We start from the raw sequence: 55,913 nt of genomic DNA, 5'->3' as shown, positions 1-55,913 counted from the left end.
AGCAAACTGGGCGATGTCAAGATTACTTTTGACAGGGGGGCGATTGCCGCGTTATCCAGAGCCATGGTCAAGCAGAAGCGATATCATCACGGCGATCTCAGGCAGGCGCTCGTCGCGGAGGCGTTGGGATTGCTGGAGGAGGGAGGGCTTGAAGGTCTCTCCTTGCGCAAGATCGCGGCGCGCGCTGGCGTCTCCCACGCCGCGCCGGAACATCATTTTCCAACCTTGCGCCATTTGCTGAATGGATTGGCGACGGAGGGCTTCAAGCGTTTCGCCGCCTCGATGCGCGAGGAAATGCAGGCTTCGCCGGCCGCGCCCGCGGATCAGCTGCGGGCCGCGACGCGGGGCTATCTGGCCTTTGCGGTCTCGCAACCGCATCTGTTCCGGCTGATGTTTAGCGCCAACAGGCTGGACTGGTCGGATGCGGAACTCGGTCAGGCGGCGACGGCCTCGCGCGGCCTACTGAGCGACATCTGCCGACCGGTCGCGGCGATGCGCGGGATGGATACGCCGGAGGGCCGCGCCTGCATCGAGCAACTGGTTTGGTCACAAATTCACGGATATTCGCATCTTGTGATCGACGGAAAGTTTTCGCAGGGCGATGGCTCTGCCTGCGAGCCTCATGTCGTCCCGCTCGACCTCGCCGGGCTCCTGCTTGCCTGACAGAGTGTCGCCGGCGCTGCTGTTTTTGACAGCGAGGCCGGCGCGCGCGGTTTCCCTGGTTCAGAACAGTTCGAACAGATCCGCGTCGAGGTCAGACTTGTCCATGTCCTTGAGGACCATTTGTTCGCCTGACGTAAGCGTCAGCACGAGGTCGTCACCCGACTCGGTTTTCGTCATGCTGGCGTAGAGATAGTAGTCGAGATAGATCACGTCATGTTCTGAGCCGAGATGATCGAAATCGGTGATGGTGTCCTTGCCGCCGCCGCTGGCGAATTCGAACGTGTCCTCGCCATCGCCGCCGGTCAGCCGGTCATTGCCAGCGCCGCCGGAAAGAATATCGTCGCCGTCGCCGCCGTCGAGTTTGTCGTTGCCATCGCCGCCGTCCAGGCCATCCTCGTCATCGCCGCCAGTGACCTTGTCGTTTCCAGACTCTCCGTAAAGCGTATCGTTTCCGTCGCCGCCGGTCAGCGTATCTGAACTGTCGCCGCCATAGACCTCGTCATCGTCGTCGCCGCCATCCAGCCTGTCAGCGCCGGAGTAGCCGTACAAAGCGTCGGCGCCATCGCCACCCTGCAACGCGTCCTTTCCGGCGTGACCATAAATGGCATCGTCGCCGTCCCTGCCGTAAAGTGTGTCATTGCCCATAAAGCCCCAGAGATTGTCGTCGTTTGCAGTGCCGTTGACGACATCGTTTCCCGACATCAGCCCGTGCATGATCCGCTTCATGTCGCCATCGAGATCGAACGCCTGGTACAGGGTCTTTGCCTTCACAGAGACATCGGTGAAGGTGAAGAGCGTATCGCCGTCGGAATCGACGAATTTGGCGCCGGTGACCGTGCCGGCGGTGATGTCGCCGCTCTTGTTCTCGTCGAAGTTCTTTCCGGTGAGGATCATCTGCGCGCCGTCGGAATCTTCGAAAACGATCTTCTTCGAACCCACGGAATCGATTTCGAGCGTGTCTTCATCGTAGAAACTGTCGAGCGAGGCGTTGTCGCCGAGATTGGTGGAATATTTGACCTTCGCCATCATGGCGCTCCCGATGTGATTGCCGTGGCCGTGACGCTAGACAGATTCGGGACGGAGCAACAACCGTGCGATGGGTATCCGTAATCGACCCGAAGCGGTTGCGCGTGAGCCGCCAGCCTTGACAAATCGGGCGCGTCATGCGCTTGTCCCGCCGGATTCAAAAGCCCGAGAATCCGCGTCTTTCGCGGATTGCCCCAAGACAAGAATGCAGGATCAGACCATGCACCGCTACCGCAGCCATACTTGCGCCGCCCTTCGTAAATCCGACGTCGGATCGACAGTCCGCCTCTCCGGCTGGGTGCATCGTGTCCGCGATCATGGCGGCGTGCTGTTCATCGATCTGCGCGACCATTACGGCATGACTCAGGTCGTGGTAGATCCCGATTCCCCGGCTTTTGCAGCTGCGGAAAAGGTGCGCGGCGAATGGGTCATCCGCATCGACGGGACCGTCAAGGCCCGCTCGGATGACACCGTCAACAAGAACATGGCCACCGGCGAAATCGAGCTTTACGCCCAGGAGATCGAAGTTCTCTCCGCCGCCAAGGAATTGCCGCTGCCGGTGTTTGGCGAACTCGAATATCCCGAAGACATCCGCCTGAAGTACCGCTTCCTCGATCTGCGCCGCGACACGCTGCACAAGAACATCGTCAAGCGCACCCAGATCATCGCCGACATGCGCGCCCGCATGGGCTCGGCGGGCTTTACCGAATACACCACGCCGATTCTCACGGCCTCGTCGCCGGAAGGCGCGCGCGACTTCCTCGTGCCGAGCCGCATCCATCCCGGCCAGTTTTTCGCGCTGCCGCAGGCGCCGCAGCAGTACAAGCAGCTGTTGATGGTGGCGGGCTTTGACCGCTATTTCCAGATCGCCCCGTGCTTCCGCGATGAAGACCCGCGCGCCGACCGCCTGCCGGGCGAATTCTACCAGCTCGACGTCGAAATGAGCTTCGTGACCCAGGAAGACATCTGGAACACGATGGCGCCGCTGATCAGCGACGTGTTTGAAAAGTTTGCCGACGGCAAGCCGGTCACCAAGAACTGGCCGCTGATCCCCTATGACGTCGCGATCCGCAAATACGGCTCCGACAAGCCGGATCTGCGCAACCCGATCGAAATGCAGAACGTCACCGAACATTTCGCCGGCTCCGGCTTCAAGGTGTTCGCCAACATGATTGCCTCCAACCCGAAGGTCGAAGTCTGGGCGATCCCGGCCAAAACAGGCGGCAGCCGCGCGTTCTGCGACCGCATGAACGCCTGGGCGCAGTCGCTGGGCCAGCCCGGTCTCGGCTATATCTTCTGGAAGGAAGAGGACGGCAAGACCGCAGGCTCCGGCCCGCTCGCCAAGAACATCGGCGAAGACCGCACCGACGCCGTGCGCGCCCAACTCGGCCTTGAAGCCGGCGACGCCTGCTTCTTCGTGGCCGGCGAGCCCGCCAAGTTCTACAAATTTGCTGGCGAAGCCCGCACCCGCGCCGGCGAGGAATTGAACCTCGTCGATCGCGACCGGTTCGAGCTGTGCTGGATCGTGGACTTCCCCTTCTTCGAATGGAGCGAGGAAGACAAGAAGATCGATTTCGCCCACAACCCGTTCTCGATGCCGCAGGGTGGATTGGACGCCCTGGAAAACCAGGATCCGCTCACCATCAAGGCCTATCAGTATGACGCCGTCTGCAACGGTTTCGAAATCGCCTCGGGCTCGATCCGTAACCAGTCGCCGGAACTGATGGTCAAGGCGTTTGAGATGGTCGGCCTCAGCCAGGCGGATGTCGAAGAGCGCTTCGGCGGCATGTACCGCGCCTTCCAGTATGGCGCGCCTCCGCATGGCGGCTGCGCATTCGGCATCGACCGCGTGGTCATGCTGCTGGTCGGCGCCAAGAACCTGCGCGAAATCACGCTGTTCCCGATGAACCAGCAGGCGCAGGATCTTCTGATGAACGCGCCGTCGGCTGCCACGCCGAAGCAGTTGATGGAACTGTCGCTGCGCGTCATCCCGCCGGTGAAGAAGGACTGATCAGTCGGGCGGCGGCAACGTCGCCCGCGCCAAAGCCGACTTCACTTGCGTGTGGCGGCGTCTCCGGGAAACACAGAATCAAAAAGGGCGCCGTTGTGGCGCCCTTTTCTTGTTGACCTTATTCGGCGTTGGCCTTGACCTGAACATTCAGCGTCTTGGCGAGATCGGCGGGATTGCCCATCGCCGCGCCCATGATCTGCGGCACGGGAAGCGGCTGGCCCGGCGTCGCCGAGATCTCAAGACTCTTGGGATTGTCGAGATAGGCGTTGATCGCCGAGGAAATCTGCGCCTGCAGGTCCGGCGCGTTCAACTGCGTCAACATCATCGGCGCCATGCCCTTGAGCGACTGGGCGAACTGCGCGCCATCGACGCCCTGCTGTTTGCCGGCGTATTCAAGCGCTTTGGCGGTGATGCCGGCGTCTTCGAAGCGGATGGACGCGCCATTATAGCTTAGCTGCTGCATCAGCCCGAGCATGGACATGCCCAGGGCCTGCTGACCGGCTTCCTTGTTGGGATTTTCTTCTGCGGCCTTGAGAGCCTCCTGCAGATTCTTCACAAAATCGAGCGTGTAGCCGGAGAGCGAGAAGGTGATGTTCAGGCGACCGATATTCTCGAAGTCGAAGGCGTATTCGGTCAGGTTCATCTTTCCGTCGGCCAGCGTCCAATCGGCCTTCATGGTGATGTCGCCGGAAATGGTTTCAAGGCCGAGCGCCTTGACGGTGTCCTGCGCCTTCGGATCCGGTGCGGAGGAGGCGTCGACCTTGATGCCGGTCACACTCGCGTCGAGGTCGATCTTGGTCTCGTCGTCGGACAGCGTGTAATTTGCCGTCACTTCGTCGATGCTCGCGACCTGCTTGCCTTTATCGGTCACGGCGATCGCGCCGATATGAAAGCTCTGGGCGATCAGCAGGGAATCGAGCGAACCCGGCTCGGGGTTGGCAGGCAGATAGAAGCCTTCGGCATAGATGTCCTTCGCCGTGACGCCGCCGTCCTTCTCTGTCAAATTGATATCGGCGAAGCTGGCCTTTTCGATTGAATAATCGCCTTCTTCTTCCGTCACGCCTTCAAGCGTAACATCGCCGAGCGGCAGGATCGTATCGTTCGGCTCCTGGGTTGCTGCTGCGGAAATGGTGATCGTTGCGCCCGTGAGCGTAACCGTGTCGCCGTCGACCGATGAACCGTCGACGGACAGCGTCAAGCCGCTTGCCGATGTCAGCTTGTTGAAATTCGTGACGATCTCCTGCCCGTCGAGCGCATAGGCGTTGTGAGCGAGGGCGGTGAAGGATGCGCCGGCGAGAAGCAGGCCAAGAAGGCGTTGGCGGTTCATGAAACTCCCTTTCATGTTTTGGTCTGAAACCGGTCGGAGGAACCGATGGTCCTGGCGTCGTAACGATCCGGCCGAAGAGATTATTCGACATCCAACGACAATATTGGCTTTTCCGCGGCGAGGCGGCTCGCAGCGCCTCGTGATCGCCCAGGCGGTTTATAAGAGAACGTTAATGCGCGGACGCCAAAATAGAAAGATCTAAAATCAAGTCGGCCGCCGACATTTAGACGGAGTCGGCGACCGTTTCAGGCCGGTTTTACTCGACGGTGATGTTGATGGACATCGAGCGGCTGTTATAGATCCGCGTCATCGGGATTTCGGTCTTGCCGATCCCCACGCGCGCATAGTCTTCGCCGCGATAGCCCTTGTTCGGGGTGTAGAAGATCGCGGTGCCGTAGACCGGGCGGCCCTTGCAGTTCTTGGGAGCGTCGGTCAGATTGAGCTTCATCCATTTGGAGAAGATCTTGCCGTGCTTGGGCTCGGTCAGCACCTTGAAGGTGGGCTTGCTGCCGAAGGCGCAATTGATCTCGGAATAGACATACATGAAGGTCAGGCCAGACGTCTTGTTGGCGGCAACCTTGTAGTCTTCGGCCTGGGCGGCAAGGCCCGAAACCAGGAAAGCGGCCGCGGCGAGGGCCATTGAAATGATGCGACGCATAACTGCTCCGTAAATGATCGCTGCGATGCCAATTGTCGTCATGCGTCTGGTCGGAAAGGATCCCGCGTCGGCTCCGGCGGCTATCGGTCATCATCGAAAACGACGCTTTCGACAGGCGGAAGAACTACTCGACCATCACGAGTTTTGCAACTATGACAAGGTGTCGCTCAAACTTTCACGTATATTAGGCGCTTCTTTCGCAATGCGATCTCGATGCGGCTGTCCACAGTCCAATCGCCTGCGCTTCTTGCTCCTGCGGCCTTATCCGGTCTAGACAGAACGCATGGGTAAAAGCGATTTGCCGCCATCGAGCGGCGGGGATGACATTCAGCCGATCGATTTGCGGACAGCGCTGGAAGAGCGCTATCTCGCATATGCGCTGTCGACCATCATGCACCGCGCTCTGCCGGACGTTCGCGACGGGTTGAAGCCGGTGCATCGCCGCATTATCCACGCCATGAGCGAGATGGGTGTCCGCCCCAACACGGCCTACAAGAAATGCGCCCGCATCGTCGGCGACGTGATGGGTAAGTTCCACCCGCATGGCGACCAGGCGATCTATGATGCGCTGGTGCGCCTGTCGCAGGACTTCGCCATTCGCTATCCCATCGTCGACGGCCAAGGCAATTTCGGCAATATCGATGGCGATAATCCCGCCGCGATGCGCTACACCGAAGCCCGCATGACCGATGTCGCATCGCTGCTGCTGGAAGGCATCGACGAGAATGCGGTGGACTTCCGTCCAACCTATAACGAGGAAGACGAAGAGCCGATCGTTCTTCCCGGCGCCTTCCCCAATCTGCTCGCCAATGGTTCGTCGGGCATCGCGGTCGGCATGGCCACCAATATCCCGCCGCACAATGTCCACGAGATCTGCGATGCGGCGCTGCACCTGATCAAGCATCCTGACGCCACGGTCGCGGACCTCGTCAAATTCATACCCGGACCCGATCTGCCGACAGGCGGCACCATCATCGAAAGCCGGTCGAGCATTCTCGACGCCTATGAGACGGGCAGGGGCGGCTTTCGCGTGCGCGCCAAATGGAGCCAGGAGGATCTCGGACGCGGCGGCTATCAGATCGTCATCACCGAAATCCCCTATCAGGTGCAGAAGTCGCGGCTGATCGAAAAGATCGCTGAATTGCTGATCGCGCGGAAGCTTCCGCTTCTGGAGGATGTGCGCGACGAATCCGCCGAGGATGTCCGCATCGTTCTCGTGCCCAAGAGCCGCACCGTCGACGCGTCGCTCTTGATGGAATCGATGTTCCGGCTGACCGAACTCGAAAGCCGCATTTCGCTGAACATGAACGTGCTGTCCATGGGCAAGGTGCCCAAGGTCATGTCATTGAAGGATGTCATCAGCGAGTGGCTGGCGCATCGACGCGAGGTGCTGGTGCGCCGCTCCCGCCACAGGTTGGCGGAGATCGAGCGCCGGCTCGAAGTCCTGGGCGGCTATCTCGTCGCCTATCTCAATCTCGACGAGGTGATCCGCATCATCCGCGAGGAGGACGAGCCGAAGCAGACCTTGATGGCCACGTTCAGCCTGACGGATCTGCAGGCGGAATCGATCCTCAACATGCGCCTCCGTTCGCTGCGCAAGCTGGAAGAGTTCGAGATCCGCAAGGAATTCGACGGGTTGACGGCGGAGAAGGCTGGCATCGAGGCGCTCCTGGCGTCCGAAGAAAAGCAGTGGCAGACGGTGGCCTGGGATATCGGCGAGGTGAAGAAGAAATTCGCCAAGGCCACGGTGATCGGCCGCCGCCGCACCGATTTCGCCGATGCTCCCTCAACGGATATCGCCGCCATCGAGCAGGCCCTGATTGAAAAGGAGCCGGTGACGATCGTGGTCTCCGAGAAAGGCTGGATCCGCGCGCTCAAGGGCCATCTCGCCGATTTCTCGACATTGCAGTTTAAGGAAGGCGACAGTCTCAAGATCGCTTTCCATGCCCAGACCACCGACAAGGTCATCGTCTTCACCACTGGAGGCAAAGCCTTCACGCTTGGCGCCGACAAATTGCCCGGCGGTCGCGGCCATGGCGAGCCCCTGCGCATCATGATCGACATGGAAAACGATCAGGACGTGCTGACGGCGTTCGTGCTCGACGCCTCGCGCAAACTGATCGTCTCCTCGGTTCAAGGCTATGGCTTCCTGGTCAATGAATCGGAATTCGTGGCCAATACCCGCAAGGGAAAGCAGATCCTCAACGTCGCCATGCCCGACGAGGCCAAGCTTGTGGTGCATGCCAAGGGCGACCACGTCGCCATCGTCGGGGAGAACCGCAAGATGCTGGTTTTCCCGATCAGCCAGTTGCCGGAAATGACGAGGGGCAAGGGTGTTCGCCTGCAGCGCTACAAGGATGGCGGCGTGTCCGACATCCGCGTCTTCGCCATCGACAACGGGTTGACCTGGGACGACAGCGCCGGGCGCAATTTCGTGCGCAAGAAGGAAGAACTGGCCGAATGGCTGGCCGATCGCGCCACGGCGGGCAGAACCGTTCCCAAGGGCTTTCCGAGATCCGGCAAATTTTCGGGCTAATTTTGACTTGGAAGCGTGTCAGCCGATGGTGAAAAGTCACACCAATATATGAAACGGAAATCTAATAAATAGGTGGCATTTTCACGAGATCGTCCTGCGCAACGCGGGACTTTTTGTCAGAGATACGCCACATGCTTGCTGGATTTTCGATTCGTACGCTGCTTTACGTATGTATTGCGGTGCCGTTGCTGGGGCTTGCCATGCTCGCGGGTGAAAATGTTTACTCCGCATACGGTCGCTACAGCACGATGCATGATGCGATTGTTCTGCAACGCCTTGCCAGCGCGGGCGGCGAACTCGCTCTTTCGCTACCCAATGAAGCGCTAAGTCCTCCTGAAAAGGTCATGGACGCACGAAAGCGCACCGACGCCGCCTATCAGAATCTGATGTCGCTTTACAGCGAAGCCGAGCAGCAAGGCGTGAGTGACGCGACCGTAGACAAGGACCTCTCCTTCGTTCGTGAAAACTGGGCACGCCTTCTCGACTATCGCGGCCTTGTTGACGAAGCCATCAAGGCGAACGATTTCGGCAAATCCGTGCAGGCAGGCATAAAAATCCAACCCATGGCGGCGGCGGCCATCGATCTGACGCGTAGGGCCGGCGTACTGGTGCGAGACAACGAACTCTCCGGCCTTATCCACGGCTTCTACGCCATGATGATGATCAACGACGCGACCCTGATCGAAATCAAGCCGGGTGAGGCATACCTTAAGGGAGCAAAAATCGATGGGATCCAGCTAGATTTTCTGCTGCATTCCCGCAGCCTGCATTGGACCTTGACCGAGCCTATGTTCGAGAGCCTGCCCGCTGACGTCGTTGCCCCCTACAAAGATTTTCTGGCGTCCGACAATTACGGCTTTCTCCGCTCGGTAATCGACAAGCTCTATATGCGTGAGCAGCCTGTTAAGGCTGATCCAGAAGGTGAACAGCGTTTTATGCAGATCATCGGCGCGCGGATCGGCATGATGCAGGGAATGCTTGAGACGGTCGCCAATCTCGTTCGCACCAAAGCCGATGCGAAGATCAACAGTCTCTGGAGCGAGATGGTGGTCTACAGCGCCTTTGCAGGCGGCATCACGCTGGTCAGCATCTTCGCCTCGCTCCTGTGCATATCCAATATCCGTCGCCCATTGCACCAGATCGTCGGGCGTATGAAAGCGCTTGCCGAAGGCGACACGCAGACTCCCGTACCCCATGAAGCCAGGGGCGACGAGATCGGCCATATCGCCCACGCGCTCGCCTATTTCCGCACGGCGGAAATCGAAAAGCTGCGCCTGCAGGCGGATGCCGAGAATGTCCGGGTCGCGGGTGAGCGTGACCGCATCGAGGCCCAGCGCAAGGCCGAGGAAGACGCCGACCGCCGCCTCAACGAAACCACACAGGCTCTTGCCGAAGGCCTGCGGAAGCTGTCGCTGGGCGATATGACCTGCGAGATCGAGGAGAGTTTCGCGCCCCAGTTCGAGCAATTGCGCGAAAACTTCAACATCTCTGTCCGCCAGTTGCGCGAAGCGCTGGCGTCGGTCGGCAATCTCGCCGTCGAGGTCGACAGTGGCTCGGCGGAGATCTCCAACGCCTCGACCAATCTCGCCAAACGCACCGAAAACCAGGCTGCCTCGCTGGAGGAAACAGCGGCTGCGCTGGAGGAAATCACCGCCAATGTCGTCGCCACCACCAAGCGCACGTCGGATGCCCGCGGCGTGGCCCAGACCGCGCGCGACAAGGCGGATCGATCCGGCAAGGTGGTCGGCGACGCCGTCGGCGCGATGCAGCGCATCGAACAGTCGTCGCAGCAGATCAACCAGATCATCAGCGTCATCGACGAGATCGCCTTCCAGACCAATCTTCTGGCGCTGAACGCTGGCGTCGAGGCCGCGCGCGCCGGCGAAGCGGGCAAAGGCTTCGCCGTCGTCGCCCAGGAAGTGCGCGAACTCGCCCAGCGTTCGGCCAACGCCGCCAAGGAAATCAAGCAGTTGATTTCCAATTCCGCCACGGCGGTTCAGGAGGGCGTCAAGCTCGTCCATGAAACCGGCGCCGGACTCGGCGAGATCGAGCAACTGGTTCGCGACATCAACCAGCATATGGATGCGATCGCCACCGCCGCCCAGGAGCAATCGACCGGGCTGTCCGAAGTCAACACCGCCGTCAACCATATGGACCAGGCGACGCAACAGAACGCCGCGATGGTGGAAGAGATGAACGCCGCCGGCGTCGGTCTCGCCACAGAAAGCTCCGAACTGCGCAAGTTGCTGTCACGGTTCAATCTCGGCGGTCAGTCCGGCGCGCCGTTGCGCCAGATGGCCGAGACCATGCGCCGGCCGTCTCAGCCTGCCGCGCCGGCTGTCCGGTCCGCGCCGCGCACAGCATCCACGCCGGTGCGTCGCGCCGCAACGGGCAACGCCGCAGTCTCGCAATCGGCTGGCGGCAATTGGGAAGAGTTCTGATCGGACCTGCGATCCCGATGGAGAGAGGCGCCGCATTCGGGCGCCTTTTTCATGTCGGGCATCCCGCGCGCTTTTCGGCTTTCTCTTGCGATGCGGCCCGACCGCGCCCATATCAGAAGCAAAGCCGAAAAGGATCACGCCATGACCAACGCCCTCGACCGAGATTTCGCCGCCGCCGCCCTGGATGGCGTGCTCAGCCGGCGCATGCTGGCTTTCGTGATCGATTATGCGCTGGTCTGCCTTTTGCTGCTGCCGGCGGCGGTGCTGGTGTTCATTCTCGGGGTGTTGACGCTGGGTCTCGCCTTTTATCTGTTTCCAGTTCTGTTCTTCGTCGTCGCGGGCCTGTATTTCGCGCTGTCGCTGTCCTCCCGCGCCCAGGCTACGCCCGGCATGCGCGTGATGGATCTGACGCTTCTGAGCGACAGCGGCTACCGTATCGATTTCATGACCGGTCTCCTACATGTCATTCTGTTCTGGGTGCTCAATTCGTTTCTGACGCCGCTCATCCTGCTGGTCGGCCTGTTTACCAACCGCAAGCGCCTGCTTCATGACATGGCGCTGGGAACTGTGCTGGTCCGGGCAAGCCGGCTGGCCGCTCCCCAATACTGAGGGCAGGAAGCATCCCGCGACGATTGCGCTTTTACAAGCCGGCGAAGTGATCTATCCTGTTGGCCGGAGCAAAGGGTGAGAATCTTCACACAGCATGAACACGCAGGCGCACCCATCCCCGCAGTTTTTCATGACGGCGCCAGCCACATGCCCCTATCTGCAGGGGCAGGTGGAGCGGAAGGTGTTTACCCATCTTGTCGGGCAGCGCGCGCCGGAGATGAACGACATCCTCACCCAGGGTGGCTTCAGACGCTCCCAGAACATCGCCTATCGGCCGGCATGCGAGACCTGCAGAGCGTGCATTTCCGTGCGCATCCTCGCAGACGAATTCCAGCCGACGCGCTCCATGCGCCGCGTGCTCGCCGCCAACGAGGATATGGTCGGTCGGGAATATCCCGCCGAACCGTCGACCGAACAATTTTCCCTGTTTCGCAAATATCTCGATAGCCGGCACACTCAGGGCGGCATGTCGGACATGTCGGTGCTCGATTATGCGATGATGGTCGAGGATACCCATGTCAACACCAGGATCATCGAATACCGGCTGCGGACCGAAGGCGACGGCTGGCGCTCGCCGCCAACGGGCCAATTGGTCGCCGTGGCGTTGACGGACATGATGGCCGACGGAATGTCGATGGTCTATTCCTTCTATGATCCCGATCTTGAACTGCGATCGCTCGGGACATTCATGATTCTCGATCATGTCCGACGCACGCAGGCCAAGGGCCTGCCGCATGTCTATCTCGGCTATTGGGTGCAGGGATCGCGCAAGATGGCCTATAAGACGCGCTTCCTGCCGCAGGAGCATCTTCTCAACCAGGGCTGGACGCTGTACGAGCCTTCTGCGTCCAACGAGGCCCGGTAGAATTTCATGCCTTTTCAATCGCTGACCCCGCACGCCAAGGGCGTGATCATCACCTTTCTCGGTGGGCTGGCTCTGTCCTTCGACATTCCGATCCTGCGGCTTGCCGAAGGCGGCGTCTGGGCGCTGTTGTTCGTGCGCAGCATTCTCACGGTTCTCGTCGCCCTCGTGGTCTGGTCGGTGATCAGGGCAAAACGGGGGAAGGGGCCGGCGTTGTTTCATGACTGGCGCGGAGTGCTCGTCGCCTTGCTCTATGGCGCCTCGACGATCTTCTTCTTGCTGTCGGTGTTCAATACGTCCACTGCCAATGTCGCCTTCATTCTGGCCTTCAACCCGATGTTCGGCGCGCTGTTGTCCTGGATCTTCATGCGTGAACGACCTGACGCGGCGACCTGGGCTGCGATGGCGGCGATGACGATCGGCGTGCTGATCATCGTCGGCGACGGTCTCGAAAGCGGCCATCTGTTCGGCGATCTCATGGCGGGGCTGTCGGCTCTGTCGATCGCCGGCGCCCTGACCGTCAGTCGCGCCAGCCGTATCGATTTCAGCTTCACGCCGCTGGTCGCGGCGATCATTCCGGCCATTGCCGGCGCCGCCGTCTCGATGAAGGTGGGCTTCACCATCGAGCATCCCGGCTGGATCATCTTCAACGGCCTCATTCTGACGCCCTTTGCATTCTGGGCGCTTGCCACCGGTCCGCGCTATCTGTCGGCGGCGGAGTCCGGCATGTTCTATCTCCTCGAGACGGTTCTCGCTCCGGTTTGGGTCTGGTTCATTTTTCTGGAAACGCCGACAACGCCGACCTTGCTGGGCGGCGCGATCATTCTGGCCGCGCTCGGGGCGCATTCCACACAATCGATCGTCAGGCAGAGGCGGCAGCGGACGGCCGAGCCCTGAGCGGCGCCTGTCTTAGAGCGTGTTTCAGCTTATCAGCCTCATTCTGCCGGATCAATTTCGGTCAGGATCAAGGCTTTTGGCGAGGGCGTACCCAGATGTACGGCGGAGCCAAAAGCCGAAGATAGTGGCCGAAATTCATCCGGCCCGAAGGGTTGGTCGAAACCGGGCGCCCGCATCGTCGGAGGGCTTGGCCGTAGCATTAGCTACGACCTGCGCCCTTCTCCTTGCGGATCATCCCGGTTTGGACCAACAGAATGAGGCTGATAAGCTGAAACACGCTCTAGGTCACACCATGCGGATATCGCCGGCGAAGACGAAGCCGGCATTCTGGACAGTTTGCAGCGGCAGTGTCGCCTGGCATTCCGCCTGCACCTTGGACCGCAGGCGGCTTATAGCCGCGTCGAGCGCGCGACTGTCCGGATCGATGGAGCCCTTGCTGATGAATTGCATGAGGTCGCCGCGCGACACGATCGCGCCGGCCTGGGCGGAAACAAGCTCCATAACCCGGACTTCGTTGCGGGTGAGATCCACGCAGCGGCCCGACGGCGCGGTCAACTGAAATTCCGACAGATGGAGCCTCCAGACGCCGCCGCCAGGTTCCGGCGCGCGGTCCGATTTCCGGCGCTTTTTCGACAGCGCCACGACAGCCGCGGCCAGCTCTTCGCAATCCACCGGTTTGACCATATAGAGATCCGCGCCGGCCTTGTAGCCGCGCACGCGATCCGCGATCGCTCCCTGCACGGTCATCACGATGATAGCCGCATCGCTGCTTTCGGAAAGATGCGCCGCCACCGACAGTCCGTCATAATGCGGCAGATTGACGTCGAGGATCACCACGTCGAATTCTTCCCTGGACAGCGTCTGGTAGAATTCTATGGCGCTGCCAGCGCCCTGCAAATCATGGCCGCACTGGGTGAGATAATCGATCAGACTCTCGCGCAGTTCGATGTCGTCTTCCACGATTATAACTTTTGCCATAACATTATCCGGAAAATGATGAGCTCAGCCCTATATTTTACAGATAATTTCTGAGAGCGTAATAAGCAATGCTAATTCTCAAGCGCTTGGCCGTATGGACGGTGTTCCTGTTGATGGTCGGTATTTCCGGCGCTGCCTCGGCTGAACCGGCCGTTATCGACAAGCAGTTCACCCAGATGTCGATCGACAAGAACATGGATTTTCTTGTCGATCCTGGTCATGCGCTGAAGCCTGCGGATCTTGACCGGCCCGAGATCGCAGCCCGTTTCAAGCCCGCCGGCGGCGCGTTGGCGCTCGGCTACCGCAACGACACGATCTGGGTGCGTGTTCTGCTGGACAACAGGGATCTCTATCCACGCAAACTGTTTCTCGAACTGAAACCCATGGTTCTCAACGATGTCGAGGTTTTCTCGCCGGGGCTCGGCTGGGAACAGGGCGAACACGATTTTTCCTCGGTTCTGCTGGGCGATCACCATCCCCGCCGGCTGCGGCCTGTCGTGGCCACGAGCAACATCATTCCGGTCACCGCGCCGCGGGGCGAAAGCGAAATCCTGATCCGAGTCCGCACCACGAGTTCGCTGGCGTTGACGGGCTGGCTGCGTTCGGCCGAAATGATGATCCAGCATGCCGCCTTCGATGCGGCGCGTTTCAGCGGATTTGTAGCCCTGCTGGTGTTTTCGGGGCTTGCCAATCTGTTGATCTGGCGCGGGTTGAAAGAGCGGCTGTTCCTGCAATACGCCGTTGCGCTTCTAGCGCTCGCCGTCAACGAATTTTGCTATGTCGGCCTGCTGTTTGAGGAATGGACGATCGGGGGAGGTCCTGTCGTTGACGCCGTCGGCGGCGCTTCGAGCAGCATCTGCCTCTGCATGGCCAGCCTGTTCATCCGCGGACAGATGCGGGCGTCAAAACATTTTCCCTGGCTGGCGAAAGCCCTGCTGTTGTCGTCGCTTCTGTCGCTCTTTACCCTGGCCATGACGCTGATCGACCGCTATCAGATGGTTGCTCCGCTGGTCATGTTCTCGGCCGTCACCGTGTTTGCGTCAGGCTTCCTGGGCAATGCTTGGCTTGCATTCAAGCGCGAACCAGGCGCTGGCATCGCCACATCCGCTTTCGGAGCCCTGCTGATCGGCATGGTCGTCGTCGCGCTCCGCCTGACAGCGCTTTCGCCCTATACCCATTGGTCAGATTTCGCGTTCGAAATCGCGGTGCTGTTCTTCATCCTGTATATGCAGCTTTCGCTCGCGCGGCGCACCCGACAGGCCGAGAGCGAACGTGCGATCGCCCAGATGAGGGCGTTGGACGTTGCGCGGGCGGCGGAAAGAAGCGCGATCGCGCTTGTGGAGCGACGAACCGCCGAACTGCGGCTCGCCAAAGAGGCCGCCGAGACCGCGCTCCAGGCTGAACGGGACGCCCAGGCGGAACAGGTGCGCTTTCTTGATGTTATCTCGCATCAATATCGGACGCCGCTTGCGGTGGTGTCCAACAGCGTTGCCTCGATCGCGCGCGCGCTGGCGTCAAACGACGACGCCAATCGCGAAAGGATCGACCGGATAAAACGCGCGATCGGTCGATTGGTGGAGTTGATCGATGTCAGTCTCCACCGAAGCCGAATCGACGGAGCTGCGGCGCGCCCGCGGCTGAAGATGCTCGACTACGAGGTCGCGGTCGGCATTCTGTTTTCCATGCTGCGCGACACGTTTCCTGAACGTCCGGTCCGTCTCAACAGTTTGGAGGCGGACCGGAATCTTTTCATAGCGGTGGACCTCGATCTTCTCGGCGTCGCCGTGATCAACCTGGTCGAAAACGCCCTGAAATTCTCAGCGCCTGATTCGCCTGTGGATGTCGATGTCGAGAGTTCGGGGCGGTCGCTCAGCCTGTGCGTGACCGATTGGGGAATCGGTGTGCCGGAGGCGGAACGCCACTTGTTGACGGAGAAGTACTTTCGCGCGTCCAACAGCGCCAATACCCAGGGGATGGGGCTCGGCTTGCATATCACAGCGACGATCGCCCGCCGTCATGGCGGCGCGCTCACGCTCATGGACAATCCGGAAGGCGGCACCCGCGCCATCCTGGATCTGCCGGTCGTTTGCCGGTCGGATCAGGATTTCGACAGGATCCGCGCCGCCTCGATCGCGAAATAAGTGAGGATGCCGTCGCAGCCGGCGCGCTTGAAGCAGAGAAGCTGCTCCATCATTACCCGGTCGCCGTCGATCCAACCATTGGCGGCGGCGGCCTTGACCATCGTATATTCGCCGGAGACCTGATAGGCGTAGACTGGCAGGCCGAAGGCTTCCTTGATCCGCCAGCAGATGTCGAGATAGGGCAGGCCGGGCTTGACCATCAGCATATCGGCGCCTTCCTCGACGTCGAGGGCGGCGTCGCGCAACGCTTCGGCGCCATTGGCCGGATCGATGTAATAGGTCTTCTTGTCACCCTTCAACAGGCCGGCTGTGGAGATCGCCTCGCGATAAGGCCCGTAATGGCCGGAGGCGAATTTCGTCGCATAGGACATGATGCCGACATTCTGATGGCCGGCGGCGTCGAGCCCCTTGCGGATCGCGCCGATGCGCCCGTCCATCATGTCCGACGGCGCGATGATGTCGGAGCCGGCGTCGGCCTGGGCCACGGCGGCCTTGACGATCTGGTCCACAGTCTCGTCATTGACGATCTCGCCGTCGCGCAAGATTCCGTCATGGCCATGGCTGGTGAAGGGATCGAGCGCGACATCGGTGATGACGCCGATATTGGCGACCTTGGCCTTGATGGCTTCGGTGGCGCGGTTGATCAGATTGTTGGCGTTGAGCGCCTCCGATCCATGATCGTCGCGGAGGTCGAGATCGATATTGGGAAAAGTTGCGAGCGCGGGAATGCCGAGATCGGCGGCCAATTGCGCCGCCTCCACCGCCTTGTCGACGCTCAGCCGGTTGACGCCGGGCATGGCCGCGATTGGCTCTACGATGCCCACGCCCTCGACCAGGAAGATCGGCCAGATCAGATCGTCCACCGTCAGGCGGTTCTCCTGAACCAGCCGGCGGGACCAATCGGCCTTGCGGTTGCGGCGCATGCGCCGGTGTCCGGTGATGTGGTCGACGAGGTGGGTCTTGTCGGTCATGGCGGCGCCTCTCAAATCTCCGATTACAGGCGGGTTAGCATAAAAGACCGGTCGTGTGCAAAGCGGCGCGGCGTCCCTGTCTGCGGCGGATCGTCCGCCGTGCGGTCTCGCATGGCTGGCCTTTCAGGGCGGCATCGTCTAATTGTGGGACATGACCGATCTGCCGATACCCGCGCCCCGGCCGCCTTTGCCGGACCTGCTGATGACCGTGTTCCTGAGGCTCGTTGCCTTGGGAACGCTGTGGTTCGCGCTGCTCATCTGGGCGGATCTGATCGGTTACCATCATGCCGGGGCAGGGCGTTTCGACCTGCTCGACGCCGATATGAAGGCGGCGCGGGGCACGCTGGCGGTGCTCTATCCCGTGGCCGCGGTCGGTCTTTGGCTGCGCGGCGCCTGGGGACCGGTGATCTGGGGTGTCGCCGCCATCATGGAAATCGGCCTGCACCAGGCCATGCCTGGAACCTTCGATATCGAGCCGCTGAAGGTGGCGCTGGTGTCGCTGATCGCGCTGACCTACCTGCTTCTGAGGCTTTGGGGCCTGCTTGCGAAGCCGGCTGCGAAAGAGCTTCGTTGAACCGGCGGCAGTAAGCCCTTGTTCACCTTGAAACTGCCATTCGTAAACATAACGGGCCGTTAAGCATGTGATTTAAGTAGAATTTTATCGGTGGTCGCTAGGTTGGTTTTCATAAGGCGGGATCAAAAAAACAAGAACCGCCAGCAAACAGCGAGGCAGAAAAATGAACACTAAGCTCAAGGCTCAAGCGCCGGTCGCCGACCCCCAGGACCAGGTCATCCACAATCTTTATCTCGAAAGCGTCCATCTCGTCGAACGGCTGCATCGCCGTCTGCTCGATGTCATCAAGGACGAATTCGACCGTTCCGGCCGTGACGACATCAACGCCGTTCAGGCCCTGCTGCTGTTCAACATCGGCACGTCCGAACTCACCGCCGGCGAACTGCGCTCGCGCGGCTATTATATGGGCTCGAACGTTTCCTACAACGTTAAGAAACTGGTCGAGATGGGCTTCATCAACCATTCCCGTTCGCGCGTCGACCGTCGCTCGGTCCGCATCTCGCTGACGCCCAAGGGCCAGGAAATCGCCGAGACCGTGGCCAAGCTTTATCACCGCCATGTTGGCTCGATCCACAAGGTGGGCGGCATCGGCCAGGACGAATTCAGCCAGATGAACAAGCTGCTGCAGCGTCTCGACCGCTTCTGGAACGACTCGATCATGTATCGCCTGTAAGGGCGTCGTCTCAGACTTCCAGGCTGGAACCGGGCGCCTTCCCTGCCGCCCGGTTTTCGGCGTTTTTTTACTTGGTCAGTCCTTCCGCTAACGTTTTCTTGATTTGTCCGAGGCACAAATCGGCCACAATATCGTGACATCCCAGCCACACAGACTGGCACGAATGGGGCATTTGCGTCGAAAGCTTCTGATTGAGGTTGTTGTAGACTTCTTGCCGAGGCAGAAGGTCCGCACATCCCATTTGTTGAGATTTTACGTCGCGCATCCCCAGGCGCAATGAAAACGAGACATCGGAAGGCGAAATAATGTCTGAAAAGTTCGATCTGGCATCCCTCTCTCGACGCAAGTTCCTCGGCGCGGCAGCCGCTGCCGGAGCCGCGGCCGTTGCGGGTCCCGCCATGGCGGATGTTGCCATCGACGAGATCATCAACGCCCCGCGCCGGGGCAATTGGGACGACCAGTTCGACGCCAAGGCGTCGCGCACCGCCGCCGCCGTCATGTCCAACAATCCGATTTTCGGCCCGGAAGCCGCCGCCAATATTCAGCAGGCGGTCTATGACTATGAAACCGTCGTTGCCAATGGCGGGTGGCCGCAGGTCAATCCGGCTCAGAAGCTCCGGCTTGGCGTCAACGACCCCACGGTTGCCGATCTGCGCAAACGCTTGATGATTTCCGGCGACCTGTCGCGCAGCGCCGGTATTTCGAGCTCCTATGATTCCTTGGTGGAAGAAGGCGTGAAGCGCTTCCAGGCCCGCCACGGTTTGCCGCTTGACGGCGTGCTCGGCCAGTACACGATCAAGGCGATGAACGTGCCGGCCGACATCCGCCTGATGCAGCTGCGCACCAACCTCGCGCGCGTTCAGGAAATCAACACCGATCTCGGCCAGCGTTATGTGATGGTCAACATTCCCGCCGCCTATATCGAGGCTGTCGAGAACAATCGCGTCGCCCAGCGTCACACCGCCATCGTCGGTCGCCTCTCGCGCCCGACCCACATCATCGATTCCAAGATCTATCAGATCACGCTCAACCCCTACTGGACTGCGCCGCGCTCGATCGTCGAAAAGGACATCGTGCCGCTGATGCGCAAGGACCCGACCTATCTGACCAAGAACCAGATCCGTCTGTTCGACGGCAAGGGTACGGAAGTCGATCCGACGACCATCGACTGGTTCGCCGACAAGGCCCCGAACCTGATGTTCCGTCAGGACCCGGGCAAGATCAACGCCATGGCGTCGACCAAGATCGAGTTCCACAATCCGAACGGCGAATATATGCACGACACGCCCCAGCAGGGCCTGTTCAACAAGCTGTCTCGCTTCGAATCCTCTGGCTGCGTGCGTGTTCAAAACGTCCGCGACCTGACGACCTGGCTGTTGCGCGATACGCCGGGCTGGTCGCGTCAGCAGATCGAAGCGACGATCAAGGCCGGCAAGAACAACCCGATCCCGCTGCAGACTGAAGTGCCGATCTACTTCAAATATGTGACCGCCTGGTCTGCCCGCGACCGCATCGTGCAGTTCCGCGACGACATCTACCAGATGGACGGCGCCCAGGAATTGGCGCTTCAGACCGGCCTGAACCAGGAGCCGGTGGTCGCGAACTAAAGCGTTCGACGATCAATGGAAAACAGAAACCCGCTCTTCATCACGAAGGCGGGTTTTTTCTTGTCCTGCGTCAGGCGATAGCAGCGACTGTCTTCACTGGTTCGGAGCATGCAGAGGTCGGCGCAAAGCAGGCGAGGGCGGCGACGAACATCAGGCGCGCGCCGTCCACCATCCGTTCTGAATCGAGATCGGTCCGGCTGTCGAGCAGCGCCGTGAAGCGCGGCCAGGGCGTCGAACGCTGGGCCTGCGCCGCGAGATGGCGGGCGCCGAGGCTTGCGGAGCAGCCGATCGCTTCGGCGCGCTGGAGCAAGATGATCGCGCCGAGCGAGGCGCCCTCCGCCACATAGAGCGCGCCCCAGGCCTGGGCCGGATCTTCGAAGGGGATAATGCGCTCGACATGGGGAGCGGGCGCCAGCCCGCAATCGTCGAGGTCGGCCAACAACGCGTCATGGACAAGCCCTGGTCGCCAGTCTCCGAACCATCCCCGCTCGGTCGCCGCCGCAAGCTCCGGCTCCGCCAGTCGGCGGAAGAGTTCGGCGGATCGGAGATAACAGCCGTAATCCGCTCTCGTCCTGAACGCGCCGATGCGCGTGTCCAGCCTGTGGTGAAGATCTGCCGTTTTCCGCCGGAGTTGAAAGCGCAGCGTCGCTTGAAGATCTGTCATGCTTGTCCCGAAATCCGATTTGACCCGACGAAACGCCGCAGGTCCTGCTCGGGTTCCGTCTTTCAGGAGCCGCTGCGGTCTAGCGCCGTCTCGTCGAGGATTCTGCCGATGATCTCGACGGTTTCGAACACCGCCCGATTCTCCGGCAGATTCCGCGCGATATTGTCCTGAAAGCGCGGCAGGTCTGCGAGCATTCGCTCGGTAGCCCCCGCGATCTCCTTGCGGAAGCTCTTGACCACCAGTCCCACGCCGTTGTTGCGGATCCAGTCGAGATTAGGCCGCTCCTGCGGCATGGTCGAGGCGTTGCCTTCGACGATCACCGGACGGCCAAGGTGAACGGCTTCACTGATGCTGCCGGGGCCGGGCTTGCCGATCAGGAAATCGGCGAGCCGCATATAATCTGGCACATTCTGCACGAAACCGACTGCGCAACAATTCGGCCGCCCCTGCAACGCCTTTTGCAGGGCGGTGTTCTTGCCGCACATCACGATCGACTGCACCTTTGTCGCCGATTTTTCGAGTTGGTCGAGAATGGTCAATGTCGCCCGCCGGGCGCCGTTGCCGCCAAACATGATCATCGCCGTCGACCGGTCTTCCGCAAGAGCGAGATCGCTTCGCGTCAGGGCATGCGGGGCGGGAGGCTGGTAGAACGCATCCTTGAGGATCATGCCGGAGACTTCGAAAACATCCGAGTCGCGATAGAAGCCGGTGGCGCGGGCCTGCTCAGCCGCTTTCGGCGTGCCGCAGACGATATATTGCGCCTGATCCTCCATCCAGAAATGTGGCGGCGCGTCGACCAAGTCGGTGATGACGGTGAGATAGGGGATCGACGCGTCGAATGTCTGCAACGCCCTGTGCATGACGCGGTTGAAATTGGGAATGACCGACACGACGAGATCCGGCCGCGGCTCCGCGCGCCAACGCGCCGCCAGCAGTCGCTCGATATCGGCGGAGTAACGACGGATGAAGCCCTGCAGGATCGGCAGGATCGTGCCAAGCCCGCGTGTCGCCCCGCGCTTGAGCGCGTTGTTGTAGATGTCCTGCGCCTGGATGGGAGCGATCGGCAGACGCGGAGCGACCGGCAGCAGGATCCTCTTGAGCGAGCCGGTTATTTTCTGCGTCAGCCGATGAACGGGGTCGACCGGTTCGAGCAGCTTCTGCAAGTCGACTGGCGTTACCGCCCAGTTCGGATGGGTTTTTTCGATCAGCCGGGTCAGCGCCGTCATCGCATTGCGATGCCCCCCGCCTGCGTCGAAATAGAAGATCTCGATGCGGTGGGTTTTCGAAGGCGCTTGCATCGTCACGGGAAATCCCCTGGCTGAAATTGCGCGCACCATTTGCGGAAAGTCTCGTCCTGTCAAGCAATCCGCATCCGTGGCTTGTCGCGCTGAAACGCCTTGGGAACGACAGGGGCGGCGCAAGCATGGCATTCGCCGCCGCAATCCGTCTTGCCCCGACGCGCCGCAATCGCTAAGACCCTTTCAGCCCGAAACCTGCGGCTCGCCGGCGATGAACCGGTCCGGCGGAACGACGGTATAAGGTCATCCCGAGCCCAAGAAAGACGAGACAGACATGAGCGCGAACGACGCCTTTTTCACCCGTAGTCTTGCTGATTCCGATCCGGATATCTTCGGTGCGATCGAGAAGGAACTTGGCCGTCAACGCCATGAGATCGAGCTGATCGCCTCTGAAAACATCGTCTCCCGCGCCGTTCTCGAAGCGCAGGGCTCGATCATGACCAACAAATATGCCGAGGGTTATCCGGGCAAGCGCTATTACGGCGGCTGCCAGTTCGTCGACATCGCCGAAGAACTCGCCATCGAGCGCGCCAAGAAGCTGTTCGGCGTCAACTTCGCCAACGTTCAGCCGAACTCCGGTTCGCAGATGAACCAGGCCGTGTTCCTCGCGCTGCTGCAGCCCGGCGACACCTTCATGGGCCTCGACCTCAATTCGGGCGGCCATCTGACCCATGGTTCGCCGGTCAACATGTCCGGCAAGTGGTTCAACGTCGTCTCCTACGGCGTGCGTGAAGAAGACCACCAGCTCGACATGGACGACGTCGCCAGGAAGGCCGAGCAGCACAAGCCCAAGTTGATCATTGCTGGCGGCACCGCCTATTCCCGTATCTGGGACTGGAAGCGCTTCCGCGAGATCGCCGATTCGGTCGGCGCATACCTGATGGTCGACATGGCCCACATCGCCGGCCTCGTGGCGGGCGGCCAGCATCCGTCGCCGTTCCCGCATTGCCATGTCGCGACCTCGACGACCCACAAGTCGCTGCGCGGCCCGCGCGGCGGCATGATCCTCACCAATGACGAGGATCTGGCCAAGAAGTTCAATTCGGCCGTATTCCCCGGTCTGCAGGGCGGCCCGCTGATGCATGTCATCGCCGCCAAGGCCGTGGCTTTCGGCGAAGCGCTGAAGCCGGAATTCAAGGACTACGCCGCCCAGGTGGTGAAGAACGCCAAGGTTCTGGCCGACACGCTGATCGGCCACAATCTCGACATCGTCTCCGGCGGCACCGACAACCACCTGATGCTGGTCGACCTGCGCAAGAAGAACGCCACCGGCAAGCGCGCAGAAGCCGCTCTCGGTCGCGCCTATGTCACCTGCAACAAGAACGGCATTCCCTTCGATCCGGAAAAGCCCTTCGTGACCTCGGGTATCCGTCTGGGCACCCCGGCCGGCACCACCCGCGGCTTCAAGGAAGCCGAATTCACTGAAATCGGCAACCTCATCGTCGAAGTGCTCGACGGCCTGAAGGTCGCCAATTCCGACGAAGGCAATGCGGCCGTTGAAGCCTCGGTGCGCGGCAAGGTGGTTGAACTCACCAACCGCTTCCCGATGTATTCCTATATGTAAGACTGTCCGGCCTTCGCGCCGCACTCTGAAACCCTCTCCGGCAACGGGGAGGGTTTTTTCATATGGGCCTTATCTCCCAACCCTCGGATGACGCATCGCGGCGGCGATGCTAAAGTCTCAGGAAACGGGGGGCGAATGTGGATCTGCGTTCAATCGACCAACATGTATCGCGCGAACCTGCGGGCCTCCTGTCGCGCCTATCAGCTCTCTGGGGCCGACGCCCCTGGAGCACGCGGATCGCCGAGGAGCAAATGGCCCTGCGCAATCCGCATCTCGCAGAAGCGCTGCATGTCGAGAAGATGGAGGGGCAGCGCATCGCGACATGGGCGCGCACCTGGACCCTGGCCGTCGTCGGTCTGTTGCTGATCTTCGTCAATCCGCGCCTGGAAGTGCTTTATTACGAGGCGCTGCTGGTTCTCTTCGTGGTGATCGGCATTGCGCAGTTGCGGGTAGCCCGGGTCGGCCAGTCCCGCCGGGAATTGCTGTTGATAAGCGCCGATCTCCTGCTGCTCACCCTGACGCTGACGGTTCCCAACCCGTTTGCGGCCGACCATTGGCCGACTGCTTTCCAGTTCCGTTTCGATGGCTTCGTCTATTTCTTCATTTTCCTCGCCGCCGGGTCGCTGGCCTATAGCTGGCGCACTGTTCACAGCATCGGCGCGACTGCTGCGCTGATGTGGCTCACGGCGGCCATTGTCGTCATGCTGTTCGGAACCACCTATCCGGACCTCACGGAAAAAGTGGGCGAGGCGCTTTCAGGCTATGACCGCGTCTTCGCCGTGCTCGACCCCAACAGCGTTGAGATTCACAGCCGCGTGCAAGAGGCCGTGGTCATCATCCTCGTCGCCTTCATTCTGGCGCTGAAATCGCAGCGTATGAGCAAACTGCTCATACGCCAGGCCAGTCTTGCCGCCGAGCGCGCCAATCTCTCCCGCTATTTCGCCCCCAACATGGTGGAGGAACTGGCGCGGCGGGACGAGCCGATGGGGGGCGTGCGCGCCCAAGAGGTCGGGGTGCTGTTCGCCGACATCGTTGGCTTCACCCGCTATGCCGAAGGGCGCAGCCCCGACGAGGTCATCGCCATGCTCAGGGAATTTCACGCAGCGCTCGAAGAGGTGGTGTTTTCCCATGGCGGCACGCTGGACAAATTTATGGGCGACGGCCTGATGGCGAGCTTCGGCACGCCGCAAACTTCCCCTTCCGATGCAGCCAATGCGATCGCAGCCGCCTTCGCCATGCAGGACAGGATCGCCGTGCTCAATGATGTCCGTCAGGCAAGGGGGCTTGAGCCGATCCGGCTGTCCGTCGGCGTCCATTTCGGCGAAGTGATTCTGGGCGATGTCGGCAACAGCAGGCGCATGGAATTCGCCATGCTGGGTGACACCGTCAATGTCGCGTCCCGGCTGGAAACCGCCACCCGCGCGCTTTCCAGCCGCATCGTCGTCAGCGCCGCCGCCATGGACGCTGTGACGGAAGAGATCGCGCGTGACCGCTATCGATCCCTCATGCAGCTTCATAAGGGCCTGGTGCTGAAAGGCCGAAGCGAGCCGACCGACGCCTGGACGGCGTGATCCCGCCTGGAGGCGTCGTTCAACGCAGTGTTGATCAAAGCTTCTGGGAGTTCGTAGCCCTTGCCTCTTGTCGCACGCCGTTCCGACCGCTATTTCGGGACTGCGTCGCCTCCGGCGCACAAGATGATGAGTGAAATGACATGCGCTGCCCGTTCTGCAATTCCGAAGACACGCAGGTGAAGGACTCGCGTCCCGCTGAGGACGGCTCTTCCATCCGCCGGCGTCGCATCTGTCCCGATTGCGGCGGTCGCTTCACCACTTTCGAGCGCGTGCAGCTGCGCGAACTGATGGTGATCAAGAAATCTGGCCGCAAGGCGCCGTTCGAGCGCGAGAAACTGGTGCGCTCCTTCGATATCGCGCTGCGCAAGCGGCCTGTCGATCGTGACCGCATCGAGCGCGCCGTCTCGGGCATTATCCGCCGCCTTGAAAGCTCGGGTGAAAACGAAATCAGTTCCGAAGATCTCGGCCTGCAAGTGCTCGAAGCGCTGAAGAGCCTCGATGACGTGGCCTTCGTGCGTTACGCCTCTGTTTATCGCGATTTCACTCATATCGAGGATTTTTCCGCCGCGATCGCCCAGATCACCGCCAAGATCGCCCGCGATCCTGCCGAGGAACGCTGATCCATGACAACAGCGGCGGATGATCAGCGCTTTATGTCCGAGGCGGCAGCGCTGTCGCGCCGCCATCTCGGGCTGACGGGCTCGAACCCGTCCGTCGGCTGCGTGATCGTCCGCGACGGCGACGTCGTCGGGCGAGGTGTGACCGCCGCATCCGGCCGTCCCCACGCCGAAACCGAGGCCTTGAAGGAGGCGGGCGCGCAAGCTCGCGGCGCCACTGCCTATGTGACGCTCGAACCCTGCTCGCATCACGGCAAGACCCCGCCTTGCGCCGAAGCCTTGATCGCGGCCGGGATCGCCCGCGTGGTGGTGGCGATCACCGATCCGGACGAACGGGTTTCGGGACGCGGCCTCGCCATGCTCGAAGCGGCCGGCGTCGAGGTGGTCTCGGGCGTCGGCGAGGAGGAAGCGCACGCGGTGCTTGAAGCCTATCTCCACCGCCAGCGCAACAAACGCCCGCAAGTGATTCTGAAGCTTGCGGTTTCCGCAGACGGCATGATCGGCCGGCGCGGCGAGGGGCAGGTGGCGATCACCGGCAAGGAGGCCCGCGCCCGCTCCCAATTGCTGCGCGCCGAAAGCGACGCCATCCTGGTGGGGATCGGCACGGCCATGGCCGACGATCCGGAGCTGACATGCCGGCTTGAGGGTTATGAACACCGTTCACCAATGCGCCTGGTGCTCGACCGGCGGCTGGAGCTGCCTCTGACCTCGAAACTCGCGACTACGGCGCGTGACGTGCCGGTCATCGCGGTCACTGTCGATGCCGATGCGCCCGAGCTCGCCGCCCGTCGCGCGGCGCTGGAGTTCGCCGGCGTGGACGTGCTGCCCGTCGCCGATCTTGGCGCGCTTCTGGATGAACTCGGCCGTCGCGGACTATCGTCGCTGATCGTCGAGGGCGGCGCCCGGGTGGCCTCGGATTTTCTCAGCGCCGGCCTTGCCGACCGCATCCTGCTGTTCACGTCGCCTGTCATCGTCGGCGAGGGCGGCGTGCCGTCGCCGCTGACCGAACAGACCGTTCCCGCCAACTTCCGTCTGAGGATGCGCGAGCCGCTTGGCGCGGACTGGATGGCTGACTATATCAAGGCCGAAGTTTCAGATCTGCGCTGAGCGCGCGAGAGGGGCATCATGTTCACAGGCATCGTTACCGATATCGGCGAAATAACCGAAGTCACCCCGCTCAATGAAGGCGTGCGGCTGCGCGTCGCCACCCATTACGATCCCGCGACGATCGCGATCGGCGCATCCATCGCCCATGCCGGCGTCTGCCTCACGGTGACGCGCCTGCCCGAGACCGGCGCCAATGAAGCCTGGCACGAGGTCGAAGCCTGGGAAGAGGCGCTCCGGCTCACCACCGCCGGCGTCTGGGGCGTGGGCACCCGGCTCAATCTCGAACGGGCGCTCAAAATCGGCGACGAACTCGGCGGCCATATCGTCTCGGGCCATGTCGACGCCATGGCCGAGATCATCGCGGTCACCCAGGAAGGCGACGCCACCCGCTACACCATCCGCGCGCCGCGCGATTACGCAAAGTTCATCGCGCCCAAGGGTTCTGTGGCGCTCGACGGAACCTCGCTCACCGTCAACAAGGTGGATGGGACTGATTTCGACGTGCTGATCATCCGCCACACCCAGGAGGTCACCACCTGGGGCGAACGTAAGGCCGGCGACAAGCTCAATCTCGAAGTCGACACTATGGCGCGCTACGCGGCGCGGCTGGCGGAGTTCACGGACTGACGCAAACCTCCCGCGCCTGACGACGCGGGAGCCGTTCTTTCCCTCGTAAGTGTTCAGTCGACATAAATTGTCACGCCGCCATCCGCTGCGCGATCTGCGCCGACGATGGTGGAGACATCGACGCCGTCGGATTTCAGCGTCTTCAGCAGGGCGGTATTGTGTTCGACGGTCTTCTGCAGCATGGCCACATGCTTGGGATTGTCGGCGCGGTTGCGTTCGATAACCGTGCCTTCGGCGCTGGAATCGAGCGAGGCGACGGGCGTCACCGTGAGCGCTCCGCCTTTCCAATGCTTGAGAATCTGGCCGATCTGGTGGGTTTCGGAAGACGCGAAGGTGAGGCGAGGTCCGGCGGGCTGCTGGTCATCCAGCCCGTCATGGGTGCTGGCGCTCCGGTCTATTTCGCCGCCGCGATGTTCGGCGGCGAAGACGGGCAGGGCGAAGGCGGCTGTAAGCGTGGCGACAAGCGCTGACGTTGCAAGGCGGTTCATGGCGCATCTCCTTTCGATGGTTGCCATTCCCTTGCGGCGGGGGATCTGTCATCCGGTCCACCGTCGCGTCGACCATGCCAATACAGCATCGAAATCCGGCGGATTTTCGCCGGAAGGCCTTGAGTAACATTACGTCTTCGGCGTCTCGCCTAAATTATTCGTCATGTTGGCGGACGTAAAAAAGCCCCCGCGACGGGTCGCGGAGGCTCTAATCCATATCTGACATCAGTCGTGTCGAGCGCCGTTAGCGCACATAGACGATCAACTGACCATCGGCGCCGCGTTCGGCGGCCACCACGTCGTCTGCCTTGATGTTCTGGGCGTCGAGCTTGCTCTTGATAGCGCTATTGGAGGTCATGGCCGACTGGAAATCGGCTCCGCCCATTGCGCCTTCGAGCTGCGTGCGACGGCTTTCATCGGTGATCGTGTCGAGCTTGACCACGGAGACATTGTCGCCGCTCCAGGAGTTCAGGTCGCTTGCGCCAAGCATGGTCCCGCCGCCCGTGGAGTTGGTCACCGAGCCGCTTGTGGTCGGATCAATCACGCCGTCTTCGTTGTAGCCCTGAGATTGGCCCGTTTTGACGGAGGAGTTGGAATTGGTTTTACCGGCTGCGCCAGAATTCTTGCCGCCGTCATCGGCCATTGCGGCTCCCGCCGGAACGACGATTGCCAGGGCGGACGCGAGGACGAGATTGGTGAGTTTCGCCATGTCTGTATTCCTTTCGTGTTTCCTTGCAAATCTTCCGTTTGCATAGGTCCAACGATCTGAGTCCGCGATGGTTGCATGAAAAATCGAGATCTATGGCCGCTGATTGCAGCTTTATCATCCGTTCCAGTGGAGATAGGTTGGATTTTTAAGCTGCAAGGAGATCGCGCATGTCCGAGTTTAATCCGGTGATCCGTCTGGCGGAGGCCGCGGCCGAACCTTTTTCGCAGGGCGATCTCTACCAGTCCGAGGACGCGGTGATCGGCAAGCGGCTTGGACTGACGGCGCTCGGTTGCGGTTATTCCGTTGTGCCGCCGGGAAAATCGGCCTGTCCGTTTCACAATCATCACGCCGAGGACGAGATGTTCGTGATCCTGGAGGGCGAGGGTGTCTATCGGTTTGGCGCCAATCGATTCCCTTTCAAGGCGGGCGATGTGCTGGGCGCGCCGGCGGGCGGGCCGGATACCGCCCATCAGATCATCAACACCGGCAATGGTCCGCTGCGCTATCTCGCCATCTCCAGCATGGCCGAGCTGGAAATCGCCGAATATCCCGATTCCGGGAAATTTCTCGCCCGCGCCAAGGGCGCCGATGGCAAGGCGCGGTTTCGCGAGATCCGCATGAAGGAGGGCGAAGTCGATTACTGGGCGGGAGAGCCGGGAGCCTGATAAATGCCTGTTTTGCACGCGGTTTGCAGGGCGTTGATTTGAATTTGCTTGCCTTCGCGGCTCATAAGTGATTTGACCCGACAAAATTTCGCGCCGCCAAGGCCGCATCCCCATCCCGAGGAAACACGATGTCAAATCCGCATCTGCTGATCGTTGAAGCCCGTTTTTACGATGATATGTCCGACGCCCTGCTGGAAGGCGCCACCGAAGCGCTGAAGGAAGCCGGCGCGACTTATGACGTGGTGACGGTGCCCGGCGCTCTGGAGATCCCGGCCTGCATTTCCATGGCGCTTGACGGCGCGGAAGACGGCGGCACGGAATATGACGGTTTCGTCGCGCTCGGCATGGTCATCCGTGGCGAGACCTATCATTTCGACATCGTCTCCAACGAATCCTGCCGCGCCATCATGGATCTCGCCGTCAGCGAAAGCCTGCCGATCGGCAATGGCATCCTGACCGTCGAGAATGAGGAACAGGCCTGGGCGCGCGCCAAGCGTTCGGAACTCGACAAGGGCGGCTTCGCCGCCCGCGCCGCCCTCACCATGATCGGCCTCAAGAAGAAGTTCGGCGCATAAATCATGGCCAGCGACACGCAGAACACCAGTGACGTCAAGCCCGCCAATCAGCGCGGCGCCGCTCGCCTCGCCGCCGTCCAGGCGCTCTATCAGATGGAGCTGTCAGGCACGGGCGTGCTGGAAATCGTCGCCGAATACGAGAATTTCCGGCTTGGCCAGGAACTTGATGGCGATCAGTATCTCAAGGCGGATCCGTCCTGGTTCCGTTCGATAGTGGCGGGCGTGGTGCGCGATCAGCGCGCGCTTGATCCGGTGATTGCGGATTCGCTCGTCGAAGGCTGGCCGCTCTCGCGTCTCGACGCCACACTGCGCGCCATCCTGCGCGCCGGCGTCTTCGAGATCATCGAGCGCAAGGATGTGCCGACGCCTGTCATCGTCAATGAATATGTCGAGATCGCTCACGCTTTCTTCGCCGAGGAAGAGCCGAAGCTGGTCAACGCCGTGCTCGACGCCGTCGCCCGCAAGCTGCGGATCGACAAGAAGTAAAGAATAGGGAATTTTTGCCATGGCGCCGGTGGAAGGTCTGGAAAAAGAACTGGGCCTTGCCCGGCGCAATGTGTTTCTGCTGGCCGCCGCCCAGGCGATTCTGGGGTCTGCGCCGCCGATCACCTTCGCCATGGGCGGGCTTGCCGCCTATCAGATGCTGGGCGACGACAAGTCGCTCGCCACCGCCCCGCTGACCGGCTTCAATATCGGCGTATCGATCGGCACGATCGTGGTGGCGATCCTGTCGCGCTATCTCGCCCGCAAGCTCAGTTTCATCATCGGCGCGCTGCTGACGGCGTTCGGCGGCCTGATCGCCGCCGTTGCGATTTTTCAGAGCAATTTCTGGTTGATGGTGGCGGGGCTGGCGCTGACCGGCGTGTCGGGCGGCTTCACGCAGAAATTCCGCTTCGCCGCCGCCGACGCCTCGCCGTCCTTCTACAAGGGGTCGGCGATTTCCTGGATCCTCGCCGGCGGTATCGTCTCGGCGGTTGCCGGTCCGCAGATCGCCATCGCCACCAAGGAACTGTTCGAACCGGTGCTGTTCGCCGGCGCCTTCGTCGCGTTTGCGCCGATGGGGCTGCTGGCGGCCGGCATTCTCGTCTTCCTGAAATTGCCGCCCGTGCATGACAAGAATGCGCCCAATGCTGAAACCGCGCGGCCTCTTTCGGGCATTGTCCTCAAGCCGCGATTCCTCACCGGCATGTTCTGCGGCGTCTCCTCTTATGCGTTGATGACCTTCATGATGACCGGCGCGCCGCTGGCCATGGTGGTCGGCTGCGGCTATTCGACCGACGATTCCACGCTCGGCATCCAGTTCCACGTGCTGGCCATGTTCGGGCCGAGTTTCGTCACCGGCGCGCTGATCAAGCGCTTCGGCGCCGAAAAGATCGTCGCCTGCGGGCTTGTCATCCTCATGCTCTGCGCGGCGATCGCCCATACGGGCATCGAACTCTGGAATTTCTGGGGCGCGCTGGTGTTGCTCGGCTTCGGCTGGAATTTCGGCTTTATCGGCTCCACCGCCATCGTCGCGTCAAGCTACCGGCCGAGCGAGGCCGACAAGGTGCAGGCCTATCACGACATCATCCTGTTCACCATGGTGGCGTTGTCGTCCTTCGCTTCGGGGCAGATCTTCACCCGTTATGGCTGGGACGCGATGATCCTGCCGGTCTGGCCCTTGGCGCTGACCGGGCTTGCCCTTCTGGCGATCCAGGGGCGGGCCGGACGCGTCGCCCTTTCCGCCAAAGATTAATTTTCTCTTTCGAAGCTCCGCCTCGCGCCTGACCCTTGACGTCCAAGGAGTCAAACCGCACTCTCCCCCGGTCGAAAGGAGCGGGGACGACGAGGGGAGTAGTCGATCCCGTTTCCTGGCCGGCGGATATCCCTTCCGCCGTCACTGTGGAGGAAACTGGGAATGAGCATCATGTTTGGCGTCATAGTTTGCGGACTTCTGTCCGTAGCCTATGCGATCTGGGCGACGCAGACGGTCCTCGCGGCCGATCAAGGCAACGCTCGCATGCAAGAAATCGCAGGTTATATTCGTGAAGGCGCGCAGGCCTATCTGACGCGCCAATACACCACAATCGCCATTGTCGGCGTCGCCGTTTTCATTCTGGCCTTTTTCCTGCTGTCGGCCGCTGCGGCCTTCGGCTTTCTCATCGGCGCGGTTCTCTCGGGCGCTGCGGGTTTCATCGGCATGCATGTGTCGGTGCGCGCCAATGTGCGCACGGCGCAGGCGGCCTCGCGCAGTCTTGCGGCCGCCCTTGATATCGCCTTCAAGTCGGGCGCGATCACCGGCCTCTTGGTTGCCGGTCTCGCGCTGCTCGGCGTGGCGGTCTATTTCTTCATTCTGACTGATGTGCTCGGCCATGAAGGCGGCAGCCGCGAAGTGATCGACGCGCTGGTGTCACTCGGCTTCGGCGCCTCGCTGATCTCGATCTTCGCCCGTCTCGGCGGCGGCATCTTCACCAAGGGCGCCGATGTCGGCGGCGACCTGGTCGGCAAGGTGGAAGCAGGCATTCCCGAGGATGATCCGCGCAATCCCGCCACCATTGCCGACAATGTCGGCGACAATGTCGGCGATTGCGCCGGCATGGCGGCAGATCTGTTCGAAACCTATGCCGTCACCGTGGTGGCGACCATGGTGCTTGCGGCGATCTTCTTCGCCGGAACGCCGTCGCTCGACAGCGCGATGATGTACCCGTTGGCGATCTGCGCCGGTTCGATCCTCACCTCGATCGCCGGCACCTTCTTCGTCAAGCTCGGCCCGAGCAACAATATCATGGGCGCGCTGTATAAAGGCCTGATCGCCACCGGCCTCCTGTCGGTCGCAGCGATCGCGGCCGCCACGTCCCTGACTGTCGGTTGGGGCGATTTCGGCAAGGAAGGCGCGATGATCAGCGGATCAAGCCTGTTCCTCTGCGCCCTGGTGGGCCTTGTGGTCACTGCGCTCATCGTGGTGATCACCGAATATTATACCGGCACCAACAAGCGTCCGGTCAACTCTATCGCCCAGGCCTCGGTCACCGGCCACGGCACCAATGTTATCCAGGGTCTCGCCGTGTCGCTGGAATCCACCGCGCTTCCGGCAATCGTCATCGTCGGCGGAATCATCGCCACCTATCAGCTCGGCGGCTTGTTCGGCACCGGCATCGCGGTGACCGCCATGCTGGGACTTGCCGGCATGATCGTGGCGCTCGACGCTTTCGGACCCGTCACCGACAATGCCGGCGGCATCGCCGAAATGGCGCATCTGCCGCCTGACGTTCGCAAGGTCACCGATGCGCTGGATGCGGTCGGCAACACCACCAAGGCGGTCACCAAAGGCTACGCGATCGGTTCGGCCGGTCTCGGCGCGCTGGTGCTGTTTGCGGCCTATTCCAACGACTTGCAATATTTCGTGGCCAATTCGGCGCAGTATCCCTATTTCGCCGATGTTGGGCAGATCTCGTTTGATCTTTCCAATCCTTACGTCGTGGCGGGCCTCATTTTCGGCGGCCTGATCCCCTATCTGTTCGGCGGCATCGCCATGACGGCGGTGGGCCGCGCAGCCGGCTCCATCGTCGAGGAAGTGCGTCGTCAGTTCCGCGAAAAGCCGGGGATCATGGAAGGGCGGGAAAAGCCTGATTACGGTCGCGCCGTGGACATCCTCACCCGCGCCGCCATTCGCGAAATGATCGTGCCGTCGCTTCTGCCGGTGCTTGCGCCGCTGGTTGTGTATTTCGGCGTGCTCTTGATCTCGGGCTCCAAGGCTTCGGCTTTCGCAGCGCTCGGCGCCTCGCTCTTGGGCGTCATCGTCAATGGCCTGTTCGTGGCGATTTCCATGACTTCGGGCGGCGGCGCCTGGGATAACGCCAAGAAGAGTTTTGAGGACGGTTTCGTCGACAAGGACGGCGTGCGCCACCTCAAAGGCTCCGACGCCCATAAGGCGTCTGTGACAGGCGACACCGTCGGCGATCCCTACAAGGACACCGCCGGCCCCGCCGTCAATCCGGCCATCAAGATCACCAACATCGTCGCGCTCCTGCTGCTGGCCGTTATGGCCTGACAGCATCCGCCTGAAAAAGAAGAAGCCGCGCAAACCCAGCGCGGCTTCTGTCATTTCGAAGTCTGGACGACGCCTTAGTAAGGGTTGCCCTGAGTGTTCGTGCCGCCCAGCATCTGCTGGACCTGCTGACCCGGATTGATGCCGCCGCGAAGCAGGCGCATCAGGAAGGTCATTTCGGTGCCGCCGGTCGGCGTGGTGCGCGAGATCATGTCGAAGACGCGGCCGTCCTGCAGCTTGTAATGGGCGATGCGGGAAACGACGCCGTCCTTGTCGAAATAAACGGCCATGATCGACTGGTTGATCAGCTTCGGCTTCATGAAGGCGGCTGCGCGGGTGCGTTCCTGCGAGATATAGTAGAACACTTCCGTGTCGAAGGTCGCGGTCGCCGAGGGCGTGCCGAGCGACAACAATACCTGCTCGCGACTCGATCCGACCGGGGTGAGTGCCAGCGTCTGTTCGTCGACGACATAGCCGTTCTTGATGATTTCGCTGGTCTGGCAGCCCGAAAGCGCCACGGTCGTCATCAACACCGCAAGGACCACGCTCGCTGCTTTCCCCGCCCGGCCTTGCTGAATTTGCATTTTCAACGACATCTCCCAAGCTCATGACCCGAGGGCGGGCATTCGCGACGTTCGGCTCCGACATCTGGCAAAACGCAGATCCAGTCGCCACATAAGCCAACGCCATTGCTTTTCATGCCTGCTTCGGTAAACCAGCTTTCGGCAGGATGCAACAAGGCGCTTGTCCCTCGCATCCGATTTCACAAGGCCAAATCAGGGCAAATTGATGATCTTCAGCCTGTTTCGGAAAAATAACCCAGAGCGCGACGCGGCGTTGCGGCAATACGCCTTGCTGACCGACGCCGGCCGCCGCCCGGTCTTCTATCTGGATGGCAATGCGCCAGATACGGTGATCGGCCGGTTTGAAGTGATTTCCCTGCTGTTGATTCTGTATTTTCGCCGCACCGCCGAGATTGGCGGCAAGGCCAAGGACATCGCCCAATATGTGGCGGACGCTTTTTTCGAAGATCTCGATCACTCGATTCGGGAATTGGGCGTCGGCGATCACGGTGTGCCGAAGCGGCTCAAGAAGCTCGCTCAGATGTTCTACGGCCGGCTCGATTCCTATGGCGCTGCGCTGGGCGGCGATGACGCGGAGGCGCTGGAGGCGGCCCTCAAACGGAATTTACACCCTGAATCCACCGATCCGGCGCTTTCCATGCGCTGGCTCGCCGATTATATGATCGCCGCCGAGCACGCCTGGAAAGCCGCCCCCGCCGAGACATGGATGCGCGGCGAGGCGAAAGTCCCGTCGGTCGCCGCAGGAGACGCATGATGAGCAAACCAACAACGGACGCGCCCTTTTCCTATCGAGTGAAGGTCGGGCATGTGTCGCACAATCCGATCGAAGTGCATGTCGAAGCCGATGCGCGCGAACTCAAGGCGCTCGCGAGCTTTTGGCAGACTTTGTCGGTCGATGCGCTGAGCGCCGACGTCAAGCTTCGCCGCTGGAAGAAGGACGGCGTCAAGGTGTTCGGCGAATTGCGCGGCCGGGTCACGCAGGCCTGCGTGGTGACGCTGGAGCCGGTCGAGAGCGAGATCTTCGAAGAGATCGATCAGATTTTCGTGCCGGAAGGCTCTGCGCTTGCCCGGATTCCCGCCAATGACGAAGGCGAGTTGATTGTCGACCCGGACGGCCCTGACCTGCCGGAAACATTTGTCGGCGATACGATCGATGTCGGCATGCTGGTGGCGGAACTCGCCGCGATGGGATTGGATCCCTATCCACGCAAGTCGGGCGTCGAATTTTCCGGTCATGTCGAATCCACCGCCGCCGACGACAAGAGACCGTCGCCTTTCGCGGCGCTCAAATCCATGAAGCTCGACAAATAGGCGCCAGCGCACGCCCGGCGGAATTGCCAAAGGGGTTGTATGTGAGGCCGAAAGCATTATTTTGGCCGCAATGGCCGAGGCCCAGGGTCTTGGGCTAACAGGGATCAGAAACGACGTGATCAGAATTTCCATCGACGCCATGGGGGGCGATTTTGGCCCTGAAGTCAGTCTTGAAGGCGTAGCGATCGCTCTCCTTCGTCAGCCTGACATCCAATTCATCATCTATGGCCAAGAGGATGTCTGCCAGCCGATCCTGGCGAAATATCCGAAGCTCAAGGACCGCATCGTCTTCCACCACTGCGATGTGGCGATCCGCATGGATGAAAAACCCAGCCAGGCCCTGCGCCGCGGACGCTATGCGTCGTCGATGTGGCGCGCCATCGAGGCGGTGAAGCTCGATGAAGCCGATGTCGCGGTATCGGCCGGCAATACCGGCGCGCTGATGGCGATGTCGAAATTTTGCCTGCGCACCATGGCCAATGTCGAGCGTCCGGCGATCGCGGGCATCTGGCCGACAACGCGCGGCGAGAGCATCGTGCTCGACATCGGCGCGACGATCGGGGCCGATAGCCAGCAATTGCTGGATTTTTCGCTGATGGGCGGCGCGATGGCGCGGGCGCTGTTCGAGGTCCGCAGGCCCACGGTCGGCCTTCTCAATGTCGGGGTCGAGGAGATCAAGGGCCAGGAAGAGGTGAAGGAAGCCGGACGGCTGCTGCGCGAGGCCAATCTCGACACGATCGACTATCACGGCTTCGTCGAAGGCGACGATATCGGTCGCGGCACCGTGGATGTGGTGGTCACCGAAGGCTTCACCGGCAATATCGCCTTGAAGGCCGCCGAGGGCACGGCCCGGCAGATTTCTGATTTCCTGAAGGCGGCGATCAAGCGCAGCCTAATGGCCAAGATCGGTTATCTGCTCGCCAAAAGCGCGTTTGACATTCTCCGCGAAAAAATGGATCCGCGCAAAGTCAATGGCGGCGTGTTTCTCGGATTGAATGGGATTGTTATAAAAAGTCATGGCGGAACCGATGGCGAGGGCTATGCGGCGGCCATCAAGGTCGGATATGACATGGTCCGCAACGGTCTGCTGCAAAAAATCGACGCGGACTTGAGGAAATATCATACCTTACGGGTCCCGCCCTCGGACCCGCAGGACGAAAACGTCAACGGGATGCTGTAAAAATGATCCGATCGATTGTGCGCGGGTTCGGCTCCGCCTTGCCGAAACGCGTCGTGACCAATCGCGAAATGGAATCCATGGTGGACACCACCGACGAATGGATCGTTCAGCGAACCGGTATCCGGCAGCGTTACATCGCCGGCGAAGACGAAACCTCCGCATCTCTCGGGGAATCCGCAGCGCGCGCCGCGCTCGACAATGCCGGGCTGACGCCCGACGATATCGACCTGATCATCGTCGCGACCTCGACGCCTGACAATACATTCCCGGCCACCGCAGTAAACATCCAGAATCGCCTTGGCATGAAGCATGGCGCCGCCTTCGACATGCAGGCTGTTTGCACAGGCTTCGTTTATGCCGTCACCACGGCCGACGCCTATATCCGTTGCGGGTTGGCCAGGCGGGCATTGGTGATCGGCGCCGAAACTTTTTCCCGGATCCTCGATTGGAACGACCGCACCACCTGCGTTCTGTTCGGCGATGGCGCCGGCGCGCTGGTGCTCGAAGCTGGCGAAGGCGAGGGGACGAGCGATGATCGCGGCGTCCTGACCGCGCATCTGCGCTCGGACGGTTCACATAAGGACAAGCTCTATGTCGACGGAGGCCCGTCCTCGACGGGGACGGTCGGCCATTTGCGCATGGAGGGCCGTGAGGTTTTCAAGCACGCGGTCGGCATGATTACCGATGTGATCGTCGACGCCTTCGAGGCCGTGAAGCTTCCGCTTGAAGCGATCGATTGGCTGGTGCCGCATCAGGCCAATGTCCGCATCATCGAGGGTTCCGCTAAAAAGCTCGGCATTCCCATGGAAAAAGTGGTCGTGACGGTGGACCAGCATGGCAATACATCGGCGGCGTCGATTCCGCTTGCGCTTGCCGTAGCGGCAAGCGATGGCCGCATCAAGAAGGGCGATCTGGTCCTTCTGGAAGCCATGGGTGGCGGATTTACCTGGGGCTCGGTGCTACTGCGCTGGTAAAGCAAGGAAAATCCATCTTTCTGGCTTCCTCGGACGCTTGACCCCGCCCGACAACAACAATAGTCTTCGCTAGAATTTTCACATAGTTCGACAGATCAGGCGGGGGATCATGAGCGGCAAGACTGTGACGAGAGCGGATCTGGCGGAATCAGTCTTTCGCAAGGTTGGGTTGTCGAGGACTGAATCCGCGCAACTGGTCGAGACCGTCATCGACGAGATCTGCAACGCCATCGTGCGCGGGGAAAGCGTCAAGCTGTCCTCCTTCGCAACCTTCCAGGTGCGCAGCAAGAACGAACGGATCGGTCGAAACCCCAAAACAGGCGAAGAAGTTCCGATTTCTCCCCGCCGCGTGATGACCTTCAAGGCCTCCAACGTGCTGAAGAACCGCATCCTCAAGAGCCATCTGGCGCGCAAGGCCAAGGCCAAGCCCTCAGAGGTCAAGGCGGCCGAGCCGAAAGTCTGACCCCGGCCCGGAGCCGATCTTGGGGACATGGCGAAAGCCTGCGGCGACAGCGGAGTTTTTTGAAACATGGAAAAAAGTCCGGACGCGTTTCGCACCATCAGCGAAGTCGCCGAAGACCTCGATCTGCCGCAGCATGTGCTCCGTTTCTGGGAAACGCGATTTCCGCAGATCAAGCCGCTCAAGCGTGGCGGCGGGCGGCGTTATTATCGGCCTGATGATGTCGAACTTCTGAAAGGCATCCGCCACCTGCTTTATGATCACGGCTATACGATCAAAGGCGTTCAGAAGCTGCTCAAGACCAATGGCAACCGATTCGTCGCGGCCGCCGCGTCTGGCGATCTCGCGACAATGGAAGCGCTTGCCGCGCAGAGCCGTGACGAGCCGGAGGACGCGCCGCCGCCCGTGCCCATGCCGACCGCCCCATCCATGTCTCATGCGCTGCCGAAGGGCATCCTGTCTGATGACGATCAACTTGTCGGGCGACCCAAGCCGCCTGTGAACCGTCGCTTCTTCGGACTGATCAGCGGCGGAGACGACGAGCCCTCGTTCAGCGGCGGCGGCGGCGCGATGAGCAAGGAAGACAGGGCGCTCCTACAGGAAGCGCTGTTCGATCTCCTGGAATGCAAACGCCTGCTCGATCAGGTGCGATAATTCGTCAACAATCTAAAGCATGTCGCCCAGAACTCGGAGCCGGGTTTGGGACGATAACATGCGATCAAATGCGATAAAGCGTAAGGGGCGGATCTGAGAGATCGCGACACGCTCTGGGAACCTCACGGCTGGCGCTGCGTTTATGAGCCATAGCCAAGGAGGTTTCCATGCATGTCAGCGCGTCCATCCGCTCGCCGCTTCTCGAACGGGATTGCTGGCCGGCATCGGGTCCTGTCTACGCCATGCCCGAGCCTTCCGCGCCATCTGGCGGCGGCCGCACTTTTTGGGTGAAAGTACTCGATCGTCTGTCGGTTCCTGAAAAAGACGACAATGTGCCGGTGTCGCCGATCTACTACTGAGGCGATCCCTCGTCGTCCGAAAAGTGGATGATGAAATGGGCTCCCCGCCGCTCTTCGCGCAGGATCTCAAGATTGCCGCCGATCTGTTGCGCAAAGGCGCGCACCATCGTCAGGCCAGAACTCCGTTCCGTCGTCTCAGGCAAGCCCACGCCGTTGTCCTGAACCGACAGCCTTATATCGCCTGCCGCCTTTTCCAGGCGGATGTCGATTTTGCCATCGTTTCCGTCCGTGAAGGCATGCTTGACCGAATTGGTGAGAAGCTCTGTGACGATGAGCGCCAATGGCGTCGCGCGATCCGCCTTGAGAGGGATCGGTCCATCATGGGAAAATCTAACCACGACATTGCGTTCTTCAGGGATGATCGCGGGGCTATGACAGATATGGTCGATGAGGTTGGCGAGATCCACCTGCGAATCGCCGCCGGCGCGGTAGAGAAGCTCGTGCACCTCCGAAATCGCATGGACGCGCGCGCGTAATTCGGCGCCATCGATGGCGGTTTGCCGGCGCATCTGCATGCCGATCATCGCCTCTACCAGCGCCAGATTGTTTTTGACGCGGTGATTGAGCTCCTGCATCAGTCTCTCTCGTTCCACGGCGAGCTTTTCGGCCTCTTCACGCCGTCGCTGTGATTCCTCCGCCTCACGCCGAGAACTGTGCGCTGCGAGGTCGCTGCGCACTTTGCCGACCAGCACGAAGCCGATAGCGCCCAAAGCCAGAATTGCTCCGAGGATGGGTGCGACATGCGCCACCCAACCAGATGTGATCGACGCTGCGGTGACCCCGAAATTGACCACCAGCGACAGATCAGGCAACAGCGCCATCGCATAGATTCTTTCGACGCCATCGGTCTTGGCGACGGTGCGGATGATTTCCTCGCCAGACTTCAGCGCAACCATCGCGCCCGCGTCCGGCGGCAAAAAAGAAGGGGGCGCGACGAAGTTCCTCACCAGCAATTTGCCGTCGAACCGCATCACCGATGCGGCGTTGCCGCCATCTTCCGCTATGGTCTGCAGATAGTTCCGCAAAGCGTCGACGGCGACGGCCGACACGATTACGCCGGCAAAATCCCTGGCGGAAAATGGCTGCGCGAAAATGATCGCGTCGGATTTGCCCTGATTGAGCATAACCCGGTCGACGAAGATCTGTTGGCCGTTCCGGATCGCCTCTATGTAGTCCCTTCGTCCGAACTTCACCTTGATGGGATAGGAGCGGCTTGAGGCGATCAATTCGCCGTCGAAGCCGACGATCAACAGGCCGAGGCTATTCTTCTGCGACTGCTCCATTCCGTCAAGGAAGAGATGAAAAGGCTGGGAGCGTAAAAATGCCAAGTCTTCGCCGCGAGCGCGCTCGCGGACCGCCTGATGAACAAGTGTATGCGTCTGCGCCAGACGATCCACGAACTGGTGAATCAGATGAGCATTTGAGCGGGCCGTGGAAATCGCCTGCCGCTCGCTGGCGCCAAAACTGAAAATCGCCCAGATCACGCCGACGACAATCGGCAACAGCAGACTGCCCCACCGCAGCGCCGCGAGCGACGCTGGCAGCGTCCGCCACTTTGAACCGTCCATCATCGCGCGTCTATCCCCGCCAAGCCTGCCATTGCCGCCTGACCATTCTTGCGGCACCTTAAAGATGTTTTGCCAGTTTGCAATGCAAGCGCCCAACGCGGTGCGCCGAACGGCGGAGGGGGTGGAAAACCGGTCGGGCATGATGTTTGTGCACGGAAAAGCGAGGGCTCGGAACATTTTACGCTTGCTTCTTCCACGGGGAAAGTCTAACGAACCCAAGCCTTAGGGCGAGGTCTGAACGCAACGCGGCGCGTCGAGCGCAAGTCCAACGGTCTCCGTTGGAACGGGTTGCGCAAAGTCCTGAAACTGTTCTGAGAACAGTTTGAAAACGTCGTACGGAGTGTAGCGCAGCCTGGTAGCGCACTTGACTGGGGGTCAAGGGGTCGTGGGTTCGAATCCCGCCACTCCGACGTTTTCTTCTAAAATTCCAGCTCTATATTGGTGTAGTCGCCTCTGTGTGCGGACACGTTCGTGGTGACATGTTGATATTCGCGCGTCGCACAGCGTCATCAGCGCGCTTCGTTGTGTCGCATGGCTATGAAATAAGACCGCAACCCGATGCGAAGCTGAGCAACCATCCGGCGATCATTCCCGCCACAAGACACCATTCCACAAATCCAGACCCCATACTCGCCTCCCTCAGCAAGGCTGAAGAACCGGAAACGCGAGCCGAGGTTCCCCGGCCTTGCGGGGAGTGCAGGGAATTGATTAATTCATAATTATTTTCGCCGGCTTCGGCGTCTCGACATGGGGCGCGCGGATCGGCGGCGCGCGACTATCCGATGCACCTCAGCGCCGCACGAGGCTGCGATAGACGGCTTCCGTCTCATCGGCCATGCGCGTGAGCGAATGCCGCTCTCGGCGGTTGGCGGCGGCGATCCGCAGGCGTGTCAAACTGTCAGGCGCGATGGCCTCGGCAAGGGCGTTCGCCAATGCGGCGGGATCGTCTTCATTGGCGATCAGCAGGCCGTTCTCGCCGTCGTCGACCACAGTCGTTGCGCCGCCCACGCGGGTGAGCACCATCGGCAGGCCGAAGGCTTCGGCCTCGAGCATCACATAGGACATCGCCTCATAGCGGCTTGGCATGACCATGAGATCGAAGGCCTGCATCGCCTCGGGCCCGGAGATGTCGGAAACCAGTCGAATACGGTCGGCGGCGCCGCTCTGGGCGATCTCCGCCCGGACCATACCCTCCAGCGGCCCCGAGCCGATCATCAGGAGATGCGCGTCCGGAATTTGTGTGGAGATGCGCCCGAAGGCGCGGACCAAACGTTCCGGAGCCTTCTGTTCGCACAACCGGCCGACAAAGCCGAGCACCAATGCATCCGGGTGCAAGCCATACCGGGCGCGGATTTCGATGCGCCGTCCGCTCGGCGGGGCGCTCGCGCCGTTCACGACCAGATGCAAAATCTCTTCTGGAATGTGGAGATCGCGATGGGCATGGACCAACTCGTCCTCCGACACGCAGATCAGCGCATCGGTAAAGAACCGCCCGAACAGGCTTTCGATGCCGCCGAAGATCTGTCGCCCCTTGGCGCCGAGCGTGGGGTCCATGGTGCGGAAGGCGTGCGGGGTGTAGACGCGCGGGACATGCGCGCCCGGCGCCCTGAGGCGGGTGAGCGCGCCGGCCTTGGACGAATGACCGTGAATGATGTCGAAGGGACCGTGCGCCGAGATGATGTTCCGGATCTTTCTCCAGGATTTGATGTCGGACGGCGCGGGGCTTCGCGTCATCGACACCGCATGCACGCCGGCGAGGCCGAGGCTATTCAATTCGTCGACGAAGCGTTCTTCGGCGCGCATCGGTGAATAGATTGCCGTGACAGCATGGCCGCGCGCGGAAAGCGCGCCGCAGAGATCGTTGAAATGCCGGCCGGAGCCGCCGCCGCTCGGCTCTATCACCTGCAGAATGTGGAGTAGCCTTGCGTTGGTCATTGCGACTGTCCGACGGCGCGGCGCGCCAACTGTTTCTGATGCCGGTGTTCCAGCGCCGCGCAGCCCCAGACGATGCCGAACAGCATGAAATGATGCCGCCAATGGTCGGTGTCGATGACATTGCCGATCAGTTCATGGGCGCAGAGCACGATCCAGGCGGCGACCAGGAACGGCTGCCAGGGCCTGTTGCGGAACATGTATTTGAAGCCGAACCAGATCGAAGACCAGACGAGACCGAGATAAGTGAGGAGACCGAGCCAGCCATAGGTGGTGAGCGATTTCAGCCAGATATTGTGTTCATCTTCCGGGTAAATGGTGGAGAACACCATCGGGCCGATGCCGAGCGGCTGGCTCATGGCCGAGAGAAAGCCGAGCTGGTGGCGGGCGAAGCGGCCGAGCCGTTCGCCGTCGTAATCCTGCACCAGCTTGGTGCGCTGCGTCAGCAGGTCGGAAATCTGCGGGATCTGCAGCGCTACGATGATGGCGACCACGCCGAGCGCGGCGCCGGCGAGCACGATGATCAGCACCTTCAGGCGGAACGCGCCGGAGCGTTCCTTGATGAACATGATCGCCACCATCATCATGGCGGAGAACAGGAACATCGCCCAGGCGGCGCGAGAGAAAGACAGGAACACGCCGAAAGTGAGGATCGCGAGGGACCCCGCCCGAATGGGCAGATGCTTGATCTTGCCGGTCAGAATGCCGTGGATCAGATAAAGCGCCGGGCAGACCAGATAGGGGCCGAACACGTTCGGATCCTGAAACGCGCCTTTGGCGCGATCATAGAGCGTGAACACATGCGAGCCCGGGAAGGCGTTGAAATAGCCGAGTATGCCGAGCAGCGCGGTGATCACCGCCGCCGCCGTCCAGGCGTCAAAGATCAATGTCAGCCGTCGATGGTCGTCCTCGATGATGGCGCAGAAGAACACCGAGCTCAGCGCGAGAAAGAAGGTGACGGCGAGATAGACGGCGCCGTCGACCACGCCCTTCGACATCTGCGTCAGCGACAGCATGCCGCCGACCATATAGAGCAGCATGAAGATCAGCAGCACGCCGGTGGTGCGCGAGATCTTCAGCCCGAGGATGAACCAGAGGCCGATAAGGCCGGCCATGAACACTTCATAGGGCGCCGGTTCGTTGATGACGAACCCTGAGAGGAAGACGCCCACCGCAACCATGCCCGAACCGATCAGCCGCGCTGTGGCGCGGCCGGGGCGGAATGTGTCGGGATGGGCGGCGAGGGCGGTCAATAGGCGTTTTCCGTGTTGAGCAGCCTGAAGGGCGTCAGGAACAGGATCTTGAGATCGAGCAGCAGCGACCAGTTCTCGATATAATAGAGATCATAGGCGGTGCGGAACTTGATCTTTTCGTCGCTGTCGATTTCGCCGCGCCAGCCATTGATCTGCGCCCAGCCGGTCACGCCGGGCTTGACGCGGTGACGGCCGAAATAGCCCTCGACGATCTGGTTGTAGATGCGGTCATGGGTGCGGGCCGCCACAGCGTGCGGACGGGGACCTACGAGAGACAGGTCGCCCCTGATGACGTTGAACAATTGCGGCAACTCGTCGATCGAGGATTTGCGCAGGAAGCGACCAACAGGGGTCACGCGCGGATCGCCCTTGGTGACCGCCCTGGTGGCGCTCTGGTCGCCCATGTCAGTATACATGGAACGGAACTTGAAGACGTCGATGATCTCATTGTTGAAGCCGTGACGCTTCTGCTTGAAGAACACCGGACCCTTCGATGTCGCCTTGACCGCGATCGCCGCGCCGAGCATCACCGGCCAGAGACATACGATAGCCAAGGTGGCGAAGGCCAGGTCGAAGGCCCGCTTGGCGACCGAGTCCCAGTCGCGGATCGGCTTGTCGAACACGTCGAGCATCGCCATGCGGCCGATATGGGAATAGGCGCGAGGACGGAAGCGCAGCTTGCTGGAATGGGCGGCGATGCGAATATCAACCGGCAGGATCCAGAGCTTGCGCAGCAATTGCAGGATACGCTGCTCCGCCGTCAGCGGCAGCGAAATGATCAGCATGTCGACGCGGGCAAGACGGGTGAATTCCACCAGTTCCGCCACCGTGCCGAGTTTGGGATAACCGGCGATCAATTCCGGCGAACGGTGATCGAGACGGTCGTCGAAAATGCCGAGAATGCGGATGTCGTTGTCCGGTTGGCTTTCCAGTGAACGGATGAGGTCCTGGGCAGGCTTTCCGCCACAGACGATGACGGCGCGGCGTTCGAGAATGCCGTTGCGCAGCCAGTGGCGCAGCAGGATGGCCAGCGAAAAGCGTTGCGCCGCGAGATAGACCAGGCCGAGCCCGAACCAGAGCGCGATCGTAGCCAGACCGATGCCGCCGATCACGAGTTCGTCGATACCCAGCGTGGCTGTAAAGCCGATCAGCCAGCCCGTGGCGTTGCGCCAGGCCATACGGCGCGGCGTGCGCAGATTCTGGATCAGGTAGCAGTCGAAGGCCTGCATCGAGAGAACGGCGAAGCCGGCGGCGAGGAAAGTCATCCCCGATTGCGCCAGCGCCGCCTCGCCATCGCGCAGACCGAAATTGGCGATGCCGCCCGCCAGCGCGAGCATCAGGAAATCCAAAAGCCGGAACATGCCGCGCATAATGGCGGGGGAGTATCTGTCGTCGCGATATTGGGCGGCGACACGCTTGGCGAAGTCATTGAGTTCGGGCTTGGCCTCGCCAGGGCGCGCGGCGTCGATAGAGCCTTCCGAAACTTGTCGTCTCAGGGCGTCGATATCGATTTCCGATTGCTTTTCAGGCTGGTTCATGGCGAGTCTCGGTCATGCTTCGGGTTCGCCAGAGCATAGGGACAAGCCCCTAAGAAACGCTTACGCAGCGTTGGGCGACCGTATCGTATCGAGACATGGTTAACGACTCGCCAGTTAAACGTTAGCCGCCAACTCCTTGTAGAGACTGGTGATTTTCGAAGCCATGGTTTGAGATGAAAACACTTCATGGAAATGTTCGGGCTTTGGCATGTTGTGATTTGCCCAATCCGGATCCGATAGGCTTTCGGCCATGATCTCGGCCAGCGCCTGCGGATTGCCAGGCTCCGCCAGCGCCTTGCTATCGCGCCCCAGTACTTCGGCGATCCCGCCGACATCGCTGGCGATCAGCGGCTTTCGCGCGGCGAGCGTTTCGAGAACGATGTAAGGCATGGCTTCGGCGCGGGAGGGAACGACGACGGTTTTTCCGAGCGCGAAGGCTTCGCGGATATTCATTGCCGGCGCCATGCGAATGCGCTGGCCGAGCCCGCGCACGGTCATCATCTCGAGATAGTCGTCGCGTTGCGGGCCGTCGCCGATCATCATCGCCGACAAGGGGCGGCGCAGCAACCGTTCGGCGCGGGCGAAGGCGTCGATGAACACGTCTGGTCCCTTGAGGTCGCGCAACATGCCGACATAGAGAAAATCCGCAGCGTCGTCATTGGGCTGGCTCGGCGCGAAATCGCTCTCGCCGACGCCATTGTAGACGACCTCGCTTCTGACCGTCGGCGCGCCGACCTTCGACGTATAGGCGTCACGTTCGAATTCGCAGACGAAGACGATGGCGTCGGTGGCCCATTCCTGGATGCGCTCCAGGCGAAACACCAGCCAACCCGACAGACGGGCCGGATCGAAGTGCATGCTGCCGCCATGCGGCGAATAGAGGCGGGATACGCGATACCTGTTCACCCGCAAGGCTGTGCCGGCAAGCCTGGCCATCGCGCCGCCCTTGGCGCCATGTCCATGCAATATATCCGGCCGCAAGCTCCTGATTTGTTTAAAGCTCCTCCAGAACGCCGGAATGTCGCGCGGCGAGATCGAACGGTCGATCGGCATGCGGGTCAAACCCAGCGCGAGATGCGGCATGATGGATTGAAACAGCTTCTCCTCGTGTTCCCCGCCTGTGGAACTGTCGCAGATGACGCCGACCTCGCAGCCTGCTGCCGCCTGCTCCTTGGCCAGATCGCGCACATGCCGGAAGATCCCGCCGATCGGCGAGCGAAAGCAGTGCAAGATCCTGAGCGGTCGGTCCTCCATCGGGCGCGAACCTAGAACAGACGTTCGCGGACGTAAATCGTATCTCCAGCCATCACCGGGTCCGAAATGGACACACGGCCCGTATGGACCTCGCCATTGATCTTGCGGGTGATGTCAGCATTGGCCTGGTTGGCGCGCGGCGAGAAACCGCCCGCAACGGCGATGGCGTTCTGCACCGTCATGCCCGGCACATAGGAAAACTGGCCTGGTTGGCCCACTTCGCCCATCACGAAGATCGAACGGTAGCGGTCGACCTCGATGGAGACATCGGGATTGCGCAGGAAACCCTGACGGAGCTTGGCGGCCAACTGGCCCTCGAGTTCCTGCAGCGTCCGTCCGCGCGCCGGCACCGAGCCGACCAGCGGGAAGGAGATGTAGCCGGCCTGGTCCACCGAATAGGTGTTGGTCAGGTCGCGCTGATCGAACACGGTGACGCGCAGCCGATCGCCGCTATCGATCCGGTAGGGCTGAATCGTGGCTTCATTGAAGGATTTCGGCGCCGGTCTGTAAGACGTGCACGACGTCGTAAACGCGGCGGCGGCCAGCAGCATGGCGATCGGCAGTCTGCGCCAGGTCAGGACGGCAGGCATGGTCGACGGGCTCCGATGTGACGCCGGTTTGGCCGGCGGGTTGAATGCGCAGGCAAGAGACAATGGTCTTCCTTACCGTGAGCTTCGTTATCCCTCTGGTAGGGTTAATGAATGGTAAAGCTGCTGGTTGTTCTCACGTTTTTTTGAACCGGACCCATCAGGCCGGTTCCGTTAAGGGTTTGCTTACCGTGTTTGTTTAGGTTTCAGCCTATATTTTGTTTGTGGGGTGAAGCATGTCCGGCGCTTGGAAAAATGGAGAAGACGCGGATATTGATCTCGCGGGTCTGTTCGGCGCGATATGGCGCCGGCGCATGCTCGTGCTCGCGTCCACCGTCTGCCTTGGCGCGCTCGGTTTTGCCGGCGCCAGCCTGGTGTCGCCCAAATATCAGAGCGAGGCGCAGGTGCTGATCGAGGAGCGGTCTCCGGAACTGGCGCGCCGTCCGAGCGACGCGGCTGCGGTCGGCAGCGTTCTCGACGAGGCGGGCGTCGCCTCCCAGGTGGCGCTCCTGCAATCCACCGATCTCATCAAAACGATCGCCCGCGACTTCAAGCTCTATGAACGGCCGGAATTCGACCCCAGCGCCGATCCCTCGATCGCCACCCGCTTCTTCGTGATGCTGGGCCTGATGAAAAATCCGCTCGACGCCCCGCCCGACGAACGGGTGCTGGGCGAGTTCGCCAAGAAGCTGCAGGTCTATCAGGTCGACAAATCGCGCGTTATCGCCATCCAGTTTTCGTCCAAGGACCCGGCGCTGGCCAACGCCATTCCCAACGCCATCGCCGATGTTTATCTCTCGCTGCAGTCTGGCGCCAAGCTCGATTCGACCAACGAGACGGCGAAATGGCTGGAGCCTGAAATCGCCAATCTGCGCGAGAAGGTGCGCGAGGCGGAAGCCAAGGCCGCCCAATACCGGTCGCAGTCCGATCTGTTCCAGACCGGTCAGCAATCGACCTTCTCCGAACAGCAGCTCAACGACATTTCCCAGGAACTCGCCCGGGTGCGCGGCGAACGCGCCAATGCAGAGGCCCGCGCCGAGACGGTGCGCACCGCGTTGACATCGGGTCGCGGCGCCGACTCGCTCGGCGAAGTCGTCGGCTCGCAGATGATCCAGCGCCTCAAGGAGACCCAGTCGGGCATCGAAGGCCAGATTGCCGACCTGTCGACGCAGTTGCTGGATGGCCATCCGCGTCTCAAGGGGCTGCGCTCGCAGCTCACGGGGATTCGCCAACAGATCCAGTCTGAAACCCGCAAGATCCTCGCAAGCCTCGAAAGCGAGGCCAGGGTCGCGAAACTGCGCGAGCAGCAACTTTTAAAGCAACTCGGCGAGGTCAAGGCCGATACCGCCACCTCGCAGGAGAAGCGGGTCGGGCTGAACGCGCTTGAGCGCGAGGCCAGCGCCCAGCGTCAATTGCTGGAAACCTATCTCGCCCGCTATCGCGAAGCGATGAGCGAAAAGGACATGAACGCAACGCCGGCCGACGCCCGCATCATCTCGCGCGCGCCGATGCCGACCGAGCCCTATTTCCCGAAAACCTTGCCGATCGTCATCGTCACCGCGCTTGCGGGCTTCATGCTCAGTTCGGTGTTCGTGCTGCTGACGGAGCTGTTCTCCGGGCGGGCCATCCGGCCTGTGCGTTACGAGACCGACATCGAAGACGACGAGGATCTGACGCCTGCTCCCCAGGCCGAGACGGTGAAAACCGTCGCTCTTTCCGAACCGCAGCGCATCGTCTCAAAGCCCGCGCCCGCGAAAAGCCTTCTCTCCTTCGAAGACGAGGACGAGGTGGAGCAAGAAGACGAAGACGTGGCGGCCAATGAGGTTGCGGCGCCGCCCGTTGACGACGAATTCTCGCGCGAGGCGGTGGCCGAACATCTGATCAGCGCCGGTATTGCCTTGGTTGCCTCGGTGTCTCTATCCGGTGACGAAGGCTCTGCTTCCGTTGTCGGCCTGGCGCGTCTGATGGCGGAAAAGGGCGCGCGCGTGGTGCTGGTCGACATGACAGGTTCGGCGATCCCAACCCAATTGATGGCCGAGCAGCGTTCGCTGCCGGGCGTCACCAATCTCCTGTTGGGAGAGGCCGCCTATAGCGAAATCATCCATGCAGATGTCGACAGCGAGGCGCATATTGTGCCGCAGGGCGATGCCGATCCCCGACGGGCTATGCGCGGCGTCGAGCGGATCGCGCTGGTGCTGGGCGGGCTTGCCCGGGCCTATGACTGCGTCATCGTCGAATGCGGCGCAGCCGATCCCCGCGCCGTGAGCCGGATCGCGCGGGCGGGCGACATCGACATCATTCTCTCCGGCGTCGATGTCGAGCCGGTCGAGATCGAGGCGACGGCGACCGCTTTCCTGGACGCCGGTTTCGAAGATGTCATGCTGATGCTGTCGTCGTCCCGTCCTGCTTCGGTGGAAAAACGCCGCCGCGCCGCCTGATCCGGGCCGGCGCGGGCGTCAGTCTTCAGCGACGGGCGTCGTATGCGAACGCGAGCGGATGCGTTGCAGCAACTGATAGAGCGCGGGATTCTGCTTGATCAGCGTTTTCAGCCGTGTGGCGGTTTCTTCCTTCAGCGCCGCCAGCCTGCCCACCGGCGTCACCGGGATCGAGACATTGATCTGCACAGTTTCGTCGGTGCACCACGACCGTTTGAACGGCATGTCGCCGATGCCAAAGTCGAACAGTCCAGCGCCGTGCTGGTTGTATTGTTCGACCATCAGGTGAAACAGCAGTTCGCCCGGGCTCCCATCCGTGGTCGGCCCCGACCCGATCGAACAGAACTGGACGATCACGTGATCGCCTTTGCGGGTAAGGCCAGCGATCGCCGGCGTCTCCCCCGCAAATTCACCGCCGGTCATTCGCAGTGCATGCATACGCAGCGGGAAATTCGTTCCATCCTGCGGGGCGTCGAGCGTGGCGTGCAGGAATGCCCGCGTCTTGGGGCAGGCGAAGACGTTCGGCAGGCCGAATTCGGCGAGCCGCGCCGCCTTCTGCTCGAAGAACATGTCCAGAAGCGCATGTTTCTCATCAGTCGTTTCCGCCACGACATGCTCGTAGCCGCCCAGAGCTTCCAGCCGGCGATGGCCGACGCTGTATTTCTTACGCCGACGCTTGGCGTTGAGCTGCGCAAGCGTGTCGACGAAAGTCGCTTTCATCCTCAACTGGAAAGCATGGTTCTGATTGGCGATATGCGGCAGCAGCGTGAACGGCATGACCATGTCGCGCCAGATGCCGGGCATATTGGTCAGCACGATACAATCGACGCCGACCAGCGCCTCCCGCATCTCCGAAGCGATAGCGTCCATGGTGTCGCGGCTGGCGCGCGCCAGGAATTCGGCAGAGAACAGCCCGGTATTGATGTTGGAATGTTCAGCGCCGATGAACTGGGCGCGGGTGAATAGCCGTCCACGGGTGATTTCGAGCGGCAGGACAAAGGCGAGACGCTCATCCATGCGTCCGACGACGATTCTCAGGGGACGCCCGAAGCTATCGCGCCAGGCCCGGCAGTAATCATAGGCCTGATGGGGGGAATTGTGGGAGGCCGCTTCGAGCGCCCGCCACTCCGTCTCGAGCGGTTCCATCTCCGTGTGGATGGCGATGGAAAGATTCGGAGCGCGACGTCGCGTCTCCTTCTCTCCTGGCGCCATCTCCATTTCGGTGATGTCCACGTTCCTAGCCCTCGACTGTCCCGCCAACACGGCTCAACACTCCCATCACGAGAATTTGAGGCGTTCTAGACGCTGTTTGGCCAACAAAGACTGAATCCGACGCCAAACCTGCGTCTTTTTGAAAAAGCGCGGTTAACACCGGGTTAGCATGCACAGGCCCGCTCAGGCCTTGGGACGATCCGGTCTTTCCATCCATTTGATGATCGCCATGGCCGGCAGGATCCAGAGAAGACCCGTGAACAGGAAATACAGCAGGTGAATGCCCCAATGCGCGGCGCCGAGCGTGGCGGCGGCCACGGTGGTGGCGACCAGCGCATAGATCAGCACCAAGGCGATGATCAGCACCACGCCGATCAGTTTGCGAAGCGTCTTGGGCATTTTGTCTCACATCCTGCTTATGGGTCTTGCCAGGCTCGTACATGTTATAGCAGAGCTTGGCGTAAAAGGATGACCCGTCATGATCGATACAGCCATAAACGCCCATGAGGGCGCCGACAAGCGTTCAGGCCGCGCCGAGGCCAATCGCCGCGCCGTTCGGACCTGGCTCGGTTTCGTTCTCCTCGCGATTTTCGCGCTGGTGCTGGTCGGCGGAGCGACGCGGCTGACCGATTCCGGCCTGTCGATCACCGAATGGAAACCGCTCCATGGGGCGATCCCGCCGCTGAGCATCGCCGAATGGGAAGAGGAATTCGCGCTCTACAAGCAGATTCCGGAATACAGCCAGATCAACAAAGGCATGACGCTCGACGAGTTCAAGGTGATCTTCTGGTGGGAATGGGCGCATCGGCTGATCGCCCGTTCGATCGGGGTGATCTTCGGCGTGCCGTTGCTGTTTTTCTGGGCCACGGGACGGCTTGAAAAATCGCTGCGCTGGCCGCTGACCGGTATTCTCGCCCTTGGCGGGCTGCAGGGCGCAATCGGCTGGTGGATGGTGTCCTCCGGTCTCGCCAAGCGGGTCGATGTCAGCCAATACCGGCTTGCCGTGCATCTCACGGTGGCCTGTCTGATCTTCGCGGCCATCGCCTGGGTCTGGCGCGGGCTTGCGCCGCATGCGGGCCTGGCGATGCCGAGAAGCCCGCAGGCCAAGGCCGCAGGCGCTCTGCTGTTTCTCGTGCTGTTGCAGATCTATCTCGGCGCGCTGGTGGCCGGGCTCGACGCCGGGCTCGCCTTCAACACCTGGCCGTTGATCGACGGGGCGATCATCCCCGACGGCCTCGGCGTGATGAAGCCGCTCTGGCTTAATCTGTTCGAGAATTTCAAGACGGTGCAGTTCGTTCACCGCATGAACGCCTATCTGTTGTTTGCGGCGGCCTGTTTCAACATGACCTGGTTGTCGCTTCGGCTTCCGGGGACGCCGCACGCCAAGCGCGCGACGATCCTGTTCGCCATGGTGTTCGCGCAAGCGGGGCTGGGCGTCGCCACGCTTCTGACGCATGTCGATATCGGACTGGCGCTCGCCCATCAAGGCTTCGCCGTGATCATCCTTGGCTACGCGGTCGCCAATCTGCGTGGATATGTCGGCGAATATCCACGCAGCTCAGCGATGAGCACCCCCTGAGGCTACTCAGTTCGAGCGCGAACCCGAACTCTCGCGCATCGCGGCGAAATCGATATCGGCGCGGAAGGCGATCTCCAGCGCGTCTGTCTCGATGCGCTGGCCAAAGGGCCTGACAAGACCCACGCGGTTGACTGGATTGATCAGATCCTCGTCCATGTCTAGCACGCTGCCGCGAATGCCGAACATCGCCCTGTGACGCTTGAGCGCCTTCTCCGTCATGCCGATATGCACGGCGACGACGGGCACGCTGTTGATGTCGCGCGGCGGCGCGAGGGTTTCGACCTCATAGCCGGTCTCGAGCATCCAGGTGACCAGCTTGGGATGGGTTTCAACGACGAGGCCGCGGATGCCCGCCGACAGGCAGAATTCGAGCACGCCGGTGATCAACAGATGCGAGGCCTGTACGTCGCCGAATTGCCCCGCCCTCTCATCGGAAATGCAGCGGGTCCATTCGTAGATATCGTCTTCCTGCGGCCAGGACCGGCCCTGCATGAGATCGGGATAGACGTCGCGCAGCAGGTGAGGGCCCGAGGTGCGCAGCAGGCGCGTATAGCCCACCACCGTTTCGCCGCGCGCCGCCACCAGATGGATGGCGTCGTCGTTGTCGAAACGATCCCGCTCGCGTCCGTCCTCCGAACTCAGTTCGCGCCAACCCAGCCGTTCCACGAATTGCGCATGGCGAAAACGCCAAACATTTTCCATGAGAGCTGCGTTTTCATCGATGTTTTGCGAAGTAATAATTTTGAGCATTAGAGACTCCCGTTGAATAGGGGGAGTCTCTGCGGGATTAGGAAACCCTGCTATGGGGTGATTTACCTAGTTGACTGCTCCGAGCGCCTTCGTTTCAGTTATCTAATCAACCCAGCTCGCAGCGCTTCCGCGACAAGCTGCACGCGATTGGTTGTATTCATCTTTCGTTGCGCGTTTTCGAGAATATGCGACACAGTGCGTTCGGAAATGCCGAGGATCGCGGAGATCTCCCAGGCGGTCTTGCCTTCCGAACACCAGGAAATGCATTCGCGTTCCCTTGGAGTCAGTTGCACGCTGCGCTTGATCAATTGCGGCTTGTTGCTGCTCTTGAGTTCCTTGATCTTGTTATGCGCATAGATGGAAATCATATGCAGCGCGCTGCGGCCTTCCTGCGACATGTCCACCTCTTCCGCAGCGTAAGTCACGATGGCGCGAAAGCCCATGATCGAATGGATGGGCACGGAAAAACCGTCGATGAACTTGAAGTCGCGAGCCTCGCCCATGAAATCGAGCGCGCGCTTGTCGACGCTGGCGGGGTCCAGCGCGTCGGACCAGACGAATGCGTTGTCCGACAAAAGCGTGCGCTGGATGACCGGGTCGATACGGAAATACTGCCGTTCGAGATAGCGCGCCGCCCATTCTGGCGGCCAACCGTTCAGAAGGACGTATGGGTCCATCTTTTCATGCGGATCGGGGATGCCGGAAATGGCGAAGGCGTTGAGGCCGAAGAAATCCGCGACCTTGCGCAATTCCGCAAAAGCCTGTTCCTCGCTGGACATTTTGTCCAGCCGGTCGATGACGTCGAACATCATGTTCGCGATGATGGAGCGCATTGGCCCTCGGCGGCGCTGATAGGATCACGCTGCGTAACATGGAAACGGGTAGTGCGAAATTGCAACAATTCGCACTACCCGCTGTTTTGGACCGGAACGTCTCTGTCAGGCCGAAAGCATGAGATCCATGTTCTGCACCGCCGCGCCTGACGCGCCTTTGCCGAGATTGTCGAGCAGCGCCACGAGATTGATGTGCTCGCCATCAGGCTGCCCGAAGACGAACAGTTTCATCGTGTCTTTTCCGGCGAGTTCGACGGCGTCGACGCGCGCCATTTTGGCGGACGCATCAAGGGCCACGACCTCGACGATCGACTGGCCGGCGTAATGCGCTGTGAGCGCCGCATGCACGCTTTCGACTGTCGCGCCTGCGGCGAGCTGGTCACGGAACAGCGGAATCTGCACGATCATTCCCTGCGGGAAACGGCCTACGGACGGCGCGAACAGCGGCGAGCGGCTCAAAAGGCCATGTTCGCGCATCTCCGGCACATGCTTGTGCTTGAGGGTAAGCCCGTAGAGGAAATGCGGCGAGGCGATATGCTCGGCATGTCCCTCATCCTCCATCTGCGCGATCAGCTGCTTACCGCCGCCGGTATAGCCGGAGACCGCATTGACCGTGATGGGATGATCGGTCGGGAGAAGGTCCGCCATCCGCAGCGGGCGGATCAATCCGATCGCGCCGGTCGGATAGCAGCCAGGATTGGCGACATAGCGCGCCGAGCGGATTTTTTCCACTTGCGCCGGATCCATTTCGGCGAAACCATAGGCCCAGTCGGAATGCACGCGGAAGGCGGTGGATGTATCGATAATCCGCACGTTCGGATTTGACGCGGTCATCGCCACTGCGTCCTTCGAAGCATCGTCCGGCAGGCACAATATGGCGATGTCGGCCGAGTTGAGCAGGTCCTCCCGCATCGCGGCGTTGCGGCGTTCCGTTTCGGGAATCGAGAGCAGTTCGACATCGCGGCGCTCGGCCATGCGCGCGCGGATCTGCAGCCCGGTAGTGCCATGTTCGCCGTCAATGAAGATTTTCGCACGCATCAAATTGGGTCCGTTTCATTTTGGAACAACGGCGCGGTTTTGCGCCCGAAGATGTTGGTTTTGCCAAAGCCATATACCGGCGGATTAACCGTGACTCAACGCCATTGCACCGCAAGTTTGCAAAAAGGAAATTTCAGCGCCATGACAAATAGATGACAGCGCCCTAGAGTTGAGGAACGCCATGCTTATTCTGTCGCATGCGAGACTGCTCAGTTTGCCGACCGTCACCCAAGTCCTCTCCGTCGTCGCGAGTTGCCTCGGTCTTTTCGCCTTTGTCCGCTATATGGACTCCCGCTGGGCCTACATTCCCTATGTGTTCTCGATCACGGCGGCCATTGCCGCGGCAGCCTTCATCCTGAGCCGACGGCCGATATTTTCTGTCTTTGCGGCCGCCACCTTCACCGTGATGCAGGGGCTCGCGTCCTATGTGAAGCATCACCTGAACGGCATGGCGCTGCATGTCTATGACTTGCTGTTTACGGCCCGTGACGGCGACTTGTTTGTATTTCTGGTCGAGTACTATCCT

Annotated in this window: 52 protein-coding genes and 1 tRNA gene (1 of these 53 cut by a window edge); 32 read left to right on the top strand and 21 right to left on the bottom strand. The window is 61.2% G+C overall.

Annotated elements, in window-relative coordinates:
- Positions 1 to 63: 63 nt before the first annotated feature.
- On the top strand, positions 64 to 663 hold the full coding sequence (locus M2360_RS10650) for a TetR/AcrR family transcriptional regulator (protein WP_280775105.1): 600 nt from the start codon (positions 64 to 66) through the stop codon (positions 661 to 663).
- 60 nt (positions 664 to 723) lie between these two features.
- On the opposite strand, the gene M2360_RS10645 is transcribed toward M2360_RS10650, so the two are convergent.
- Complete coding sequence (locus M2360_RS10645) at positions 724 to 1,689, bottom strand: calcium-binding protein (protein WP_280775104.1); 966 nt, start codon at positions 1,687 to 1,689, stop codon at positions 724 to 726.
- 220 nt (positions 1,690 to 1,909) lie between these two features.
- On the opposite strand from M2360_RS10645, the gene aspS reads away from it, so the two are divergent.
- Positions 1,910 to 3,700 (top strand): aspartate--tRNA ligase, encoded by a 1,791-nt coding sequence (gene aspS / locus M2360_RS10640; protein WP_280775103.1) that lies wholly within the window; start codon positions 1,910 to 1,912, stop codon positions 3,698 to 3,700.
- Positions 3,701 to 3,818: 118 nt separating this feature from the next.
- Here aspS and M2360_RS10635 read toward each other — a convergent pair whose 3' ends face one another.
- Complete coding sequence (locus M2360_RS10635; RefSeq protein WP_280775102.1) at positions 3,819 to 5,027, bottom strand: hypothetical protein; 1,209 nt, start codon at positions 5,025 to 5,027, stop codon at positions 3,819 to 3,821.
- 256 nt (positions 5,028 to 5,283) lie between these two features.
- Positions 5,284 to 5,685: a hypothetical protein gene (locus M2360_RS10630; RefSeq protein ID WP_280775101.1), complete on the bottom strand. Its 402-nt coding sequence runs from the start codon at positions 5,683 to 5,685 to the stop codon at positions 5,284 to 5,286.
- 283 nt (positions 5,686 to 5,968) lie between these two features.
- Here M2360_RS10630 and parC point away from each other — a divergent pair, with 283 nt between their 5' ends.
- From parC to M2360_RS10605, 5 genes are all read left to right on the top strand, one after another.
- Positions 5,969 to 8,221 (top strand): DNA topoisomerase IV subunit A, encoded by a 2,253-nt coding sequence (gene parC, locus M2360_RS10625; RefSeq protein ID WP_280775100.1) that lies wholly within the window; start codon positions 5,969 to 5,971, stop codon positions 8,219 to 8,221.
- Positions 8,222 to 8,352: 131 nt separating this feature from the next.
- A complete protein-coding gene (locus M2360_RS10620) occupies positions 8,353 to 10,662 on the top strand; it encodes a HAMP domain-containing methyl-accepting chemotaxis protein (protein ID WP_280775099.1) in 2,310 nt (769 codons plus the stop codon).
- A gap of 141 nt (positions 10,663 to 10,803) precedes the next feature.
- Positions 10,804 to 11,271 carry an RDD family protein gene (locus tag M2360_RS10615; RefSeq protein ID WP_280775098.1) on the top strand — a complete coding sequence of 156 codons (468 nt, stop codon included), beginning with the start codon at positions 10,804 to 10,806 and terminating at the stop codon, positions 11,269 to 11,271.
- Between the two features lie 94 nt (positions 11,272 to 11,365).
- Positions 11,366 to 12,136: an arginyltransferase gene (locus tag M2360_RS10610; RefSeq protein ID WP_280775097.1), complete on the top strand. Its 771-nt coding sequence runs from the start codon at positions 11,366 to 11,368 to the stop codon at positions 12,134 to 12,136.
- A 6-nt stretch (positions 12,137 to 12,142) separates the two neighbouring features.
- Complete coding sequence (locus M2360_RS10605) at positions 12,143 to 13,030, top strand: DMT family transporter (protein WP_280775096.1); 888 nt, start codon at positions 12,143 to 12,145, stop codon at positions 13,028 to 13,030.
- A gap of 285 nt (positions 13,031 to 13,315) precedes the next feature.
- Here M2360_RS10605 and M2360_RS10600 read toward each other — a convergent pair whose 3' ends face one another.
- Positions 13,316 to 14,008: a response regulator transcription factor gene (locus M2360_RS10600; RefSeq protein WP_280775095.1), complete on the bottom strand. Its 693-nt coding sequence runs from the start codon at positions 14,006 to 14,008 to the stop codon at positions 13,316 to 13,318.
- A 68-nt stretch (positions 14,009 to 14,076) separates the two neighbouring features.
- Here M2360_RS10600 and M2360_RS10595 point away from each other — a divergent pair, with 68 nt between their 5' ends.
- The gene (locus M2360_RS10595) at positions 14,077 to 16,149 is read left to right on the top strand and encodes a sensor histidine kinase (protein ID WP_280775094.1); all 2,073 of its coding nucleotides are present in this window, start codon (positions 14,077 to 14,079) and stop codon (positions 16,147 to 16,149) included.
- On the opposite strand, the gene hemB is transcribed toward M2360_RS10595, so the two are convergent.
- Complete coding sequence (gene hemB, locus M2360_RS10590; RefSeq protein ID WP_280775093.1) at positions 16,107 to 17,120, bottom strand: porphobilinogen synthase; 1,014 nt, start codon at positions 17,118 to 17,120, stop codon at positions 16,107 to 16,109. The two genes, M2360_RS10595 and hemB, sit on opposite strands and share 43 nt — an antisense overlap.
- Positions 17,121 to 17,271: 151 nt before the next feature.
- On the opposite strand from hemB, the gene M2360_RS10585 reads away from it, so the two are divergent.
- The 3 genes from M2360_RS10585 (at position 17,272) to M2360_RS10575 (ending at position 19,974) form a co-directional block, all read left to right on the top strand.
- On the top strand, positions 17,272 to 17,694 hold the full coding sequence (locus M2360_RS10585; protein ID WP_280775092.1) for a DUF6163 family protein: 423 nt from the start codon (positions 17,272 to 17,274) through the stop codon (positions 17,692 to 17,694).
- A 163-nt stretch (positions 17,695 to 17,857) separates the two neighbouring features.
- Positions 17,858 to 18,367 (top strand): MarR family winged helix-turn-helix transcriptional regulator, encoded by a 510-nt coding sequence (locus M2360_RS10580; protein WP_280775091.1) that lies wholly within the window; start codon positions 17,858 to 17,860, stop codon positions 18,365 to 18,367.
- 305 nt (positions 18,368 to 18,672) lie between these two features.
- Positions 18,673 to 19,974, top strand: coding sequence for a L,D-transpeptidase family protein (locus M2360_RS10575; RefSeq protein WP_280775090.1), 1,302 nt, complete (start codon positions 18,673 to 18,675; stop codon positions 19,972 to 19,974).
- Positions 19,975 to 20,044: 70 nt separating this feature from the next.
- Here the strand turns inward: M2360_RS10575 and M2360_RS10570 are convergent, their stop codons facing one another.
- Together M2360_RS10570 and M2360_RS10565 are read right to left on the bottom strand one after the other, a co-directional pair.
- On the bottom strand, positions 20,045 to 20,638 hold the full coding sequence (locus M2360_RS10570; protein WP_280775089.1) for a biliverdin-producing heme oxygenase: 594 nt from the start codon (positions 20,636 to 20,638) through the stop codon (positions 20,045 to 20,047).
- A gap of 62 nt (positions 20,639 to 20,700) precedes the next feature.
- Positions 20,701 to 21,936, bottom strand: a complete 1,236-nt coding sequence (locus tag M2360_RS10565; protein WP_280775238.1) for a glycosyltransferase — start codon at positions 21,934 to 21,936, stop codon at positions 20,701 to 20,703.
- Between the two features lie 274 nt (positions 21,937 to 22,210).
- On the opposite strand from M2360_RS10565, the gene glyA reads away from it, so the two are divergent.
- From glyA to M2360_RS10540, 5 genes are all read left to right on the top strand, one after another.
- Positions 22,211 to 23,500, top strand: coding sequence for a serine hydroxymethyltransferase (glyA, locus tag M2360_RS10560; RefSeq protein WP_280775088.1), 1,290 nt, complete (start codon positions 22,211 to 22,213; stop codon positions 23,498 to 23,500).
- Between the two features lie 251 nt (positions 23,501 to 23,751).
- Positions 23,752 to 25,071 (top strand): adenylate/guanylate cyclase domain-containing protein, encoded by a 1,320-nt coding sequence (locus M2360_RS10555; RefSeq protein ID WP_280775087.1) that lies wholly within the window; start codon positions 23,752 to 23,754, stop codon positions 25,069 to 25,071.
- Between the two features lie 140 nt (positions 25,072 to 25,211).
- Positions 25,212 to 25,691, top strand: coding sequence for a transcriptional regulator NrdR (gene nrdR / locus M2360_RS10550; RefSeq protein WP_280775086.1), 480 nt, complete (start codon positions 25,212 to 25,214; stop codon positions 25,689 to 25,691).
- Between the two features lie 3 nt (positions 25,692 to 25,694).
- Complete coding sequence (gene ribD / locus M2360_RS10545) at positions 25,695 to 26,795, top strand: bifunctional diaminohydroxyphosphoribosylaminopyrimidine deaminase/5-amino-6-(5-phosphoribosylamino)uracil reductase RibD (RefSeq protein ID WP_280775085.1); 1,101 nt, start codon at positions 25,695 to 25,697, stop codon at positions 26,793 to 26,795.
- A gap of 18 nt (positions 26,796 to 26,813) precedes the next feature.
- Positions 26,814 to 27,422, top strand: coding sequence for a riboflavin synthase (locus M2360_RS10540; protein WP_280775084.1), 609 nt, complete (start codon positions 26,814 to 26,816; stop codon positions 27,420 to 27,422).
- Positions 27,423 to 27,475: 53 nt separating this feature from the next.
- On the opposite strand, the gene M2360_RS10535 is transcribed toward M2360_RS10540, so the two are convergent.
- The gene (locus M2360_RS10535; RefSeq protein ID WP_280775083.1) at positions 27,476 to 27,910 is read right to left on the bottom strand and encodes a hypothetical protein; all 435 of its coding nucleotides are present in this window, start codon (positions 27,908 to 27,910) and stop codon (positions 27,476 to 27,478) included.
- Positions 27,911 to 28,154: 244 nt separating this feature from the next.
- Entirely contained in the window at positions 28,155 to 28,619 is a 465-nt protein-coding gene (locus tag M2360_RS10530; protein ID WP_280775082.1) for a hypothetical protein, read from the bottom strand.
- 167 nt (positions 28,620 to 28,786) lie between these two features.
- On the opposite strand from M2360_RS10530, the gene M2360_RS10525 reads away from it, so the two are divergent.
- From M2360_RS10525 to M2360_RS10505, 5 genes are all read left to right on the top strand, one after another.
- Positions 28,787 to 29,284 (top strand): cupin domain-containing protein, encoded by a 498-nt coding sequence (locus M2360_RS10525; RefSeq protein WP_280775081.1) that lies wholly within the window; start codon positions 28,787 to 28,789, stop codon positions 29,282 to 29,284.
- A gap of 128 nt (positions 29,285 to 29,412) precedes the next feature.
- Positions 29,413 to 29,859 carry a 6,7-dimethyl-8-ribityllumazine synthase gene (gene ribH / locus M2360_RS10520; protein WP_280775080.1) on the top strand — a complete coding sequence of 149 codons (447 nt, stop codon included), beginning with the start codon at positions 29,413 to 29,415 and terminating at the stop codon, positions 29,857 to 29,859.
- Positions 29,860 to 29,862: 3 nt separating this feature from the next.
- On the top strand, positions 29,863 to 30,345 hold the full coding sequence (gene nusB, locus M2360_RS10515; RefSeq protein WP_280775079.1) for a transcription antitermination factor NusB: 483 nt from the start codon (positions 29,863 to 29,865) through the stop codon (positions 30,343 to 30,345).
- A 19-nt stretch (positions 30,346 to 30,364) separates the two neighbouring features.
- Positions 30,365 to 31,594, top strand: coding sequence for an MFS transporter (locus M2360_RS10510; RefSeq protein WP_280775078.1), 1,230 nt, complete (start codon positions 30,365 to 30,367; stop codon positions 31,592 to 31,594).
- 162 nt (positions 31,595 to 31,756) lie between these two features.
- Positions 31,757 to 33,889 (top strand): sodium-translocating pyrophosphatase, encoded by a 2,133-nt coding sequence (locus M2360_RS10505; protein ID WP_280775077.1) that lies wholly within the window; start codon positions 31,757 to 31,759, stop codon positions 33,887 to 33,889.
- A 74-nt stretch (positions 33,890 to 33,963) separates the two neighbouring features.
- Here M2360_RS10505 and M2360_RS10500 read toward each other — a convergent pair whose 3' ends face one another.
- Positions 33,964 to 34,482, bottom strand: a complete 519-nt coding sequence (locus tag M2360_RS10500; protein WP_280775076.1) for an outer membrane protein assembly factor BamE — start codon at positions 34,480 to 34,482, stop codon at positions 33,964 to 33,966.
- A 193-nt stretch (positions 34,483 to 34,675) separates the two neighbouring features.
- Here M2360_RS10500 and M2360_RS10495 point away from each other — a divergent pair, with 193 nt between their 5' ends.
- From M2360_RS10495 to M2360_RS10465, 7 genes are all read left to right on the top strand, one after another.
- A complete protein-coding gene (locus M2360_RS10495; RefSeq protein ID WP_280775075.1) occupies positions 34,676 to 35,224 on the top strand; it encodes a ubiquinol-cytochrome C chaperone family protein in 549 nt (182 codons plus the stop codon).
- Complete coding sequence (locus M2360_RS10490) at positions 35,224 to 35,781, top strand: DUF177 domain-containing protein (RefSeq protein ID WP_280775073.1); 558 nt, start codon at positions 35,224 to 35,226, stop codon at positions 35,779 to 35,781. The genes M2360_RS10495 and M2360_RS10490 overlap by 1 nt, the downstream gene beginning before the upstream one ends.
- A gap of 115 nt (positions 35,782 to 35,896) precedes the next feature.
- Positions 35,897 to 36,961: a phosphate acyltransferase PlsX gene (plsX, locus tag M2360_RS10485; protein WP_280775071.1), complete on the top strand. Its 1,065-nt coding sequence runs from the start codon at positions 35,897 to 35,899 to the stop codon at positions 36,959 to 36,961.
- Positions 36,962 to 36,963: 2 nt separating this feature from the next.
- On the top strand, positions 36,964 to 37,935 hold the full coding sequence (locus M2360_RS10480) for a beta-ketoacyl-ACP synthase III (protein ID WP_280775069.1): 972 nt from the start codon (positions 36,964 to 36,966) through the stop codon (positions 37,933 to 37,935).
- Between the two features lie 109 nt (positions 37,936 to 38,044).
- Positions 38,045 to 38,398: an integration host factor subunit alpha gene (locus tag M2360_RS10475; protein ID WP_280775067.1), complete on the top strand. Its 354-nt coding sequence runs from the start codon at positions 38,045 to 38,047 to the stop codon at positions 38,396 to 38,398.
- 66 nt (positions 38,399 to 38,464) lie between these two features.
- On the top strand, positions 38,465 to 39,049 hold the full coding sequence (locus tag M2360_RS10470; RefSeq protein ID WP_280775065.1) for a MerR family transcriptional regulator: 585 nt from the start codon (positions 38,465 to 38,467) through the stop codon (positions 39,047 to 39,049).
- 167 nt (positions 39,050 to 39,216) lie between these two features.
- Complete coding sequence (locus M2360_RS10465) at positions 39,217 to 39,408, top strand: hypothetical protein (RefSeq protein WP_280775063.1); 192 nt, start codon at positions 39,217 to 39,219, stop codon at positions 39,406 to 39,408.
- On the opposite strand, the gene M2360_RS10460 is transcribed toward M2360_RS10465, so the two are convergent.
- Positions 39,402 to 40,979 (bottom strand): ATP-binding protein, encoded by a 1,578-nt coding sequence (locus M2360_RS10460; RefSeq protein ID WP_280775061.1) that lies wholly within the window; start codon positions 40,977 to 40,979, stop codon positions 39,402 to 39,404. The two genes, M2360_RS10465 and M2360_RS10460, sit on opposite strands and share 7 nt — an antisense overlap.
- Before the next feature lie 333 nt (positions 40,980 to 41,312).
- Here M2360_RS10460 and M2360_RS10455 point away from each other — a divergent pair.
- Positions 41,313 to 41,386, top strand: a tRNA-Pro gene (locus tag M2360_RS10455).
- A gap of 379 nt (positions 41,387 to 41,765) precedes the next feature.
- On the opposite strand, the gene M2360_RS10450 is transcribed toward M2360_RS10455, so the two are convergent.
- The 5 genes from M2360_RS10450 to M2360_RS10430 all read right to left on the bottom strand — a co-directional run bounded on the left by M2360_RS10450 (position 41,766) and on the right by M2360_RS10430 (position 47,504).
- Complete coding sequence (locus tag M2360_RS10450) at positions 41,766 to 42,911, bottom strand: glycosyltransferase family 4 protein (protein WP_280775059.1); 1,146 nt, start codon at positions 42,909 to 42,911, stop codon at positions 41,766 to 41,768.
- Entirely contained in the window at positions 42,908 to 44,161 is a 1,254-nt protein-coding gene (locus M2360_RS10445) for an O-antigen ligase family protein (RefSeq protein WP_280775057.1), read from the bottom strand. The genes M2360_RS10450 and M2360_RS10445 overlap by 4 nt, the downstream gene beginning before the upstream one ends.
- Positions 44,158 to 45,699, bottom strand: a complete 1,542-nt coding sequence (locus M2360_RS10440; RefSeq protein WP_280775056.1) for an undecaprenyl-phosphate glucose phosphotransferase — start codon at positions 45,697 to 45,699, stop codon at positions 44,158 to 44,160. The genes M2360_RS10445 and M2360_RS10440 overlap by 4 nt, the downstream gene beginning before the upstream one ends.
- 114 nt (positions 45,700 to 45,813) lie before the next feature.
- Positions 45,814 to 46,953, bottom strand: a complete 1,140-nt coding sequence (locus M2360_RS10435) for a glycosyltransferase family 4 protein (RefSeq protein ID WP_280775054.1) — start codon at positions 46,951 to 46,953, stop codon at positions 45,814 to 45,816.
- 11 nt (positions 46,954 to 46,964) lie between these two features.
- A complete protein-coding gene (locus M2360_RS10430; protein ID WP_280775237.1) occupies positions 46,965 to 47,504 on the bottom strand; it encodes a polysaccharide biosynthesis/export family protein in 540 nt (179 codons plus the stop codon).
- 272 nt (positions 47,505 to 47,776) lie between these two features.
- Between M2360_RS10430 and M2360_RS10425 the strand changes: the two genes are divergently transcribed.
- The gene (locus M2360_RS10425) at positions 47,777 to 49,978 is read left to right on the top strand and encodes a Wzz/FepE/Etk N-terminal domain-containing protein (protein ID WP_280775053.1); all 2,202 of its coding nucleotides are present in this window, start codon (positions 47,777 to 47,779) and stop codon (positions 49,976 to 49,978) included.
- Between the two features lie 18 nt (positions 49,979 to 49,996).
- Here the strand turns inward: M2360_RS10425 and M2360_RS10420 are convergent, their stop codons facing one another.
- Positions 49,997 to 51,208 (bottom strand): GNAT family N-acetyltransferase, encoded by a 1,212-nt coding sequence (locus M2360_RS10420; protein WP_280775052.1) that lies wholly within the window; start codon positions 51,206 to 51,208, stop codon positions 49,997 to 49,999.
- Positions 51,209 to 51,370: 162 nt separating this feature from the next.
- Entirely contained in the window at positions 51,371 to 51,586 is a 216-nt protein-coding gene (locus M2360_RS10415) for a DUF2842 domain-containing protein (RefSeq protein ID WP_280775051.1), read from the bottom strand.
- A gap of 79 nt (positions 51,587 to 51,665) precedes the next feature.
- Between M2360_RS10415 and M2360_RS10410 the strand changes: the two genes are divergently transcribed.
- On the top strand, positions 51,666 to 52,766 hold the full coding sequence (locus tag M2360_RS10410; RefSeq protein WP_280775050.1) for a COX15/CtaA family protein: 1,101 nt from the start codon (positions 51,666 to 51,668) through the stop codon (positions 52,764 to 52,766).
- Positions 52,767 to 52,772: 6 nt separating this feature from the next.
- Here M2360_RS10410 and M2360_RS10405 read toward each other — a convergent pair whose 3' ends face one another.
- The 3 genes from M2360_RS10405 to argC all read right to left on the bottom strand — a co-directional run bounded on the left by M2360_RS10405 (position 52,773) and on the right by argC (position 55,387).
- Positions 52,773 to 53,516, bottom strand: a complete 744-nt coding sequence (locus M2360_RS10405) for an acyl-homoserine-lactone synthase (RefSeq protein ID WP_280775048.1) — start codon at positions 53,514 to 53,516, stop codon at positions 52,773 to 52,775.
- 98 nt (positions 53,517 to 53,614) lie between these two features.
- The gene (locus M2360_RS10400) at positions 53,615 to 54,349 is read right to left on the bottom strand and encodes a LuxR family transcriptional regulator (RefSeq protein ID WP_280775047.1); all 735 of its coding nucleotides are present in this window, start codon (positions 54,347 to 54,349) and stop codon (positions 53,615 to 53,617) included.
- 105 nt (positions 54,350 to 54,454) lie between these two features.
- Positions 54,455 to 55,387 (bottom strand): N-acetyl-gamma-glutamyl-phosphate reductase, encoded by a 933-nt coding sequence (gene argC / locus M2360_RS10395; RefSeq protein ID WP_280775046.1) that lies wholly within the window; start codon positions 55,385 to 55,387, stop codon positions 54,455 to 54,457.
- A gap of 181 nt (positions 55,388 to 55,568) precedes the next feature.
- Between argC and M2360_RS10390 the strand changes: the two genes are divergently transcribed.
- A protein-coding gene (locus M2360_RS10390; RefSeq protein WP_280775044.1) for a sulfatase-like hydrolase/transferase crosses the window boundary here: on the top strand, positions 55,569 to 55,913 show its beginning. 1,350 nt of this gene lie beyond the right edge of the window; only the first 345 of its 1,695 coding nucleotides appear in the window; it begins with the start codon at positions 55,569 to 55,571; its stop codon lies beyond the right edge, outside the window.

This window comes from Rhizobium sp. SG_E_25_P2 (genome assembly GCF_029892285.1).
Taxonomy (GTDB): domain Bacteria; phylum Pseudomonadota; class Alphaproteobacteria; order Rhizobiales; family Rhizobiaceae; genus Rhizobium_E.
Note: the sequence above shows the minus strand (reverse complement) of the source record. Positions and strands in the feature narration are given on the sequence as shown.

What these genes read in the sequence shown, in the direction of transcription:
- M2360_RS10505 (WP_280775077.1), top strand. Translation starts at nt 31,757, where the DNA reads ATGAGCATCATGTTTGGCGTCATAGTTTGCGGACTTCTGTCCGTAGCC.
- M2360_RS10430 (WP_280775237.1), bottom strand. Translation starts at nt 47,504, where the DNA reads ATGCTGCTGGCCGCCGCCGCGTTTACGACGTCGTGCACGTCTTACAGA.
- M2360_RS10480 (WP_280775069.1), top strand. Translation starts at nt 36,964, where the DNA reads ATGATCCGATCGATTGTGCGCGGGTTCGGCTCCGCCTTGCCGAAACGC.
- M2360_RS10440 (WP_280775056.1), bottom strand. Translation starts at nt 45,699, where the DNA reads ATGAACCAGCCTGAAAAGCAATCGGAAATCGATATCGACGCCCTGAGA.
- M2360_RS10450 (WP_280775059.1), bottom strand. Translation starts at nt 42,911, where the DNA reads ATGACCAACGCAAGGCTACTCCACATTCTGCAGGTGATAGAGCCGAGC.
- M2360_RS10475 (WP_280775067.1), top strand. Translation starts at nt 38,045, where the DNA reads ATGAGCGGCAAGACTGTGACGAGAGCGGATCTGGCGGAATCAGTCTTT.
- M2360_RS10610 (WP_280775097.1), top strand. Translation starts at nt 11,366, where the DNA reads ATGAACACGCAGGCGCACCCATCCCCGCAGTTTTTCATGACGGCGCCA.
- M2360_RS10565 (WP_280775238.1), bottom strand. Translation starts at nt 21,936, where the DNA reads ATGCAAGCGCCTTCGAAAACCCACCGCATCGAGATCTTCTATTTCGAC.
- M2360_RS10580 (WP_280775091.1), top strand. Translation starts at nt 17,858, where the DNA reads ATGAACACTAAGCTCAAGGCTCAAGCGCCGGTCGCCGACCCCCAGGAC.
- M2360_RS10405 (WP_280775048.1), bottom strand. Translation starts at nt 53,516, where the DNA reads ATGCTCAAAATTATTACTTCGCAAAACATCGATGAAAACGCAGCTCTC.
- M2360_RS10595 (WP_280775094.1), top strand. Translation starts at nt 14,077, where the DNA reads ATGCTAATTCTCAAGCGCTTGGCCGTATGGACGGTGTTCCTGTTGATG.
- M2360_RS10400 (WP_280775047.1), bottom strand. Translation starts at nt 54,349, where the DNA reads ATGCGCTCCATCATCGCGAACATGATGTTCGACGTCATCGACCGGCTG.
- M2360_RS10460 (WP_280775061.1), bottom strand. Translation starts at nt 40,979, where the DNA reads ATGATGGACGGTTCAAAGTGGCGGACGCTGCCAGCGTCGCTCGCGGCG.
- M2360_RS10510 (WP_280775078.1), top strand. Translation starts at nt 30,365, where the DNA reads ATGGCGCCGGTGGAAGGTCTGGAAAAAGAACTGGGCCTTGCCCGGCGC.
- M2360_RS10615 (WP_280775098.1), top strand. Translation starts at nt 10,804, where the DNA reads ATGACCAACGCCCTCGACCGAGATTTCGCCGCCGCCGCCCTGGATGGC.
- M2360_RS10465 (WP_280775063.1), top strand. Translation starts at nt 39,217, where the DNA reads ATGCATGTCAGCGCGTCCATCCGCTCGCCGCTTCTCGAACGGGATTGC.
- M2360_RS10415 (WP_280775051.1), bottom strand. Translation starts at nt 51,586, where the DNA reads ATGCCCAAGACGCTTCGCAAACTGATCGGCGTGGTGCTGATCATCGCC.
- argC (WP_280775046.1), bottom strand. Translation starts at nt 55,387, where the DNA reads ATGCGTGCGAAAATCTTCATTGACGGCGAACATGGCACTACCGGGCTG.
- M2360_RS10650 (WP_280775105.1), top strand. Translation starts at nt 64, where the DNA reads ATGGTCAAGCAGAAGCGATATCATCACGGCGATCTCAGGCAGGCGCTC.
- ribH (WP_280775080.1), top strand. Translation starts at nt 29,413, where the DNA reads ATGTCAAATCCGCATCTGCTGATCGTTGAAGCCCGTTTTTACGATGAT.
- hemB (WP_280775093.1), bottom strand. Translation starts at nt 17,120, where the DNA reads ATGACCGACAAGACCCACCTCGTCGACCACATCACCGGACACCGGCGC.
- nusB (WP_280775079.1), top strand. Translation starts at nt 29,863, where the DNA reads ATGGCCAGCGACACGCAGAACACCAGTGACGTCAAGCCCGCCAATCAG.
- M2360_RS10525 (WP_280775081.1), top strand. Translation starts at nt 28,787, where the DNA reads ATGTCCGAGTTTAATCCGGTGATCCGTCTGGCGGAGGCCGCGGCCGAA.
- M2360_RS10605 (WP_280775096.1), top strand. Translation starts at nt 12,143, where the DNA reads ATGCCTTTTCAATCGCTGACCCCGCACGCCAAGGGCGTGATCATCACC.
- M2360_RS10535 (WP_280775083.1), bottom strand. Translation starts at nt 27,910, where the DNA reads ATGAACCGCCTTGCAACGTCAGCGCTTGTCGCCACGCTTACAGCCGCC.
- M2360_RS10435 (WP_280775054.1), bottom strand. Translation starts at nt 46,953, where the DNA reads ATGGAGGACCGACCGCTCAGGATCTTGCACTGCTTTCGCTCGCCGATC.
- M2360_RS10495 (WP_280775075.1), top strand. Translation starts at nt 34,676, where the DNA reads ATGATCTTCAGCCTGTTTCGGAAAAATAACCCAGAGCGCGACGCGGCG.
- M2360_RS10585 (WP_280775092.1), top strand. Translation starts at nt 17,272, where the DNA reads ATGACCGATCTGCCGATACCCGCGCCCCGGCCGCCTTTGCCGGACCTG.
- M2360_RS10410 (WP_280775050.1), top strand. Translation starts at nt 51,666, where the DNA reads ATGATCGATACAGCCATAAACGCCCATGAGGGCGCCGACAAGCGTTCA.
- M2360_RS10600 (WP_280775095.1), bottom strand. Translation starts at nt 14,008, where the DNA reads ATGGCAAAAGTTATAATCGTGGAAGACGACATCGAACTGCGCGAGAGT.
- M2360_RS10645 (WP_280775104.1), bottom strand. Translation starts at nt 1,689, where the DNA reads ATGGCGAAGGTCAAATATTCCACCAATCTCGGCGACAACGCCTCGCTC.
- M2360_RS10570 (WP_280775089.1), bottom strand. Translation starts at nt 20,638, where the DNA reads ATGACAGATCTTCAAGCGACGCTGCGCTTTCAACTCCGGCGGAAAACG.
- M2360_RS10425 (WP_280775053.1), top strand. Translation starts at nt 47,777, where the DNA reads ATGTCCGGCGCTTGGAAAAATGGAGAAGACGCGGATATTGATCTCGCG.
- M2360_RS10620 (WP_280775099.1), top strand. Translation starts at nt 8,353, where the DNA reads ATGCTTGCTGGATTTTCGATTCGTACGCTGCTTTACGTATGTATTGCG.
- M2360_RS10630 (WP_280775101.1), bottom strand. Translation starts at nt 5,685, where the DNA reads ATGCGTCGCATCATTTCAATGGCCCTCGCCGCGGCCGCTTTCCTGGTT.
- nrdR (WP_280775086.1), top strand. Translation starts at nt 25,212, where the DNA reads ATGCGCTGCCCGTTCTGCAATTCCGAAGACACGCAGGTGAAGGACTCG.
- M2360_RS10490 (WP_280775073.1), top strand. Translation starts at nt 35,224, where the DNA reads ATGAGCAAACCAACAACGGACGCGCCCTTTTCCTATCGAGTGAAGGTC.
- M2360_RS10555 (WP_280775087.1), top strand. Translation starts at nt 23,752, where the DNA reads ATGGCCCTGCGCAATCCGCATCTCGCAGAAGCGCTGCATGTCGAGAAG.
- ribD (WP_280775085.1), top strand. Translation starts at nt 25,695, where the DNA reads ATGACAACAGCGGCGGATGATCAGCGCTTTATGTCCGAGGCGGCAGCG.
- parC (WP_280775100.1), top strand. Translation starts at nt 5,969, where the DNA reads ATGGGTAAAAGCGATTTGCCGCCATCGAGCGGCGGGGATGACATTCAG.
- M2360_RS10635 (WP_280775102.1), bottom strand. Translation starts at nt 5,027, where the DNA reads ATGAACCGCCAACGCCTTCTTGGCCTGCTTCTCGCCGGCGCATCCTTC.
- M2360_RS10540 (WP_280775084.1), top strand. Translation starts at nt 26,814, where the DNA reads ATGTTCACAGGCATCGTTACCGATATCGGCGAAATAACCGAAGTCACC.
- aspS (WP_280775103.1), top strand. Translation starts at nt 1,910, where the DNA reads ATGCACCGCTACCGCAGCCATACTTGCGCCGCCCTTCGTAAATCCGAC.
- M2360_RS10500 (WP_280775076.1), bottom strand. Translation starts at nt 34,482, where the DNA reads ATGTCGTTGAAAATGCAAATTCAGCAAGGCCGGGCGGGGAAAGCAGCG.
- M2360_RS10470 (WP_280775065.1), top strand. Translation starts at nt 38,465, where the DNA reads ATGGAAAAAAGTCCGGACGCGTTTCGCACCATCAGCGAAGTCGCCGAA.
- M2360_RS10575 (WP_280775090.1), top strand. Translation starts at nt 18,673, where the DNA reads ATGTCTGAAAAGTTCGATCTGGCATCCCTCTCTCGACGCAAGTTCCTC.
- glyA (WP_280775088.1), top strand. Translation starts at nt 22,211, where the DNA reads ATGAGCGCGAACGACGCCTTTTTCACCCGTAGTCTTGCTGATTCCGAT.
- M2360_RS10530 (WP_280775082.1), bottom strand. Translation starts at nt 28,619, where the DNA reads ATGGCGAAACTCACCAATCTCGTCCTCGCGTCCGCCCTGGCAATCGTC.